General features: G+C 61.2%; 47 protein-coding genes and 1 riboswitch (1 of these 48 running past the window's edge). Of the genes, 18 read left to right on the top strand and 29 right to left on the bottom strand.

Annotation, left to right across the window (positions count from 1 at the left end):
- A protein-coding gene (locus tag VF629_RS02485; protein WP_331056867.1) for an OmpA family protein crosses the window boundary here: on the top strand, positions 1 to 1,849 show its 3' portion. It extends 230 nt beyond the left edge of the window; the window shows 1,849 of its 2,079 coding nt (coding positions 231-2,079); its start codon lies beyond the left edge, outside the window; the stop codon is at positions 1,847 to 1,849.
- 99 nt (positions 1,850 to 1,948) lie between these two features.
- On the opposite strand, the gene VF629_RS02480 is transcribed toward VF629_RS02485, so the two are convergent.
- From VF629_RS02480 to proS, 4 genes are all read right to left on the bottom strand, one after another.
- A complete protein-coding gene (locus VF629_RS02480) occupies positions 1,949 to 2,464 on the bottom strand; it encodes a CHRD domain-containing protein (protein ID WP_331056866.1) in 516 nt (171 codons plus the stop codon).
- Positions 2,465 to 2,646: 182 nt separating this feature from the next.
- Complete coding sequence (floA, locus tag VF629_RS02475; RefSeq protein ID WP_331056865.1) at positions 2,647 to 3,645, bottom strand: flotillin-like protein FloA; 999 nt, start codon at positions 3,643 to 3,645, stop codon at positions 2,647 to 2,649.
- 32 nt (positions 3,646 to 3,677) lie between these two features.
- Complete coding sequence (locus tag VF629_RS02470) at positions 3,678 to 4,142, bottom strand: NfeD family protein (RefSeq protein WP_331056864.1); 465 nt, start codon at positions 4,140 to 4,142, stop codon at positions 3,678 to 3,680.
- Between the two features lie 342 nt (positions 4,143 to 4,484).
- The gene (proS, locus tag VF629_RS02465) at positions 4,485 to 5,960 is read right to left on the bottom strand and encodes a proline--tRNA ligase (protein WP_331056863.1); all 1,476 of its coding nucleotides are present in this window, start codon (positions 5,958 to 5,960) and stop codon (positions 4,485 to 4,487) included.
- A gap of 273 nt (positions 5,961 to 6,233) precedes the next feature.
- Here proS and VF629_RS02460 point away from each other — a divergent pair, with 273 nt between their 5' ends.
- Positions 6,234 to 7,628: a hypothetical protein gene (locus VF629_RS02460; protein ID WP_331056862.1), complete on the top strand. Its 1,395-nt coding sequence runs from the start codon at positions 6,234 to 6,236 to the stop codon at positions 7,626 to 7,628.
- A gap of 87 nt (positions 7,629 to 7,715) precedes the next feature.
- A complete protein-coding gene (locus VF629_RS02455; protein ID WP_331056861.1) occupies positions 7,716 to 9,260 on the top strand; it encodes a hypothetical protein in 1,545 nt (514 codons plus the stop codon).
- Positions 9,261 to 9,340: 80 nt separating this feature from the next.
- Here VF629_RS02455 and VF629_RS02450 read toward each other — a convergent pair whose 3' ends face one another.
- Positions 9,341 to 10,360 (bottom strand): hypothetical protein, encoded by a 1,020-nt coding sequence (locus tag VF629_RS02450; RefSeq protein WP_331056860.1) that lies wholly within the window; start codon positions 10,358 to 10,360, stop codon positions 9,341 to 9,343.
- Between the two features lie 102 nt (positions 10,361 to 10,462).
- Here VF629_RS02450 and VF629_RS02445 point away from each other — a divergent pair, with 102 nt between their 5' ends.
- Entirely contained in the window at positions 10,463 to 12,700 is a 2,238-nt protein-coding gene (locus VF629_RS02445; RefSeq protein WP_331056859.1) for a S9 family peptidase, read from the top strand.
- A 298-nt stretch (positions 12,701 to 12,998) separates the two neighbouring features.
- Positions 12,999 to 13,997 carry a glycosyltransferase family 2 protein gene (locus VF629_RS02440; RefSeq protein ID WP_331056858.1) on the top strand — a complete coding sequence of 333 codons (999 nt, stop codon included), beginning with the start codon at positions 12,999 to 13,001 and terminating at the stop codon, positions 13,995 to 13,997.
- Positions 13,998 to 14,080: 83 nt separating this feature from the next.
- Here VF629_RS02440 and VF629_RS02435 read toward each other — a convergent pair whose 3' ends face one another.
- Positions 14,081 to 15,775, bottom strand: coding sequence for a catalase (locus tag VF629_RS02435; protein ID WP_331056857.1), 1,695 nt, complete (start codon positions 15,773 to 15,775; stop codon positions 14,081 to 14,083).
- A gap of 248 nt (positions 15,776 to 16,023) precedes the next feature.
- Complete coding sequence (gene prmC / locus VF629_RS02430; protein WP_331056856.1) at positions 16,024 to 16,881, bottom strand: peptide chain release factor N(5)-glutamine methyltransferase; 858 nt, start codon at positions 16,879 to 16,881, stop codon at positions 16,024 to 16,026.
- 55 nt (positions 16,882 to 16,936) lie between these two features.
- Here prmC and ribD point away from each other — a divergent pair, with 55 nt between their 5' ends.
- The 4 genes from ribD to VF629_RS02410 all read left to right on the top strand — a co-directional run bounded on the left by ribD (position 16,937) and on the right by VF629_RS02410 (position 20,713).
- Positions 16,937 to 17,974 carry a bifunctional diaminohydroxyphosphoribosylaminopyrimidine deaminase/5-amino-6-(5-phosphoribosylamino)uracil reductase RibD gene (gene ribD, locus VF629_RS02425; RefSeq protein ID WP_331056855.1) on the top strand — a complete coding sequence of 346 codons (1,038 nt, stop codon included), beginning with the start codon at positions 16,937 to 16,939 and terminating at the stop codon, positions 17,972 to 17,974.
- An 83-nt stretch (positions 17,975 to 18,057) separates the two neighbouring features.
- The gene (locus VF629_RS02420; protein ID WP_331056854.1) at positions 18,058 to 18,540 is read left to right on the top strand and encodes a GAF domain-containing protein; all 483 of its coding nucleotides are present in this window, start codon (positions 18,058 to 18,060) and stop codon (positions 18,538 to 18,540) included.
- 49 nt (positions 18,541 to 18,589) lie between these two features.
- Positions 18,590 to 19,282, top strand: coding sequence for a hypothetical protein (locus VF629_RS02415; protein WP_331056853.1), 693 nt, complete (start codon positions 18,590 to 18,592; stop codon positions 19,280 to 19,282).
- Between the two features lie 252 nt (positions 19,283 to 19,534).
- On the top strand, positions 19,535 to 20,713 hold the full coding sequence (locus tag VF629_RS02410; protein ID WP_331056852.1) for a glutathionylspermidine synthase family protein: 1,179 nt from the start codon (positions 19,535 to 19,537) through the stop codon (positions 20,711 to 20,713).
- Positions 20,714 to 20,785: 72 nt separating this feature from the next.
- Here VF629_RS02410 and VF629_RS02405 read toward each other — a convergent pair whose 3' ends face one another.
- The 5 genes from VF629_RS02405 to VF629_RS02385 all read right to left on the bottom strand — a co-directional run bounded on the left by VF629_RS02405 (position 20,786) and on the right by VF629_RS02385 (position 25,710).
- Positions 20,786 to 21,187, bottom strand: a complete 402-nt coding sequence (locus VF629_RS02405) for a GxxExxY protein (RefSeq protein ID WP_331056851.1) — start codon at positions 21,185 to 21,187, stop codon at positions 20,786 to 20,788.
- Positions 21,188 to 21,334: 147 nt separating this feature from the next.
- On the bottom strand, positions 21,335 to 21,997 hold the full coding sequence (locus VF629_RS02400) for a phosphatidylserine decarboxylase family protein (RefSeq protein ID WP_331056850.1): 663 nt from the start codon (positions 21,995 to 21,997) through the stop codon (positions 21,335 to 21,337).
- A 179-nt stretch (positions 21,998 to 22,176) separates the two neighbouring features.
- Entirely contained in the window at positions 22,177 to 23,463 is a 1,287-nt protein-coding gene (locus VF629_RS02395) for a Glu/Leu/Phe/Val dehydrogenase (RefSeq protein WP_331056849.1), read from the bottom strand.
- Positions 23,464 to 23,603: 140 nt separating this feature from the next.
- On the bottom strand, positions 23,604 to 24,593 hold the full coding sequence (locus VF629_RS02390) for a phosphatidate cytidylyltransferase (RefSeq protein ID WP_331056848.1): 990 nt from the start codon (positions 24,591 to 24,593) through the stop codon (positions 23,604 to 23,606).
- A gap of 136 nt (positions 24,594 to 24,729) precedes the next feature.
- Positions 24,730 to 25,710 (bottom strand): CPBP family intramembrane glutamic endopeptidase, encoded by a 981-nt coding sequence (locus VF629_RS02385; RefSeq protein WP_331056847.1) that lies wholly within the window; start codon positions 25,708 to 25,710, stop codon positions 24,730 to 24,732.
- 240 nt (positions 25,711 to 25,950) lie between these two features.
- Between VF629_RS02385 and dusB the strand changes: the two genes are divergently transcribed.
- A complete protein-coding gene (dusB, locus tag VF629_RS02380; RefSeq protein WP_331056846.1) occupies positions 25,951 to 26,943 on the top strand; it encodes a tRNA dihydrouridine synthase DusB in 993 nt (330 codons plus the stop codon).
- Between the two features lie 101 nt (positions 26,944 to 27,044).
- Positions 27,045 to 28,256: a HAMP domain-containing sensor histidine kinase gene (locus tag VF629_RS02375; RefSeq protein ID WP_331056845.1), complete on the top strand. Its 1,212-nt coding sequence runs from the start codon at positions 27,045 to 27,047 to the stop codon at positions 28,254 to 28,256.
- Between the two features lie 31 nt (positions 28,257 to 28,287).
- On the opposite strand, the gene VF629_RS02370 is transcribed toward VF629_RS02375, so the two are convergent.
- Together VF629_RS02370 and VF629_RS02365 are read right to left on the bottom strand one after the other, a co-directional pair.
- A complete protein-coding gene (locus VF629_RS02370; RefSeq protein ID WP_331056844.1) occupies positions 28,288 to 28,623 on the bottom strand; it encodes a putative immunity protein in 336 nt (111 codons plus the stop codon).
- A 9-nt stretch (positions 28,624 to 28,632) separates the two neighbouring features.
- Entirely contained in the window at positions 28,633 to 29,688 is a 1,056-nt protein-coding gene (locus VF629_RS02365; protein WP_331056843.1) for a lipocalin family protein, read from the bottom strand.
- 125 nt (positions 29,689 to 29,813) lie between these two features.
- Here VF629_RS02365 and VF629_RS02360 point away from each other — a divergent pair, with 125 nt between their 5' ends.
- Entirely contained in the window at positions 29,814 to 30,473 is a 660-nt protein-coding gene (locus VF629_RS02360) for a hypothetical protein (RefSeq protein ID WP_331056842.1), read from the top strand.
- A gap of 239 nt (positions 30,474 to 30,712) precedes the next feature.
- Here VF629_RS02360 and VF629_RS02355 read toward each other — a convergent pair whose 3' ends face one another.
- Entirely contained in the window at positions 30,713 to 31,501 is a 789-nt protein-coding gene (locus tag VF629_RS02355; protein WP_331056841.1) for a carboxypeptidase-like regulatory domain-containing protein, read from the bottom strand.
- Between the two features lie 21 nt (positions 31,502 to 31,522).
- Positions 31,523 to 32,350: a carboxypeptidase-like regulatory domain-containing protein gene (locus tag VF629_RS02350; protein WP_331056840.1), complete on the bottom strand. Its 828-nt coding sequence runs from the start codon at positions 32,348 to 32,350 to the stop codon at positions 31,523 to 31,525.
- Positions 32,351 to 32,465: 115 nt separating this feature from the next.
- Between VF629_RS02350 and VF629_RS02345 the strand changes: the two genes are divergently transcribed.
- Entirely contained in the window at positions 32,466 to 34,250 is a 1,785-nt protein-coding gene (locus VF629_RS02345; RefSeq protein WP_331056839.1) for an amino acid permease, read from the top strand.
- Between the two features lie 173 nt (positions 34,251 to 34,423).
- Here the strand turns inward: VF629_RS02345 and VF629_RS02340 are convergent, their stop codons facing one another.
- Complete coding sequence (locus tag VF629_RS02340; RefSeq protein WP_331056838.1) at positions 34,424 to 34,876, bottom strand: hypothetical protein; 453 nt, start codon at positions 34,874 to 34,876, stop codon at positions 34,424 to 34,426.
- A 529-nt stretch (positions 34,877 to 35,405) separates the two neighbouring features.
- Between VF629_RS02340 and VF629_RS02335 the strand changes: the two genes are divergently transcribed.
- Positions 35,406 to 36,515 carry a PAS domain-containing sensor histidine kinase gene (locus VF629_RS02335; protein WP_331056837.1) on the top strand — a complete coding sequence of 370 codons (1,110 nt, stop codon included), beginning with the start codon at positions 35,406 to 35,408 and terminating at the stop codon, positions 36,513 to 36,515.
- On the opposite strand, the gene VF629_RS02330 is transcribed toward VF629_RS02335, so the two are convergent.
- The 3 genes from VF629_RS02330 to VF629_RS02320 all read right to left on the bottom strand — a co-directional run bounded on the left by VF629_RS02330 (position 36,499) and on the right by VF629_RS02320 (position 39,849).
- Complete coding sequence (locus tag VF629_RS02330; RefSeq protein ID WP_331056836.1) at positions 36,499 to 36,909, bottom strand: response regulator; 411 nt, start codon at positions 36,907 to 36,909, stop codon at positions 36,499 to 36,501. The genes VF629_RS02335 and VF629_RS02330 overlap by 17 nt on opposite strands.
- Before the next feature lie 15 nt (positions 36,910 to 36,924).
- Complete coding sequence (locus VF629_RS02325) at positions 36,925 to 38,349, bottom strand: PAS domain-containing sensor histidine kinase (protein WP_331056835.1); 1,425 nt, start codon at positions 38,347 to 38,349, stop codon at positions 36,925 to 36,927.
- A 462-nt stretch (positions 38,350 to 38,811) separates the two neighbouring features.
- Complete coding sequence (locus VF629_RS02320; protein ID WP_331056834.1) at positions 38,812 to 39,849, bottom strand: DMT family transporter; 1,038 nt, start codon at positions 39,847 to 39,849, stop codon at positions 38,812 to 38,814.
- Positions 39,850 to 39,989: 140 nt separating this feature from the next.
- Between VF629_RS02320 and hemA the strand changes: the two genes are divergently transcribed.
- Entirely contained in the window at positions 39,990 to 41,261 is a 1,272-nt protein-coding gene (gene hemA, locus VF629_RS02315) for a glutamyl-tRNA reductase (protein ID WP_331056833.1), read from the top strand.
- Positions 41,262 to 41,366: 105 nt separating this feature from the next.
- Here the strand turns inward: hemA and VF629_RS02310 are convergent, their stop codons facing one another.
- The 5 genes from VF629_RS02310 to fdhD all read right to left on the bottom strand — a co-directional run bounded on the left by VF629_RS02310 (position 41,367) and on the right by fdhD (position 49,766).
- Entirely contained in the window at positions 41,367 to 42,470 is a 1,104-nt protein-coding gene (locus VF629_RS02310) for a DUF4932 domain-containing protein (RefSeq protein WP_331056832.1), read from the bottom strand.
- 417 nt (positions 42,471 to 42,887) lie between these two features.
- On the bottom strand, positions 42,888 to 45,443 hold the full coding sequence (locus VF629_RS02305; RefSeq protein ID WP_331056831.1) for an FdhF/YdeP family oxidoreductase: 2,556 nt from the start codon (positions 45,441 to 45,443) through the stop codon (positions 42,888 to 42,890).
- Positions 45,444 to 45,832: 389 nt separating this feature from the next.
- The gene (locus VF629_RS02300) at positions 45,833 to 48,394 is read right to left on the bottom strand and encodes an FdhF/YdeP family oxidoreductase (RefSeq protein WP_331056830.1); all 2,562 of its coding nucleotides are present in this window, start codon (positions 48,392 to 48,394) and stop codon (positions 45,833 to 45,835) included.
- A 54-nt stretch (positions 48,395 to 48,448) separates the two neighbouring features.
- Positions 48,449 to 48,796 carry a DUF7009 family protein gene (locus tag VF629_RS02295; RefSeq protein WP_331056829.1) on the bottom strand — a complete coding sequence of 116 codons (348 nt, stop codon included), beginning with the start codon at positions 48,794 to 48,796 and terminating at the stop codon, positions 48,449 to 48,451.
- 100 nt (positions 48,797 to 48,896) lie between these two features.
- A complete protein-coding gene (gene fdhD / locus VF629_RS02290) occupies positions 48,897 to 49,766 on the bottom strand; it encodes a formate dehydrogenase accessory sulfurtransferase FdhD (RefSeq protein WP_331056828.1) in 870 nt (289 codons plus the stop codon).
- Between the two features lie 204 nt (positions 49,767 to 49,970).
- On the opposite strand from fdhD, the gene VF629_RS02285 reads away from it, so the two are divergent.
- The 3 genes from VF629_RS02285 to VF629_RS02275 are packed head-to-tail and all read left to right on the top strand — an operon-like array spanning position 49,971 to position 53,733.
- Positions 49,971 to 51,278 (top strand): cation:dicarboxylate symporter family transporter, encoded by a 1,308-nt coding sequence (locus VF629_RS02285; protein ID WP_331056827.1) that lies wholly within the window; start codon positions 49,971 to 49,973, stop codon positions 51,276 to 51,278.
- 23 nt (positions 51,279 to 51,301) lie between these two features.
- Positions 51,302 to 52,492, top strand: a complete 1,191-nt coding sequence (locus VF629_RS02280) for a M23 family metallopeptidase (protein ID WP_331056826.1) — start codon at positions 51,302 to 51,304, stop codon at positions 52,490 to 52,492.
- A gap of 56 nt (positions 52,493 to 52,548) precedes the next feature.
- On the top strand, positions 52,549 to 53,733 hold the full coding sequence (locus VF629_RS02275) for a putative sulfate/molybdate transporter (protein ID WP_331056825.1): 1,185 nt from the start codon (positions 52,549 to 52,551) through the stop codon (positions 53,731 to 53,733).
- Between the two features lie 78 nt (positions 53,734 to 53,811).
- On the opposite strand, the gene VF629_RS02270 is transcribed toward VF629_RS02275, so the two are convergent.
- From VF629_RS02270 to VF629_RS02255, 4 genes are all read right to left on the bottom strand, one after another.
- The gene (locus VF629_RS02270; protein WP_331056824.1) at positions 53,812 to 54,201 is read right to left on the bottom strand and encodes an acyl-CoA thioesterase; all 390 of its coding nucleotides are present in this window, start codon (positions 54,199 to 54,201) and stop codon (positions 53,812 to 53,814) included.
- A 144-nt stretch (positions 54,202 to 54,345) separates the two neighbouring features.
- Positions 54,346 to 54,568: riboswitch (cobalamin riboswitch) on the bottom strand.
- A gap of 74 nt (positions 54,569 to 54,642) precedes the next feature.
- A complete protein-coding gene (locus VF629_RS02265; protein WP_331056823.1) occupies positions 54,643 to 56,250 on the bottom strand; it encodes an MDR family MFS transporter in 1,608 nt (535 codons plus the stop codon).
- A 150-nt stretch (positions 56,251 to 56,400) separates the two neighbouring features.
- On the bottom strand, positions 56,401 to 57,192 hold the full coding sequence (locus VF629_RS02260) for an SDR family oxidoreductase (RefSeq protein ID WP_331056822.1): 792 nt from the start codon (positions 57,190 to 57,192) through the stop codon (positions 56,401 to 56,403).
- Between the two features lie 3 nt (positions 57,193 to 57,195).
- Entirely contained in the window at positions 57,196 to 57,573 is a 378-nt protein-coding gene (locus VF629_RS02255; RefSeq protein ID WP_331056821.1) for a cupin domain-containing protein, read from the bottom strand.
- Positions 57,574 to 57,671 lie beyond the last annotated feature (98 nt).

Raw genomic sequence — 57,671 nt, 5'->3', positions numbered from 1 at the left:
AGGGACCAACGAATTCATCGAAGTGCGCTTTGCGCGTTCCATCGCGGCCCAGCAGGTCACCATTGTGGAAAACTTCAATCCCGGCTCGATTGTAAAGGTTGAGCTGGTTGACACCAAGGGGGAACGCCACGAAGTGTATTCCAATCCCAACCCTGGCCCGCTGCCCGAGCCCTTCCGCACGCTGGAAATCCGCTTTCCGGCCGCCGACTACCGCACGCTAGGCGTGAAAGTGTACATGAACACCGCCAAGGTGGAAGGCGTGAACCAGATTGACGCCATCGGCATCGCCGACGTGGCCTCGACCATGGTGAAGCAAGCTTTTGATGCGCCCAAGGGCCCCGACGCCGTGGCCTCCACGCAGTTCGACTCGTCGCTGGTGAATTTGGGGCCCAACGTGAACACGCGCTACGTGGACACCCACCCCGTTATCTCGCCCGACGGCCGCACGCTGTACTTCGCCCGCCAGAGCCACCCCGGCAACATTGGCGGCAACCGCGACCCGCAGGACGTGTGGTACTCCACGCTGGTGAGCGGCAAAAACAAAACCTGGAGCCAAGCCAAAAACCTGGGCGGCCCCGTGAACACCACCGAAGACCCCAACGGCCTAGCCTCGGTGTCGGCCAACGGCCAGAACGCCATCCTCATCAACATTTACAACCGCGACGGCACCCTCGACCCCTTGGGTTGCAGCCTCACCAAGCGCACCCGCATGGGCTGGACGCCGCCGGTGAAGCAGGAAATCAAAGACTTTGTCAACCTCGACAAAGAGCACGTCGACTTCTTCCTGGCTACTTCGGGCAAGGCCCTGCTGATGGCCGTGGAGCGCCCCGACGGACGCGGCGGCCAGGACCTGTTTGTGAGCTTCCCGGTGCCCGACGCGCCCAACAACTGGACCAAGCCCAAGAGCCTGGGGCCAAACGTGAACACCGAGAAGTCGGATTTTGCCCCCTTCTTGGCGGCCGACGAAAAGACCCTGTATTTCGCCAGCGAAGGACGCGGCGGCTACGGCAAATCGGACATTTTCTACACCAAGCGCCTCGACGACACCTGGACCAACTGGAGCCCGCCCCGCAACCTGGGCCCGGTGGTGAACTCGCCCGATTTTGACGCTTACTACACCATTTCGGCCGCTGGCCAAGACGCCTACCTGGTGTCGTCGCGCAACGGCATCGACAACTCCAAGGACATCTTCCGTATTTCGCTGGCGCCTGCCTTCCAGCCCGAAGTGGTGACGCTGGTGACCGGCCGGGTGCTCGACGTGAACACCAAAAAGCCCATCCGGGCCATCATTCACTACGAAAACCTGCTCACGGGCGAGGAAATCGGCGTGACGGAAACCGACCCCATCGACGGCTCCTACACCATTGTGCTGCCCAGCGGCGTGCAGTACGGCATGCGCGCCGAAGCCAAAGGCTACATCGCCGAAAACGCCAACCTCGACGTGACGGCCAAAGACAAGTACTCGGAGCAGAAAGAGGACCTCTTCCTGGTGCCCTTCAACGTGGGCCAGACGGTGAAGCTCAACAACATCTTCTTCCAGCAGAGCAAGTATTACCTCAACACCAATTCCTATCCGGAACTGGCGCGCCTCATCCGCATCATGAAGGAGTATCCGAACCTGGAAATCAAGATTTCGGGCCACACCGACAACCAGGGCGACCCCGCCCTGAACCTCAAGCTCAGCCAGGACCGGGTGAACGAGGTGAAGAAATACCTCAGCTCCCGCGGCGTCAACGGCAGCCGCATTACCACCGAAGGCTTCGGCGGCAGCAAGCCCATTGCCAGCAACGACCAGGAAGAAACCCGCGCCAAAAACCGGCGCGTGGAATTCACCATCACCAAGAAGTAAACGCCTTGGGGGATGACAAAAAAGAAAGCCTGACCGTGTGGTCAGGCTTTCTTTTTTGGGCGGGGAGACGCGAAGCAGCGGCCTGCTCCGGCGGCTGGGCTAGCGCACCTGCCCGCGGATTTCTCCGCCTCGGTTCGCAGTGGAGTGCACGTTGGTGTAGACGTTGCCCGCTTCCATGGCAGCCACCAGGGCCGACAACGGCTGGCCGGCCAATGCTCCTTTGAGTTGGGCACGGGTGATGGTGCCTTCCGCAATTACGCCTTGTGGGCTAGGACCGGTAGCACCTACCAAGTCAACCACCACTCCGCCGTTGGCGCCTCTGGCGCCCACGTGCAAGTGGCCAAAAATCACGGATGTTTGAATGTTGGCCACAATCAGCTTGTAGGACATCGACAGGCCGTCTTTGCTGAGCTGATAAATGGCTTGGCCCGTGGCGTTGGTTGCCACGGCGGGCACTTCTTGGTCACCGGTGAGGTGGGCGCTAAAATTGCGGTTGGCTGACTTGGCATCGGCCGTTTGGGTGGCCGCCGCTTCCAGTTGGGGTTCGACGGACTCTTTTTGGCAGCTGCTAAGAAGCAGTCCGCTCGCAAGCAAAACGTACAGGGAATTCTTCATAAGTGTTGGGTTTGAAAGGTACTTGGTTGCTAATCAACCAGCTTACCCAACAACAGTTGTATTTATAGGACTAAATGCCAAAATATTATAAGTGAGCACAGGCTGTACCCGCCGGCGCGGGCCTTGCTGCGGGCACCAGAAGTGCGCGCCCTCGATAATAACCCGCTTTTCCTACGTATTGTCTACGACTGCCGCCCTTCTTCGCGGCCCGGCTTGATGCTGCCGCTGCCGCCAGGGTTGGCAATGGAGTCGCGCATTTCGGTGTCGGCCTGCACGTTGCGCATCTTGTAGTAGTCCATCACGCCGAGGTTGCCGCTGCGGAAAGCTTCGGCAATGGCTTTCGGGATTTCGGCTTCGGCGTCGACCACGCGGGACTTGGCTTCCTGGGTTTTGGCGCGGTTTTCCTGCTCCACGGCCACGGCCATGGCGCGGCGCTCTTCGGCCCGGGCTTCGGCCACGCGTAGGTCGGCGGCGGCCTGGTCGATTTGGAGCTTGGCGCCGATGTTTTCTCCAATGTCCACGTCGGCAATATCAATGGAGAGAATCTCGAAAGCCGTACCCGCGTCCAAGCCCTTGGATAGCACCAGCTTGGAAATCTTGTCGGGGTTTTCCAGCACTTCCTTGTGCGACTTGGAGGAGCCAATGCTCGTCACGATGCCCTCCCCTACCCGCGCCAGAATGGTTTCTTCGCCGGCGCCGCCCACCAGCTGGGCAATGTTGGCCCGCACCGTGACGCGGGCAATGACGATGAGCTGAATGCCGTCCTGCGACACGGCGGCCACGCTGGGCGTGTTGATGACCTTGGGGTTGACGCTGGTGGTCACGGCCTCAAACACGTTGCGGCCGGCCAAGTCGATGGCGGTGGCCTGCTTGAAGGTGAGCGGGATGTTGGCTTTGTCGGCCGAAATCAGGGCCTTGATGACGCTGGGCACGTTGCCGCCAGCCAAAAAGTGGGTTTCCAAATCATTGGCCGTCAACTGCAAGCCCGCTTTGGTGGAGGTAATCATCGAGTTGACAATGAGCGACGGCGGCACTTTCCGCACCCGCATAAATGCCAACTGAAACAAGCTGACCCGCACGCCCGAAAAAATGGCCGTGACCCACAAGCTGATGGGAAAGAAGTACAAGAACACCAGCAGCACCACGGCTGCGATGGCCAACGGAAAGAAGGGAAACTCCATGGGCGTAAGGTAAGGCGGATTTGGGCGCCGTGCTACGCCGCTGCCACCACAATACGGTTCTGCTCGATGCCCAGCACCCGCACCTCGCTGCCCGAGGCCACAAACTCGCCCCGCGTCACCGCCTCGCGCCGCTCTTCGCCGAACAGCACCGTGCCCGCAGGCCGCAACGCCGACAACGTGCGGCCCACCGTGCCGGGGGCCACGTCGGGCCGGCGCACGTCGCGCACGGTGGCGTTGTTCACGCTGGTCAGGGCCACCTTCGCCAGGTTTTTAGGTCGCAGCCCGACGTACACAATCAGGCCGGCCAGCAGCACCACACTAATTAGCGCGTAATGACCTAAGGGCGTACCCAAGTCGCGGTAGCCCAGCCACACGCCTATTACCAGCAGCACAAAGCCGACCGCGCCCACGATGGTGGTGCCCGGAATGAAAATAACCTCAGCCGCAACAAACAGCAGGCCGAATAACAACAGCATCGCAATGGTGAGCCAGGGCATGGTGAGGAGAAAATGGGTGAATTGTTAGGAAAGAGGCGCGAATTTGATAAACCGAAAAAACGCCATGCTGAGCTGGCCGAAGCTTCTCTGCCGCAACGCTATGGCCGTTTCTGTATTGGCTACGTGCCGGTCCGACGCCGTAGGCGTCCGACCGGGTGTTGGTCGGCCGAAATCAACGGGCCGTCTCGGGTTGCGACAACCGGTCGGACGCCTACGGCGTCGGACCGGCAGTTAGTTGCGCGGGAGAGATGCTTCGACAAGCTCAGCATGACGGTCTATGGGCTCAGTTCTTACATCTAATCTAACAAACGCCTAGGCGCTTGCGTGCAATACGGGCCTGTTCTAGTACGCCCGGGCGAAATAGGCGCGGCGGGTGCTGGGCTTGCCCGTCACCATGCAGATGCCGTCTTCGTCGGGCTCGGCCAGGGCCAGGCAGCGCACGGTGGCTTTGGTTTCTTCTTTGATGCGCTCTTCGGTTTCGGAAGTGCCGTCGTAGTGGGCCAGCAGGAAACCCGGCTCCTCGTCCAGCATCCGCTTGAACTCGTCGTAGCTGCCGACGCGGGTGGTGCGGGTGTCACGAAATTTCTTGGCCCGCTGGTAGATATTGACTTGAATGTCGTCCAGCAGTTGGGCGACGCTGGCCACGATGTCGGCCAGGGGTAAGCTCAGCTTCTCTTTGGTGTCGCGGCGAGCCACTTCCACGGTGCCGGCGTCGAGGTCGCGCGCGCCAATGGCCAGGCGCACGGGCACGCCCTTCATCTCCCACTCGGCAAACTTGAAGCCGGGGCGCTCGGTATCGCGGCTGTCCACTTTCACGGCGATGCCGCGGGCAATGAGCCCTTGCTGAATGGGCCGGATGCGCTCGAGCAGCGCGTCCAGCTCGCCGGTTTTATAAATGGGCACGATGACCACCTGAATGGGCGCCAGCTTGGGCGGCAGCACCAGGCCTTCGTCGTCGGAATGCGCCATCACGAGGGCGCCCATCAGGCGGGTGCTCACGCCCCAGCTGGTGCCCCACACGTGCTCAAGGCCACCTTCTTTGTTGGCGAACGTCACGTCAAAGGCTTTGGCGAAGTTCTGGCCCAGAAAGTGGCTGGTACCGGCCTGCAGGGCCTTGCCGTCCTGCATCAGCGCCTCGATGCAGTAGGTGTCCTCGGCGCCGGCGAACCGCTCGTTGGGCGTTTTCACGCCTTTTACCACGGGCAGCGCCATGTGCTCTTCGGCAAATTCGGCGTACACGTCCAGCATCTGGCGGGTTTCAGCCACGGCTTCTTCGGCGGTGGCGTGGGCGGTGTGGCCTTCTTGCCACAAGAATTCAGCTGTGCGCAGAAACAGGCGCGTGCGCATTTCCCAGCGCACCACGTTGGCCCATTGGTTGATGAGCAGCGGCAGGTCGCGGTAGCTCTGAATCCAGTTTTTGTAGGTGCTCCAGATGATGGCTTCCGACGTAGGGCGCACCACCAGCTCTTCTTCCAGCTTGGCGTTGGGGTCCACGCGCAGCTTGCCGGGCCGGTCGGGGTCGGTTTGGAGGCGGTAGTGGGTCACCACGGCGCACTCTTTGGCGAAGCCTTCGGCGTTTTTCTCCTCGGCCTCAAACAGGCTTTTGGGGATGAAGATGGGGAAATAGGCGTTTTCGTGGCCGGTGCGCTTGAACATATCGTCCAATTGGCGCTGCATTTTTTCCCAAATGGCATAGCCGTAGGGTTTAATGACCATGCAGCCGCGCACGGCGGAGTTTTCGGCCAGGCCGGCGCGCTTCACTAACTCGTTGTACCAAAGCGAATAATCTTCTTGGCGGGTAGGCAACTTTTTGCTCATTGGAGGCATCTTAGAAGTAATTGAAAAAGTTCCAAACTCTGGTACAAGATTTGACTTGATTAAGTGGCACCGTTTCGGGGTCAAATTACGTTACTAAAGCTCGGACCTGGTATTGACCGCGCACGAGCCATTGGTTGCTTTCGGAGAGGAGTTGCGAGGCGCTTTTTTCGTTTTAGTTAATGAAAAAGTCCTGACAATTATCACCTTTATTCAGCTGCCGCCGTTTGCGTTGTTACTTTACCGTAGGTCGTCTCACTTTTCTCCTTTTCAGCCATGAAAAACCTGCTCACCGCTCTCCTGCCCGCTTTGGCCCTGCTTGCGCTGGGTGGCTGTGCGGGCACGGCGGCCCTTAGCTCGTCGGAAGACGACGGGGTCTATTATTCTTCCAAAGACCGCACCACTGCCGTGGTGAGCGCGGCGCCGGCACAAGAGCCCGCCAGCACCGACGAGGCCGCCAACCCCGACTACAACGGCAACACCGACAACTCGACGGCGCGCCAGCGTCAGCAGAACAACGGTTCCGACCAGTATTACGACAACACCTACACCTACATGCAGGGCGTGAATCCCGGCGTAACCTACTACACCCCGTATAGCCCCTACACCAGCCTGAACTACGCCTATGGCGGGGCTTGGGGCCTGGGCGGCTGTGGCTTCTCGCCCTACGGCGTGTACGACCCTTTCTGCAGTTCAGCCTTCTACAGCCCCTTCTACAGCCCTTGGGGCTATGGTTCGGGCATTAACATCAGCCTGGGCTTTGGGCGGCCGTGGGGCTACGGCGGGTACGGTGGTTTTGGCCGTCCCTTGTACGGCTATGGCTACGGTGGCGGCTTTTACGACCCCTTCTATTACTCCAGCCCCTTCTACGGCGGGTACTACGGCCGGGGTGGCTACTACGGCAACAGCTATGGCTACGGCAACCGCTACAATGGCAACGGTAATGACAACGGTCGCGGCAATCGCCAGGCTTCGGGCCCGCGGCGTGACCGCGCAGTTGAGGGCCGTTATTCGGCCGGCAGCGGCGTTAGCAGCCCCAACACGCCCGTTACCGGCGGCAGCCCAACCGGTGGCCGCATGCGCAGCGAAGAGCGCGTGACCCAGTCCAACCCCACGCCGCAGCCCTCTGCTCCGATGCCCACCGAAGGCCGCGTCCGCGCCGAAGGCATGACGGCCGCTCCGGCCGTGGAAGCCACTCAGCTACGGGACGAAAACGGCTACAACCGCCCGCGCCGCCTTTCCCGCACCGACCAGCCGGTGTACCGCGACATGACCCAACCCACGGCACAGCCCCTTGACGCGGGCCAGGTGCTGACCGACGACGTCCGCGGTGGTCGCCGCCGCTCAGAGATTGCCAACGAGCGCGACCGGTTGCAGCCGCAAGCCCAGCCAGAGGCTCAGCCCCAGGAAGGCCAGCGCCGCCGGGGCGGGTTCTTCCAGAGCCCGACCATGCAGCCCAGCGCGGCACCCCAGCAAGCGGCCGAGCAGCCCCGCCGCCAGCGCTACGACCAGCCCCGTCCCGAGCGGACGTATGAGCAGCCCCAGCAGCGCTCGTATGAGGCGCCGCAGCGTGCTAGCCAGCCTTCCTACTCGCAGCCCTCGTACTCGGCTCCCTCCAATAGCGGCGGTGGCGGTGGTGGCGGCCGTGGTGGCCGGGGCCGGGCCGACTAATATGGCCCGTTGATTGGTTTATTTTTTCTGCAGTCTCATTCCCCAAGCGAGCCGGCCCAACGGCCGGCTCCTTTTCTTCCACCCCCTATGAAAACACGGATAATCTGGCTTAGCCTGGCCCTCACAGCAGGGTCGGCCGGCCACGCCTTTGCCCAAGGTGCCAGCGACGCGCTGCGCTATTCCCGCCTCCAGTTTGGCGGGCCCGCCCGCACCCAGGGCATTGGCGGGGCCAACGTGGCGCTCGGCGCCGACTTTGGCAACCTCACCAGCAACCCGGCCGGCCTGGGCCTGTTTCAGCGGTCGGAGTTGCATTTCACGCCGGGCATTGGCCTGGGCTCGGGCGACGCGCGCATCCTTGGCGGCAGCAGCTCGGCCCAAAGCGAAAGCAAGAACAGTTTCCACATAGCCAGTGCCGGCCTGGTGCTCACCAACCGCCGGCCTGATGACGACCAGAGCACCAATTGGCGGGCCGGCAGCTTTGCGCTGGGTTTCACCCGCACGGCCGACTTCAACATTGCCTCGCGCTACCAAGGTACGGTGGGCAACAACGCATCGTTTCTGTCGCGCCTGCGGCCGGCGGCCGATGCGGCCCGCGGCACCGCCGCCTTCAACGACCTGGACGACCAATTCGACAACGAGGACTACCGCACCGACCTGGGCATTGCCTATGGCACTTACCTGGCCGACATTCGGCGGGCCCGCTTGGGCAACCGGGCCGACTCGGCGGTGGTGCTGCGCCAGCAGGGCAGCGTGCTCAACCAAAGCGAATTGACCACGAGTTCGGGGTCGGTTTCTCAGTTTGACTTTGGGTACGGGGCCAGCTACCGCGACAAGCTGTACATCGGCGGCGCCATTGGCATTGTCAGTTCCAACTACACGCGGACGCGCACGCTGACCGAGGCCGACACCGACCCGAACACCTACTTCAACAGCCTCACCAGCAGAGACGAACTGAAGACCACGGGCACGGGCTTCAATGCGCGCATCGGGGTTATTTATCGGGCCACCGACATCGTGCGCCTGGGTGCTTCGGTTCAAACGCCTACGTTCATGCGGCTCACCGACACGTTTAGCGAGAGCCTCACCTCGAACTTCGACGGACAAGGCACCGACAACGTGCCGGCAGACTTGCCCATTGGTGCAACCACGGCGTCTTTTCCAACGGACGACTTCGACTACGAGCTCACCACGCCTTTCCGGGCCAATGGCGGCGTGGCCGTGACTCTGGGCAAATACGGCTTCGTGACCGGCGATGTGGAGTACGTAGGCTACAGCCAAGCTCGCCTCACCAACGCCGAGGAAGACGCCAACGCCAACATTCAATCCCTGTACAAGAACACGGTCAACCTGCGCTTCGGGGCCGAGGGACGCTTCGATGTGTTCCGGGCGCGCCTGGGTTTTGCCCGCTACGGCGACGCCTTCAAAGACGGTGGCAACAGCCAAGGCCCGCAGAACTTCTACACCGCCGGTTTGGGTCTGCGCCAAAGCAACTTCTTCCTGGACGTGGCGGGCGTGTACACCACCTTCGACCGCGTGTACCGGCCCTACACGCTGAACAGCGGCGCCGAACCCGTGATTGACGTGACCAACAGCCGCTTCACGACCAGCGTAACCGCCGGCTTCACGTTCTAATTCGCGTTGCACTAATGGTGCGCCAACGAAAAAGCCGCTCCTCATTGGAGCGGCTTTTTTGTTGGCGCATGCCGAAGAACTTACTTCTGCACTTTCACGCTGAGGCGAAGCACGGGCGCAGTGCCCGTGACGATGTCTGACACCAGGATGAGACCCGTGTAGGTATCGCTTCCTTCCTCAACCTGAAAGGCCCACACCCTTTCCTCTGCTAGCGCGCCCGTTGACTGGACGGCCGGCGAGCCGGCGGCGAAGGCCGCCGTGAAACTTGCGGTGGTCTGGGCCTGGTTGAACTGCGTGGGCGTGAGCGCGGTGAGGCGCAGCTGCGTGAGGCGGCGGTTACCGAGCGGCCAGCTCTGCCCCGACAGCGCGACGGTGTTTGCGTCGCCGGGCGAGTTTAGGCTGATGCCAGTGCCCGCGGGCGTTACCTGGCAAATCAAATCCACCAACTGTTGGTTGGCTTGCAGCGAAGCTTCCTGGTTAATCAGAGCGTACTTGGGCAGCAGCAAGCCGTAGCGAAGGCTAAGGAACACGCGCGACTGGTCGCGGGCTACGGCCTCGGGTGCCGGTGTGCGGGGCAGGGGCCGGATGACGGCGGCGTAGCTGTGGAACACCGCCAATGAGTCGGATTTGCGCACGGTGAGGCGGTAGCCGCGGGTCGTGCTTTTGGCCGGGGTGTCGTCGTCGGAAAACGTATACCGCCACTGCTCTATGCCCGACGTGGAACGTGCCGAAAAACGGTTTTCAAACAAGTTCTCCTTGCCGCTGCGGTCAGTTGCCAAGGGCGCCAGCAAAGAATCCACGTACACCAGGGTTTGGGGGGCGGGGCCATCGCTGCGGGTGAAAGCGGTGAGAGGCAACGGATAAATAAAGGGGGTGAGGCCCGGCTCATAATCTACCGTGATGCGCACTCGCTTGACTACTCGGTTGTCGCGGGCCGAAGCAAACGCGCGCGTCACCAAGGTATCGTTGGCGGCCACTAGCCGGTCGCTGGAAGTGAGGGTGGTGGTGCCGATGAAGTCAACCCGCACGTCCGGCACGGGGTTGTCGGCGCAGGAGCTCAGCAGCACGGGCAGCAGGAGAAGCAGGAAGCGGAAACGCATGGCACAAAGGTAGCGGGAGGGCCGGCGTGCGCAGGTGCTGCGAGCCGGTAGTACCTTTAACGTTCGGTTCCCTCCCTTATTTCGCTCACGCTAACTCACTCCATGCGTTTTCATTTTTTTGCGCTGGCCGCGCTTCTGGCCGTCAATGGCCCGGCTTTGGTGCCGGGGGTTGCTTCCTCCACCGCTCAGGCCCAGCAAAAGCTGCCGCTGACGTTGGAAGACATTTGGGCCAAGCCCACCTTCCGCTCGGCCAGCGTGCCGGGCTTCAACTGGATGAATGACGGCCGCTACTACTCGGCGCTGGAAAACGGCAGCTTGGTGCAGCACGAAGTGACCACCGGCAAAGCCGTGCAGACGCTGGTGGAAGCCGCCGACCTGAAAGTGGCCGGCGCCGACAAGCCCCTGGACGTGGACGGCTACTCCTTCAACGCCAACGAGCAGAAAATCCTGTTCACCACCGCCACGGAGCCCATCTATCGGCGCAGCGCCCAGTCGAGCTACTACGTGTTCGACCGCGGCACCAAGAAACTGACGGCGCTGAGCACCGGCAAGCAAGGGTATGCCACGTTCTCGCCCGACGGCCAGCGCGTGGCCTTCACCCGCGACAACAACGTGTTTGTGACGGACCTGGCCACGATGAAGGAAACGGCCGTGACCACCAACGGCGTCAAAAACAACCTCATCAACGGCTCGGCCGACTGGGTGTACGAGGAGGAGTTTGGCTTCGCGCAGGGCTTCTTCTGGTCGCCGGATAGCAAGCAGCTGGCCTACTACACCTTCGACGAAAGCCAGGTCCCCGAGTACGACATGCAGCAGTGGGGCGGCCTCTACCCCAAGGAATACCGCTTCAAATACCCCAAGGCCGGCGAGAAAAACTCGGTGGTGCTTGTGAGCACCTACGACGTGGCCAGCGCCCGCACCACCAAGATGGACGTGGGCCCCGAGCCCGACCAGTACATCCCGCGCGTGCAGTGGACCACGGCCCCCAACACCCTCAGCATCCAGCGCCTCAACCGCCTGCAGAACAAGCTCGAAATCCTGCACGCTGACGCCAGCACCGGCAAAACCAAGGTGGTGCTGACCGACACGAACCCGGCTTACGTAGAAATCAACGACGATTTGAACTACCTGGCCGGGGGCAAGCAGTTCGTGTTCACCAGCGAAAAAGACGGCTACCAGCACCTCTACCTGCACGACATGAACGGCAAGCAGGTGCGCCAGCTCACGAAGGGCAACTGGGAAATCAGCCAGATTAACGGCTTCGACCCCAAAACCGGGTTCGTGTACTACACCAGCACCGAGGGCTCGCCCCTGCAGCGCCACCTGTACCGCATCAACCTGAAAGGCTCGGGCAAAAAGCGCATCAGCGACGCCGGCAGCGGCACCGACGTAGTGAACATGAGCCCCGACACCAAGTACTTCCTCAACGTGCACTCCTCGGCCGGCGTGCCCACCGTGACCAGCCTGCGCGAAGGCGCCACCGGCAAGCTGGTGAAAACCCTGGAGGACAACGCCAAGCTGCGCGAAACCCTGACCAAATACGACCTGGGCAAGTTTGAATTCTTCACCTTCAAAACGTCGGAAGGCGTGGACCTGAATGCGTGGATGATAAAGCCCAGCAACTTCGACCCCAACAAGAAATACCCAGTGCTGATGCACGTGTACGGCGGGCCCAGCTTCGGGAGCGGCAGCACGCAAACCGTGCTCGACAACGCCGGCGGCGGCACCGCCCTCACCAACTACCTCTGGCACCACATGCTGGCCCAACAGGGCTACATCGTGGTGTCGGTGGAAAACCGGGGCACTTCGGGCCGCGGCTCGGCCTTCCGCAAGGCCACTTACGCCAACCTGGGCAAGCTGGAAACCATCGACCAGGCCGAAGGGGCCAAGTACCTCGGCGGCCTGCCCTACGTGGACAAGTCGCGCATCGGCATCTGGGGCTGGAGCTACGGCGGCTATATGACCTCGCTGGCCATGACCAAAAACGCTGAGCTTTTCAAGATGGGCATTGCCGTGGCCCCGGTCACCAACTGGCGTTACTACGACAGCGTGTACACCGAGCGCTACCTCAAAACGCCTCAGGAAAACGCCGCGGGTTACGACGAGAACTCACCCGTGCAGTTTGCCCAAAACCTGAAGGGCAAGTTCCTGCTCGTGCACGGCACCGGCGACGACAACGTGCATTTCCAGAACTCCATCGCCTTCGTCGACGCCCTCATCAAGGCCAACAAGGATTACCAGACGCTGTACTACCCCAACCGCAACCACGGCATCTCGGGCGGCAACACGCGCCTGCACCTCTACCGCCAAATGACCAACTTCGTCACCAGCAATTTGTAGGCACGTAGGGCAAACGCTTGCTTCTGTAAGTGCGAGGCGCCGGCCCGATTTGGGTCGGCGCTTTTTTGTGCTGCCACAATTTTTAGCAGTAGCAACTACTAAATAGAAACGCGTCCGTATTCACTCAATCAAGTAAAAAACGTTGATGAATATAAATTATCTTAATTCAACTTGTATTAATTTTTTACAGATTTGAAATACTGCATAACTTTAACATCCGGGAATACCCAGGTTAATTCATACTGCTGAACAGCCTTATTCACAATTATTAGCTCCTGCGAATAGCCATTTCTTCCTTATGAGAATAAGCGTAATTGTGCCGGTTTTCAAAGTGGAACAGCACATCGAGAGCTGTATTCGGTCAATTATTGCGCAGACCTACAAGGGCATGGAATTGATACTGGTGGACGACTGCTCGCCGGATAACTCCACAGAATTGGCGCAGGCACTGCTGGAGCAGCACAACTTTCCGGTTTACACCATCATCAAGCACACCAGAAACAGGGGTTTGTCGGCCGCTCGGAACACAGGCTTGGCCGCCGCCAATGGCGAGTTGGTGCTGTTCATCGACAGCGACGACACGGTGGAGCCCACCATGTTGGAAGAAATGGCCGCCCTGCAACAGGAACACGACGCCGACATCGTAGTGTGCAACGCCCTACGCATTTTCATGAATGAGACTCAGCCGGCTAAACCGATGAAGTCCACACTGGTTGGCTTGGTGGACAGCGCCACCGCCGTGAAAGCCATCTTGACTTTTAAAGAGAAGGCATATGTCTGGAAGAACCTCTACCGCAAGTCGTTGTTCGACACCATCAAGTTCACCGAGAACGTGTATTACGAAGACAGCATCATTCAGCCCCTGCTGTGGAAGGAGGCCCGGAAGCTGTACTTCCACCCCAAGGCGCTGTACAACTATTTGAAGCGGTCGAACTCCATCACCGCGCAGCTGGGACAACTCACAAACTACGAGGCCATTCCCGACTGCTTCCGGGAAATGGAGGAGAATTTTTCAAAAGACGTCCGCGTGAGCGGCGAGCTACGCGCCAGCCTGCTGCGGTTCACCTACACCTGGATACGCAACCTGACCCTGACCATCAGCGCGTCGGACCTGCCGTATGACCAACTGGAACCCACTTTGCAAAAATACCGCGGCTACATTAAGTCCACCAACCTGCTGCGAATCAATGGCCGGCAAGACAAGCTGTTGCCCGTTTTTCTGACCATCCTGAAAGTGAGTCCCTACCTGTATTGGCGCCGGTTTTCCTCCCGAATTGCCAAGAGCCCGGTTCCGTAATTCCAGCGCCCTTTCCGCTGGCTGTATGACCCAAAAAAGGGCGTCCGTTGCGGGACGCCCTTTTTCGTGGTGGTCATGCCAGGCTAATAAGGTTTGGCGTCGTGCGCCATCTCCTCGGCTTGGCGCACGGCTTGGGCGTCCTTGCCGTTGGAATTGCGCGCGCGGCCGCCCATGTAGCGGCTACTGGCCGCGCTGGGGTTCTTGGCCACGTTTTCGAGGCTTTCGCGCAAGCGGCGGCCGTACTCGGCGTCGCACCGCGTGAACAGCTCCACCATGCGGTTTTGCACTTCCGGAATCGCAGCGCTCAGCGCGTCGGTCAGGTTGTTGATGAGGTCTTCCTTTTCCCACTCTTCGTGCAGGTTCCAGCGCTCGCCGGCTTGTTTGAAGTCGACGTCGCCGTGGCGGTCCACTTTCTGACGCACGAGGCGGGCCTGGTACATCGGCTCGTGTTCGGCCCCGGCACGGGGGCTTTCGGTGAGGCCGTTGAGCGAGCTGGGCTCGTAGTTCACGTGGGGGTTCTGGTTGGGGGCGGCGTCCACGTGGTAGGTCATCTGGCCGTCGCGCTGGTTGGTGGCCACGTGCTTTTTGGGCGCGTTAATGGGCAGCTGTAAGTAGTTGGTGCCCACCCGGTAGCGCTGCGTATCGGAGTACGAGAACGTGCGGCCTTGCAGCATCTTATCGTCGGAGAAGTCGAGGCCGTCCACCAGCACACCCGTGCCGAAAGCCACCTGCTCTACCTCGGCGAAGTAGTTTTCGGGGTTGCGGTTCAGGGTCATCTTGCCCACGGGCAGCTGCGGGAATTGGTCATCGGGCCAAAGCTTGGTGTCGTCGAGCGGGTCGAAGTCCAACTCGGGGTGCTCGCCGTCTTCCATTATCTGCACGCGCAACTCCCACTGGGGGAAGTTGCCGGCCTCAATGGCTTCGAACAGGTCCTCGGTGGCGTGGTTGAAGTTCTTGGCCTGAATGGCTTCGGCTTCGGGCTGAGTCAGGTTTTTGATGCCCTGCAAGGGCTCCCAGTGGTATTTCACCAGCACGCCCACGCCTTCTTTGTTCACCCATTTGTAAGTGTTCACGCCGGAGCCCTGCATCTGGCGGTAGTTGGCCGGAATGCCCCAGGGCGAAAACAGGAACGTGAGCATGTGCACCGACTCCGGCGTGTTGCTCATGAAGTCAAAGATGCGGCCGCCGTCCTGGCGGTTGGTCACCGGGTCGGGCTTCAGCGAGTGCACCATGTCCGGAAACTTGAGGGCGTCGCGGATGAAGAACACCTTCAAGTTATTGCCCACCAGGTCCCAGTTGCCATCCTCGGTGTAGAACTTTACCGCGAAGCCCCGCGGGTCGCGCAGCGTTTCGGGCGAGTGGCCCCCGTGAATCACGCTCGAAAAGCGCACAAATACCGGCGTCTGCTTGCCCGGCGTGTTAAACAGCTTGGCGCGGGTGTACTTCTCAATGGGCTCATCGCCCACTTTGCCGTAGGCTTCGAACACCCCGTGGGCGCCAGCGCCGCGCGCGTGCACCACGCGCTCGGGAATCCGCTCGCGGTCGAAGTGGCTGATTTTTTCGAGCAGCTGGTAGTTTTCCAGCGTGACAGGACCGCGGTTGCCCACGGTGCGCGAGTTCTGATTGTCGTAGACGGGGTGGCCCTGGCGGGTGGTCAGGGTCTGGGCGTTCTCGTCGGCGGCCAGGCGGCCGTCGTGCGAACTACCGGTTCCGTTCACCGCAGTGCCGGTGCCATCGGCGGGCGTGTGGCTGCCCGTTGGCTCTTGCTCTTGGCTCATGTGAAAATGATTGAAAGAGTGGAAAGAATAATTGCGTTTGCTGCGCAATTAACGGCAAAACCAAAGGGCGTGTTCATTGATTTTGGTTATACAGGCATCAAGAAAGGCGTTTAGCTCGGCCGCTAATGGCCTTTCATTACCACAGCCGTGCACTGCCTAAATCCCATGCAAATAGGGCGTAACCAGGAGCCGTCGCGCTCGTCCGGCACGCCGTTTTGGGAAGCCGCTTGCCGGCTTATATCCGTGACTTATGCGCGGGTGCCGCGCACCATGCGGGCCTTGCCAAACATGTCGGGCAGGACTTGCACGTTGTCAAAGCCGTGGCTTTTGAGTAGCTCCGCGGTTTCCGGCCCCAGGGCTTCGTTAATTTCCAGGTAAAGGCCGCCGCCCGGTGCCAGCAGCTCGGCGCCCAGCGCGCACAGGCGCCGGTAGAAAACCAGCGGGTCTTCGTCGGGCACAAACAGGGCCGTGGCCGGCTCCCAGGCCAGCACGTTGTCGCGCATCAGGGGCCGTTCGCTTTCGCGCACGTAGGGCGGGTTGCTCACCAGCACGTCCAGGCTGCCGGGTTCGAGGCCCGCGGGCGTGTCCTGTAAAATGTCGACTTGCTGAAACTCCACCGCGGGCGCGTGGCGCCGGGCGTTGCGGCGGGCCACCGCCAGCGCTTCGGCGGAAATGTCCACGGCCAGCACGCGGGCGTTAGGCAGAGCCCGGGCCAGCGCCAGGGCCAGGCAGCCGGTACCGGTGCCCACGTCCAGCACGCGCCGGCCTGGAGTCATTCCCTGTTCGTTGGTGATGACGCGGACCAACTCCTCCGTCTCCGGGCGGGGAATGAGGGTGGCTGGCGTCACTTCCAGGTCCATGCTGTCGAAGTAGGCCGTGCCCAGTACGTACTGCACCGGCTCGTGAGCCAGCAGACGCTCGCGGAGCGGCACCAGCGCGGCCTGGGCTTCGTCGGGCACCAGCTCCTGGGCGTCCATCATGCGTTGCAGGGCGTCCATGTCCAGCAAGTGCTCTACAACCAGGGTGGCAATGGCTTCGGCTTCGCGCTCGGGGTAGGTGGGATGCAGGGCCGAAGCCAGGGTAGCAGTAAATTCACGGACGGTCATTGCGACAAAGGTAGTTGGCCGGCGCAGCTACGGTCTGCCCCCTACCTTCGCGTCCATGAAAATCGATGACGCCACTTTCATGCGCCGCGCCCTGGATTTGGCGCACCAAGGCACCGGCTACGCGCGGCCCAACCCCCTGGTTGGCTGCGTGGTAACGCACCAGGGCCGCATCATTGGCGAGGGCTGGCACCGGCACTACGGCGGCCCCCACGCCGAAGTAAACGCGCTGGCAGCCGTGGCCGACCAGGACCTGCTCCGCCAGAGCCGCGTGTACGTGACGCTGGAACCCTGCGCTCACCACGGCAAAACCCCGCCCTGTGCCGACTTGCTCATCGAAAAAGGCGTGCCCGAAGTCGTCATCTGCAACGACGACTCCTTTCCGCTGGTAGCGGGCCGCGGCCTGGAAAAGCTGCGCGCAGCCGGCGTGCACGTCGAAACCGGCCTACTGGCCCCCGAGGGGCGTTGGCTGAACCGCCGGTTTTTCACGTTTCACGAAAAGAAGCGGCCTTACCTGGTGCTCAAGTGGGCCGAGACGGCGGATGGCTTCCTGGCCGGGCGCTACTTTCAATCGGTGCAAATCAGCTCGCCCCAGGCGGGCTTGCTCACCCACCAGTGGCGGGCCGAGGAACAGGCCATTTTGGTGGGCACGCGCACCGCCCTGCACGACAACCCCCGCCTGAACGTGCGCGACTGGCCCGGCCCGCAGCCCACCCGCTTGGTCATCGACAAGAACCTGTGTTTGCCGCCCACCCACCACCTGCTCGACGGCTCGCAGCCCACCCTGCTCTACACCTACCGGCAGCCTTGCCACGTGACCAATCTTGACCACGTGATGCTATCGGAAGCCGACGACCTCATCCCGCAAGTCCTTGCCGACCTCTACCAACGCCAGATTCAATCCGTGTTCGTGGAGGGCGGCCCCACGGTGCTCAATGCGTTGCTGCACGCCGGGCTGTGGGACGAAATCCGGGTGTTTCGCTCGCCCATGCGGCTGGGCCAGGGCATTGCGGCCCCGCGCCTGGGTCACTCGGGCTTGCGCACCCGCACAAACGTGGGGCCCGACGAGTTGTTCTGGTACGTGAACGACAAGTAGCGCGGACTTTTAGTCCGCGGAGGCACTGCCTTTTCAAAATTTTTGTTTAACTCTACTCGCGGACTAAAAGGCCGCGCTACCCCATGGCCGAAACCCTTGCCCTCGACACCACGCTCACCAAAGCCGAACAATACGAGCAGCTGCTGCCCCAAATCGAAGCCCTCACCACCGGCGAACCCGACCTCACCGCCAACCTGGCCAACACGGCCGCGGCCCTGCGCCAGGCGTTCGGGTTTTTCTGGGTTGGCTTTTACCTAGTGAAAGGCGATGAGCTGGTGCTGGGGCCTTTCCAGGGGCCCATCGCCTGCACGCGCATTCGGCACGGCAAGGGCGTGTGCGGCGCCAGTTGGGCGCAGGCCACCACCCTGCTGGTGCCCGATGTGGAAGCGTTTCCGGGCCACATTGCCTGCAGCTCAGAGTCAAAATCGGAGATTGTAGTGCCCATTATGAAAGATGGTCAAGTGCTGGCGGTGCTCGACGTCGACAGCGACCAGCTCAACGACTTCGACCACGACGACCAAGCCGCGCTTGAACAGCTGATGCAGCTGGCGGCGCGCTGGTTTTAGCGCAGCGGCCTGTACCTTAAAAAAAGCAACTTCCCACCCCGTCCCTCCCATGAAAAAGCATTTTCACCTCCTTGGCGACTGGCGCCGCAACGTGCTGCTGATGGCTGCGGCCAGCAGCCTGGGCCTGGCCATGCCGGCTTGCTCTTCCAACGACACCGCCGAAAACCGCACCCAGGAAAGCGGCGCCGAAGGCGGCTGGGGCGGCGAAACCTACAGCCAGGGCGTCATCACGGAAATGACCGAGGTGAAGCCCAACGAGTGGAAAATCACGGCCGAGCGCCCCGCCGGCAAAGAGGAGGTAGCCGCCGTACTGCACCATTTTGATGGGAAAGTCGACACCCTGCAAGGCCAGGCGCTGCAACGCCAGATGCAGGAATACAGCCGCCAAAACCCCGAAAACCACGCCCAGAGCAGCACCCTGATGAACGTGCTGATGTGGAGCAGCATCGGCTACATGGCGGGCCGTTTCCTCACGCCCAACCCCGGCTTCTATTCCAACCCCGGCGTCCTGCAGCGCAACCAGGGCTGGCGGTCCAACGTGGCCAACGAGCGCCAGCAGGGCCGTGGCTTTTTCGGACGGGGCTTCAGCGGCAGCGGTGCCTCGGCTAACGCAGGCATTCAGGAAAGTCGCTCGACGGCCCGCACCGCGCCGCGGCCCAGTGTCCGCAGCAGCGCCCCGGCGGGCCGTAGCAGCGGCTTTGGCAACCGCGGCGGCTTCCGGGGAGGCGGCTTTGGGGGCTAGGTATTCAGTTAACATTCATCGATTAACATTTAACAGTTGCTTCACTCCGTCTACCACGGCTTGAAGCTGCTTAAATGTTCAAAGGTGCCCTTTTGAGCGCAGCGAAGAGCCTTCTAGCCGATGTGCCGTTCGCCGCAGGTCAAATTATGCGGCCGTTAGCAAGGCCTTTACAAGCTCCGAATAGTATGGCTCCTAAGTTGGATAATGACTTGAGTATCGAGAAATTGTTAAATGATGAATGTTACTTGTTAAATGACTATTTCCTTGCTTCCCCTGCCCGGTGACGTGTCGCCGGCGGTACAGGCTCTGGGCTGGGACTGGGCCATTGAAGACGCTTGCCAGAACTACGTGGCCCGCGAAGCCGTCCAGCTGACCGAGGCCGAGGCCGAGGCGCTGCTCCAGGCCGCCGACACGCTCTACGACATGCTGGTCCAAGCCATTCCGGACCCCATTCCGGACGAGTTTTTGCAGCGGCTGGCCATCCCGACCAACCTGTGGGAAGCCGTGCGCCACTCCTGGAATGATGAGCGCCACTGGCACCTCTACGGCCGCTTCGACCTGGCGCTGACGCCAGATGGCGCCAAGCTGTTGGAATTCAATGCCGACACCGCCACCAGCTTGCCCGAAACCGCCGTGGTACAATGGGCCAGCCTGGTAGCCGCCGGCCAGGCCGATGACGACCGACAGGCCAATGGCCTGTTTGAATGCCTGGAAGACCAATTCCGGCACTGGCGCGGGCTTAACCAAGACCGGCAGGCCACGCTGCTGCTGGTGTATTTGCCCGCCAGCGCCGAGGACGAGGCCAACTGCGCCGTACTGGCCGAAGCCGCCGGTGCCGCCGGCTTCGCCGACATCTACACGTGTCCCGTCGACGACATGAAAGTATCGCTCGATGGCGCCGACCGGGGCGTGTGGGCCGAAACCGTGCCCGGCCAGTGGCAGAAGTTTGACTTCCTCTTCAAGCTGGTACCCTGGGAAATTCTGGCCGAAGAAGAACCCGAGCTCACCGCCGACTTCACCCAGCTGCTGCGCACCCGCGACGTGGTGATTGCCAACCCGGCCTACGCGCTGCTGTTCCAAAGCAAGGCGCTGCTGCCGGTACTGTGGGAAGCCTTTCCGCACCATCCGCTGCTGCTCGAGAGCAGCTTTCAACCCCTGACGGGCCACCACGTGCGCAAGCCCTTGTTTGGCCGCGAAGGCCAGAACGTGGCCGAAATCGAGCCCAACGGCCACACCGCGACCGAAGTCCCCGGCGAGTTCGGACAGCAGCCCCAGGTGTACCAGCGCTGGGCCGAACTACCGACCGATGCGCAGGGCCGCCGCTATCAGGCCGGCGTGTTCTGGGCTGGCGAGGCTTGCGCCATCGGCTTCCGGCGCGAGGCTGGGCTTATTACCAATTTATCGGAATTCGTGCCGCATGTATTGGTCTGAACCGCAGATTTTCGCCGATTTAACGGATAAGAACGGATTCTAATGGGTCTGTTCTTTTTTGTGTTTGTGGGCCTAATAAATTGGGCGCGTTTTAACGAAGCGCTTGAACTCTAGCGACGAAGCGCCAAAATTGATGAGCAAGCCAATGGGTAGGCGGTATGCCTCCAGATAATTGATGATTTGGGCGTGGTGTGCTTCATTTAGAGCACTCAGTGCCTTTAATTCTACCAAGACCGTTTCTTCAACCAGGAAATCAACGCGGCGGGAGCCTATTTCCTTTTGCCGATAATAAATAGGCATTTCAAGTTCCCGCTGAGCCACTACGCCGCATTGCTCCAATTCAATAGCTAGCGCACGCTGGTAAATAACTTCCTGAAAACCTGTACCAAGCACCCGATGCACTTGCATTGCGCACCCAATAACTTTACCAGTTAGCTCACGGTACGCATCAAGATTTACAGGTGTTTTCTCCATACTCAATGAACCGACGCAGCAACTGTGAAGTAAGCAGTTGTTCGAAGTAGGCGCTTACCGCTTTGAAGCTAACGCATTCCACGAACCGGACACGCAAATCTGGCAACGAATCCATCCTTATCCGTTAAATCGGCGAAAATCTGCGGTTCAGACCTTCAACTGGCAAATAACGGTTTCGCCCCCTTTTACTTTCTGGCCCAATTCCACTTTTACCTCTGTGTCGATGGGCACGAAAACGTCCACGCGCGAACCGAATTTGATGAAGCCGAACTCTTCGCCCTGGCTCACTTCGTCGCCTTCGTTCACGTACCACACAATGCGGCGGGCCATGGCGCCGGCAATCTGCCGGAAGAGCACCAAGGGGCCCGCGTCGCTTTCCACCACCACGGTGGTGCGCTCGTTTTGAGTGCTGCTTTTGGGGTGCCAGGCCACCAGGTAGTTGCCGGGATGGTACTTAAAGTATTTCACGAGGCCCGAAATGGGGTTGCGCGTCACGTGCACGTTGATGGGCGACATGAAAATGCTGATTTGCTTGCGCTCGTCGTCGAAATACTCGGGCTCGTGCACGTTTTCAATCACCACCACCTTGCCGTCGGCGGGCGCCAGCAGCAAGTCTTCGTGGGTGAAAAGGTGGCGGAATGGGCTCCGGAAGAACTGCAGAATTAACAGAAAGATGATGACCGTAGCCCCAGCAAACAGCCGGTTAACCAAGTCATTGCCCTTGTTAAAATTAAATACCAGCAAGTTGAGCGCTAGCAACACTAGCAGCGTAACGAACAGGATTCGTCTTCCTTCTTTATGAATCTTCATCTGAATGTGCGAAACAGGCCGCCAAGGGCGCAAGTTAAAGCCCTTTTTTAAACAACGGCCCACTTTACCGCAACGGGCAAAGTGGGCCGGATGTTCTCCCGGAGCCCGAAACTTTGGCTTGGGGCTGCCGTCAATTTCATTAACGCACCATAAGGCGCTAGTGGATTGCGTGGTTGAGCTTAGAAACCGCCGCGGAACTTGTAGGTCTGCGCGACTTTGTCGATGGCCACGACGTAGGCCGCGATGCGCATCGGAATCTTGTATTTCTGGCTGGTTTGGTACACTTTCTCAAACGCGTCGGACATGATGCGGTCGGCGCGCTCGGTCACCATATCCAAGCTCCACTTGAAGCCCTGCTTGTTCTGCACCCACTCGAAATAGGAAACCGTCACGCCGCCCGAGTTGGCCAGGATGTCCGGCACCACCATGATGCCCTTCTCGTTGATAATCGGGTCGGCCGAGGCCGACGTGGGGCCGTTGGCGCCTTCCACAATCAACTTGGCTTTGATGTCGTGGGCGTTGTGTTCGGTGATGACGTCCTCCACGGCGGCGGGCACGATGACGTCGACGTTGGACGTCAGCAGCTCGTTGGGGTCCATGGGCGTGGCGCCGGTAAAGCCTTCCAGGCGGCCGTTGTGGGCGTTTTTATAGGCAATGGCGTCGTCGATGTTGATGCCGTTGTCGTTCCAGTAAGCGCCCGAGATGTCGGAAACGCCTTTGATTTTTACGCCCTGGGCGTGCAGCAGAATCGCGGCCCAGGAGCCCACGTTGCCAAAGCCCTGCACCGCCGCCGACACCTCGTTGGGGTCCAGGCCCAGCTTCTTCAGCGCGGCCAGGGTCGAGACCATCACGCCGCGGCCGGTGGCCTCGGTGCGGCCCAGCGAGCCGCCCATTACCAGGGGCTTGCCCGTCACGACAGCGGGCGAAGTCATGCCGTTGGTTTTGGAGAATTCGTCCATCAGCCACGCCATTTCGCGGGGGCCCGTGCCCATGTCGGGGGCCGGAATGTCGCGGTCGGGGCCGAACACGTCTTTCAGGGCCAGCGTGTAGCCGCGGGTCATGCGCTCAATTTCGCCGGCGCTCATGGTGGTGGGGTCGCAGATGATGCCGCCTTTGGCACCTCCGTAGGGGATGTCGACCACGGCGCACTTCCAGGTCATCCAGGCCGCCAAGGCCTTCACCTCGTCGAGGTGTACGTTTTTGTCGTAGCGAATGCCGCCTTTGCTGGGGCCCAGGATGGTGTTGTGAATCACGCGGTACCCTTCGAAGACGTGGATTTTGCCGTCGTCCATCGTCACGGGGATGTTGACGATAACCTGCTTGTCGGGGGCTTTCAGAACGTCGTAGGTCGCGTCGTCAAGGCCAAGGATTTCGGCCGCGATGTTGAAACGCGACATCATGGATTCGAGCGGGTTTTCGCGGTCTAATAAGGGCGCGGGCTCTTTATACACGGTTTGGGCTGCCATTCGGGATGGGGGTTGGTTAAAGAAAGGGTTGGGTGGGAGTGTGGGTACGGTTGAGGGCCGCAAAGGTATTGCTTTTGCCAAGATGACGCGCCTCTTTTCCACAAACGTTTGCGACCCAACCTGTGCCGCCGCTCCTGCTCCTACCCTGCCAGCAATTGCAGCAGCGCCAGCACCGGCAGCACCAACAGAAACGCGTCGAACCGGTCCAGCAACCCGCCGTGGCCGGGCATCATAGTGCCCGAATCCTTCACGCCCACGCTGCGCTTGAGCATGGACTCGGCCAGGTCGCCGATGGGGCCGAAGATGGCCACTACGCCGGCCGCTATCAGGCGGTGCGTCAGGGGCACATCTGGCATCATCAAGCTCAGGCCCCAGCCCATGGCAAGCGTCAACAAAAAGCCACCGGCCCAGCCTTCCCAGGTTTTGCCGGGCGAAATGCTAGGGGCCAGCTTGTGCTTGCCGAAGGTTTTGCCAGCGGCGTACGCGCCGATGTCAGACGCCCAAACGAGGAAGAGGAGGCCGAAAATGCGGCGGTAATCGTAACCAGTAGGGCCGAGGGCTACCGTGTTGAAAAAGCTAATAGGCATGCTCACGTAGAACAGTCCTGCGAGCGTCGCACCGATATTAGCGAATGGACGGCCGTTGTTCGGCCATCCAACGATTTCCTTTAGCACCAACACTACGAAGAGCATGGCCCCAAATACCAGCCAGCCATAGGCAGCCCCGCCTGCACTCACGAGCCAAAGTGACATCGGCGTTTCTTCCGACACGCCCGTTAAAGCAGGATACACTGTCGCCCCTTGGCGATAGCCGAATAGGTCGGGGGATTGCTGGAAGCCATGCGTGATGGAATATACCAATCCAAAAACTATCACTCCTGCCGCTACCCCAATCCACTTCGCCGGCTTTGTCCCGTCTGCCCGCATCATGCGGTAGAATTCCAGCAGCATTTTCACTTGCACTGCTGCAAAGAATAGCCCGAATGTCCACGAGCTATACCACACGCTGCCCAGCAGCATGGCCGCCCCGATGGAGGCGTAAATAACCCGTTGCTGCAGGTTGCTCGGGCCTGGTTTGGCCTCGGGCTGCTCGGTTAGAACGGGAGTGTTCGGAGGCGTAGAATTGGACAAGTTGGGGGAATTATGAAGAGGCAACCTTGTGGCTCACTGTTGGCTTCGCTGACCTTTGGTTGCTGAGGTTGTTGGAATTGCGCAGAGACAGAACGGTTACGGCCGGGCAACGTTGCGGTTCAACGCAAAGAGGCAATTATGCTTCTCGGCTGCGCGTGGCCACGCCGTCGCTGCTCAGGGTAAGCATTTGGGTGGGTGTGGGCGAGGCGGTCATCTGGCGGTACAGAAAGTAGAGCAGGCCGGCCGACAGCAGGGCCGAGGGCAACGCCAGCCACCACGGCATGGCGTCGTTAGAGTCGGGGTCGAAGCCCCAGCCGAACTGGCCGCGCTGCGTGAGGTAGAGTATGAGCAGCTGAAAGGCGTTTTGCACAAAGTGCGCGGCCATCGACACCAGGATATTGCCGCTCCAGAGGTACAAATACCCCAGCACCAGGCCCAGCACAAAGCGCGGCACAAAGCCAAAGAACTGAAAGTGAATGGCCGAAAAAATGGCCGCGCCCAGCCACACGCCCACGTGCGGCGAAAACCAGCGCACCAGGTTTTTCTGAATCACGCCGCGAAACACCAACTCCTCGCCCACGGCGGGCACCACGGCAATGACCAGCACGGCCACGAGAAAACGGCCCACCGACCCGAACTTGGTGAGGAACTTGGTCAGGCCCTGCGCCCGGTCTTCGCTGCTGCGGGCCCATACCTCAAAGTCGTGCAGAAAGCTGGGGAAATGGGCCTCCGCGTTCCAAGCAATGAGGGTGGACATGAACGGCAAAATGACGATGATAAGCGCCCCGACCGCCAGCAGCCACCAGCCCGCCCCCAGCCGCCGCGGGTTGAAGTACTCGGCCCAGCCATAGCCCAGCGCCGAGGCCAGCGCCAGCGCCCCGCCCGCGCAAGCTGAAAACAGCAGCACGCCCTGGGCCATCATCAGCAGGCCCCAGCCTTGGGGGTGAGTAGCCGGGTAGGTCATGGCCTGTTGCATTCCCGGCACCGAGAGCCCGAACCCCAACTGAGCCCAGGCAAATATGATGGCGTAGCCCACGCAGGCTCCCGCTACCATGAAGGCCAACAGCAGCAAAACTTGAAGCCCCGGGTGGAGGGTGCGGGGCAGGAAACCTTTCATAGCGGGAAGCAAGTTGCGGAAGGGCGTAAATTTGACCACAGATTGAACGGATTTTAACGGATTGAAACGGATTATTGGTGGTTCCGCTTCGTTTCCGCACACTTCCCTCATTCGGTTTTGGTTCTGCAAATGACGTTAAATCCTTAGGAATCCGCACCTATTCTTAATTATTACCCCAGGCTGTGCGCTGGGGCAAAACCACCAATAATCCGTTTTAATCCGCTAAAATCCGTTCAATCTGTGGTCAACATCGGTCCCAACATCACCCTTCCCGACTTCCCGCTCCTGCTTGCTCCTATGGAGGACGTGAGCGACCCGCCCTTCCGCGCCGTGTGCAAGGCCAACGGGGCCGACTTGATGTACACCGAATTTATTTCCTCGGAAGGGCTGATTCGGGCGGCGGCCAAGAGCCGCAAGAAGCTGGACGTGTTCGACTACGAGCGGCCCATTGGCATTCAGCTGTTTGGGTCCGACGTGGAAACCATGGGCGAGTGCGCGGCCATCAGCACCGAGGCCGGGCCCGACCTGATTGACATCAACTACGGCTGCCCGGTGAAGCAGGTGGCCTGCCGCGGCGCCGGCGCGGCCCTGCTGCGCGACATTCCGAAAATGGTGGCCATGACGGCCGCCGTCATCAAAAACACCCACCTGCCCGTGACGGTGAAAACCCGCCTGGGCTGGGACGACGGCACCAAAAACGTGGAGGAAGTAGCCGAGCGCCTGCAGGACATCGGCATTGCCGCCCTCACGGTGCACGGCCGCACCCGCGTGCAGCTCTACAAAGGCGAAGCCGACTGGCGCCTCATCGCCAAAATCAAGGACAACCCGCGCATCAAGATTCCCATCTTCGGCAACGGCGACATTACCTCGCCCGAGAAGGCGCTGGAGTACAAGAACCGCTACGGCGTGGACGGCGTGATGGTGGGCCGGGCCAGCATCGGCTACCCGTGGGTTTTCCGCGAAATCAAGCACTACGTGGCCAACGGCGAGCTCCTGGCCCCGCCCACGCTGGAAGAGCGCGTGGCCATGTGCCAGATGCACTTCGACAAAAGCATTGAGTGGAAAGGCCCCAAAGTGGGCATCTTCGAAATGCGCCGCCACTACGCGCACTACTTCCGCGGACTGGAAGGCGCTAAAGCCTGGCGCACCCGCCTGGTGGACGCCGAAACGCCGGAAGTGGTGCTGGAAATCCTGGCCGAAATTGCCGCCAGCGACGCCGTGATGGTGGGCTAAGGCTGTATAGCGCGAACTTTGTAGTTCGCGTCCTCAAGCCGTCACAAGCAATTTTAACGTTTGTCGTTCGGATACGCGAACTACAAAGTTCGCGCTACTACATGATTCTTCCGATTTACGACCAGAAATCCCGCCTCAAAATTCTGATTTCGGTGCTGGCGCTGCTCATTGGGGCGGCCACCGTCATCTATACCAACGTGTTGGTGCAGCGGGTGTCGGAGCGGGAGCAGCAGCAGATTCAGCTGTACGCCAAGGCGCAGGAGTTCATCATCAACTCGGAGACGGATTCAAATACGCTCTTCGTTTTCAATGAGATAGTCAGCGCCAACGCCACCATTCCGGTCATCCTCAGCGAAAACGGAACGGACATCACCAGCGCTAAAAACATTAATATGCCGGCCCGCATGTCGCCGGAAGACTCCGTGACGCTGCTCCAAAGCGAACTGCTGCTCATGAAGAAGCAGCACCAGCCCATTGTGGTGAAGTTTGGCGGCGGGCAGGTGAACTATATCTATTACCGCGACTCGCAGCTGCTGCAGCAACTCCGCACCTACCCGCTGGTGCAACTGGTGGTGATTGGCTGCTTGGCCGTGATTGCCTACTTCGCGTTTAGCTCTTCCCGCCGGGCCGAGCAAAACCGCGTGTGGGTGGGCTTGGCCAAGGAAACCGCCCACCAGCTGGGCACGCCGCTGAGCAGCTTGGTGGGCTGGCAAAACTACCTGCGCGACTCCGACCGGTTCAAGGACGAACCCATTGTGGAGGAGCTGGGCAAGGACATTCGGCGGCTGGAAATCATCACCGAGCGATTCAGCAACATCGGGTCGGTGCCGGTGCTGAAGGACGAAAACCTGTACCTGACCACCCGCAACGCCATCGAATACCTCCAGAGCCGGGTGTCAAAAAAGGTGGTGTTCAAGATTGAATCCGACCTGCCGATGGACACGCCCGCCCGCATCAACGTGCCGCTGTTCGACTGGGTCATCGAAAACATCTGCAAAAACGCGGTGGACGCCATGGACGGGCGCGGGTCCATCACGCTGCACCTGCGCCGGGTGCGCACGCGCCGCACGTGGTACGGGCGCGGCGCCCCCGGCCGGCAAGTAGCCGTCGACATCACCGACACGGGCAAGGGCATTCCCAAAAACAAGCTCGAAAGCGTGTTCATGCCCGGCTTCACCACCAAAAAACGCGGCTGGGGCCTGGGCCTGGCCCTCGCCCGCCGCATCATCGAGAACTACCACGAGGGCAAACTCTTCGTGAAGTGGAGCGAGATGGGCCGCGGCACCACGTTCCGGGTAGTGCTGAACCAGTAGGTCTGCCGGGCAAGGGCAGCGTCATTTCAGCTCATTGGGAAGCGGATGCCTTGCGCGCATACGCTTCGGCGTAACGAGCATGGGTGGCAACATGGACCGTGGCGGCGGCGTGACCGGCCGCCCGCGCGGCTGCTACCGCGGCCGGGTCTTGCGCATCGCGGGCGGCGGCGTGGGCCGCAAAAGCAAACTGACGGGCCTCCGACACGGTGAGGTCGTTTTGCGCCCAAGCGCGGGCAGCGGCCACTGCCCGACGCGGACGGTCATCGTGGGGGCAAGCTTGTTCAAAAAGGCCCAAAACCCGTTCCGCACAATCCGCCGCCCACACCGCCAGGCGCTTGTGTTCGCTTGTATTGGCAGCCGACGTCATGGAACAAGACTACCGATTGGTGATTTCCACGTAGGCGTTGCCCGTTACGGGCTTGCCGTTGTGGGTGCCCGTCACGCGGCACATGCCCTCCCAGTAGCTCAACTTCAGCACTTTGAATAGCCGTAAGTTCAATTCCTGATTAGGTACTAGGGGCGTCACGGTCAGGTCGTAGCCTTTGCTGGGCACGGTGAGGTGCCAGGTAGACGGGTACTTCTTTTTGGAGACGGGGCTGGTCCAGTACGTGACGGGCTCTAGCTTGAAATCGGATTCGGCGAGGTGGAGGTTTTCGCCCTGGGCCCCGTAGTGCGAGCCGCCGCCGATGTGCTTGCCGGTTTTGGTGTCGTGCACGGTGTAGAGCATCAGCTCCTCGTTGGGCTCGTTGAGCTGCAGGCTCAGCCAGTCCCAGGCCACGTTGCGCTTGTTCACGCTGCCGCAGTTCCACTGCCGGTCGTACCACAAATCGCCGGTGACCTGGTGCGTTTTGCCACCCACTTCGATGGTGCCCGTAGCCGCCAGGCGCGGGTAGCTGTAGTAGCCGGCCTGCGCCACGTCGCCGTATTTCTCGTAGCCGGTGCCGCCGTGCAGCAGCACGGGCTTGGTGGGCGTGGTGCTGAGCTTGATGGCCTGGCCCGTGTGGGCCGCCATGCGGGCCTGGAGCTGGTAGCGGCCCTCCTGGCCGGTGAGGGTCCAGGTTTGGGGGCCTTTCTGCTCGGTCAGGTTGATGGGCAGGGCCGCGGTGAGCGGCGCGGCCAGCTTGCCCATCTGGTAGTCGTACTTAAAGTCCTGGGTTTGCGGGTCCGTGAGGGCGAAGTTCACCATCTGGTAGTCCTGCTTGCCGTCGGGGCTGAAGTGGAAAAAAACGTACTCCACGCCGAAAGCTTCGCCGGTTGCAACGTCCTTTAAGTGGCCAGTGAAGTACCACCACTCCAGGGAGTTTTTCACGTGCGGCGCTTCCTCCTGCGGCAGCTGGGCCCGGCCGGGAAAAACGTCGTTTTTGGTAGTGGGCTTAAGGATGGAGCAGGCCGAGGCAAGGGCCAGCAGCAGAGTGAAGCGCAAGAATCTCATACGCCCTCACAAGGCTTTTAGGAGGGGAAAGGTTTGAGAAGATGTCTTTATTGAGGCCGCTGTAAAGTCCTTTTATATCTACTTTTTAGTTGCGCTCGTGCTCGCATAACAGCGTCATTTGCTGCATGAGTCCTACCATTCAACGGTGCTACGCTCGTGGCCTAAGACTTGCCGGTTTCATGCTGGCAATGGTTTTGTTACCGAACGTTATGTTGGCACAAACCACCGAGCCCAAGGCGACGTCTCCATCCCACATTTTTTCTTTGTCGCCCGCTGAGCTTTTTTACAAAACGCAGCTTGGGTACGAACGTCGGGCAGGTGCTCGCAACTCGTTTGGAGTGCTGGGAAGCTATTACTACGGAAATGTTGGAGTCAACGAAGGGTGGCAAATCACGGGGTTCTACCGCCGCTTTCTAAGCCAACAATTTCCAACGGGGTTTTATGTTCAGGCGCAGGCAAGCGTACTCAACTGCGTTCAGGAAATTCACCTGGCTGACACAAAAACCCGTCAGCCATACAATTTTGACTATCGGGCGACGAGTGGTGGCGCAGGCTTTGGGTTTGGTTACCGCACGCCGTTGCTTCGTCAACTAGCTCAGGGCCGGCTGTTGGTAAATGCGCTTCTAGGCGTTCGGTTTCAGCACCGCCCCCAGCCTACCTATGATGCAAACATCTATCAACCCCAAACTGGATTTTTGGGCGAAACCGATGAAAACGATTGGTACATGGGCCCCAATCCCAGTTCATTACCCCACGGGCTTCTTTCTTTGGACTACACGTTTTAGCATGGTCGCCCCTCTGCCTCGGTCATGCGCGTAAAGTCCATTACTTCGGTGGCGCAGGGCTGCACAGTGGCGCCCTTGCGCGGTGGGCGTCATCGAGTCCCAAGGCTGGGAACAGGGCCGAGGAATGGAAATGCTGGGTTGGTAAGCTATGCTTCTAAAGTAATGGCGGAAAATTCATGGTGTAAAGCGCAGGCTGCACAACCATTTTACGAAACCGAATATTCAAAAATGGCGGCAGCCTACGCCCGCTGAAACGGCCGCGTGACCCAATACTTGCTCCATTGGTAAAAGGCGCGCGGGTGCCACGGCCACGGGCGCCGCCCACCTACTATGACGACATCGCCTGACAATTCTCCCTTCATGTCGGCCTGCAAGGTTATTTGCAGTGGGCTCAACTTACCACTGCAAGCTACCTGCCGTTCTGCCGTCACGAATCCAACAAAGCTGATTTGCAACACCACGGTACCGGAAGTAGCGTACTCGGCTGGTACTGATAATTCGAAACTTCCGTCGGCCGCAGTCGAGAGGCCAACTCGAGTATTTTTAATGAGCACCGTCGCGCCGGGCAATCCTTCACGAGAAGTCCAATCGAACACTGTCCCGCGAATTATTAGTGGCTGAGCAGTGCCCTCGTAGTCGGGCTTTCGTGAAGCTTGAATGTGTTCGGGTGCGGCTGCTTTGCGCAGTTCATGCATTTCGATTGGCGCTTGGGCTTGGACCGATGCACTGACCCCTTCCCGCACGCCCCACACGGCCACTGCGGCGGCCAGCCAAGCGCGCCAGCTCGCCGTTGGGGCAGCCGGGGCGGCGCGCTGCAACGGCCGCTCCAGCTGTCCCGCCGCGAAACGCCCGCAGGTGCGGGTGCCCGAGGCCCTAGCCAAATAGGCCAGAATTTCGGCGTCAGTCTGGTGAGTGAAATCGACGACTGTCTTGTGGCAGGCGGCGCAATGACGACCGGTAGAAACAGGAGACATGGCATCCCAGCTTTCGTTGCATGGCTGCGGAATTTGGAGAACAGGTGTACGCATGGGACTGGAATGAAGGGCTAATTAGTGGGCGAAGCGGCGGAAAGGTCGGGTAAGCCAGTGGCAGAAGCGGCCAAGGGCACGGGGCGGTTTAGCGGGCACGACGAGTTCCTTGACCTCCATGATGCAAACCGCCCCGCTCGTAATGAAGCGCCGTTCCGTGGCGGGAGCTTGTGCTACAATTTCGGCGCCGCCGGCAGCGCCGTTGGGGTTCAGCGCGACGGTCAGGGCCGTTGCTTTGCCGGCTAGGGCCACGAAAACCGTCTGGGATTGGTAGCCGAAGCGGTGAAGAACAACGGCCTGCCGACCCGGCGAAAGCCTCCCGGCCGCCAGCCGCATGCTGAAGCGCCCGGCCGAATCGGTGGTACTCGTCCGGTTCTGCCCCTTTAAGAACACCGCCACCCCGGCCACCGGCTCCCGGCTTAGCGCGTCGAGCACCACGCCCCGCACGTGCAGCGCGGGCAGAGAAGCGCGCGGTATCGGCCGGCTTGGTTTTTTGCGGGGGTGCGGCGCGTGCAGCCCTGCCGCTGCCTGGCCCAGGGCGGGCGCAGCGGCGGCTTCGCGCAGGGCCCACACCGACGTGACCGCCGCCAGCCAGGTGCGCCAGCGGCCGCTTACGGGCGGCGCCATGGCCGGCCGCAGGGGCCGCCGCAACTGGTCGCTCCAGAGGCGGCCGCACACGCCACCAGCCGCCTGGGTGAGGTGGGCCAAAATTTCGGCGTCGGTTTTAAGGGTGAAGTCGACCACGGTTTTCTGGCAGGCGGCGCAGTGCCGCCCTGTGGCGGTGGGCGTCATGGCGTCCCAGCTTTCGGCGCAGGGCGATGAAATGGCAAGCGAAACCGTGGGGCGCATAAGCGAAGGGCAAGCAAAAGTTCCTGCCTAACCGATGCCCGGGTTGGCCCAATTGCACACGCCCCCGCCATTATGCTTTATCTTTTGCCCTTCAAACCCGCTCCGCCCACCTTTCATGAGTTCCCAAAAGTCCCTTTTCCGCCGCAAGACCATTGCGGCCATCCTTCAAAATCCTCCGGCCGACCATGAAGGCCCCTCCCCCGGCGGCCTGGCCCGCCACCTCACCGTGCGCGACCTTACCGCGCTGGGCATTGCGGCCATCATCGGGGCCGGCATTTTCAGCACCATCGGCAAGGCCAGCCTGGATGGGGGCCCGGCGGTGTCGCTGCTGTTTGTGTTCACGGCCATTGCCTGCGCGTTTTCGGCCTTGTGCTACGCGCAGTTTGCGGCCACCATTCCGGTTAGCGGCTCGGCTTATACTTATGCCTACGCTTCGTTTGGTGAGCTGGCGGCCTGGATTATTGGCTGGGCGCTGATTATGGAATACGCGGTGGGCAACATCGTGGTGGCCATTTCCTGGTCCGACTACTTCACCGGGCTCATGGAGGGCATCGGGCTGCACATTCCGCTGTGGCTGACCATGGGCACCCAAACCGGCCACGCCGGCCATGAAGCCGTAATGGCCCTGATGCAGGCCGGCCGCCCGCTCAGCGAAGCCAGCCCCGCCCAAATAGAAGGCTATACCGCTTGGAACCAGGCACCCGAGCTGTTCGATGGCTTCCGCCTGGTGGTGGACTTGCCGGCCTTCGTCATCACCGTGCTCATCACGGCGCTGGTGTACGTGGGCATCAAAGAGAGCAAAAACGCTTCGAACCTGCTGGTGCTGCTCAAGCTGATTGTGGTGTTCATCGTCATTGCGGTGGGCGCGTTTTACGTGCAGCCAGGCAACTGGACGCCCTTCGCCCCCAACGGCGTAACCGGCGTGCTCAAGGGCGTGTCGGCGGTGTTCTTCGCCTACATCGGCTTCGACGCCATCTCCACGACGGCCGAGGAGTGCAAAAACCCGCAGCGCGACTTGCCCAAGGCCATGATGTATGCTCTCATCATTTGCACGGTGCTCTACGTCATCATCACGCTGGTGCTCACGGGCATGGTGCCGTATACCAAGCTCGGCGTGGGCGACCCGCTCTCGTTTGTGTTTGCTGAAGTGGGTTTGCCGCAGCTTTCGGGCTTGGTGGCCGTGAGCGCCGTGTTTGCCATGGCCTCGGTGCTGCTGGTGTTTCAGCTGGGCCAGCCGCGCATCTGGCTCACCATGAGCCGCGACGGGCTGCTGCCCAAGGTGTTTTCCAAGATTCACCCGCGCTTCCACACGCCGTCGTTTGCCACCATCGTCACGGGCTTTTTTGTGGCGGTGCCGGCGCTTATTCTCAACATGGATTTGGTGGTCGACCTCACCAGCATCGGCACGCTGTTCGCGTTTGCGCTGGTGTGCGGCGGCATCCTCATCATCGACCCCTACGGCAAATCGGAAGCTCGTTTCAAGGTGCCGTACATCAACGGCAAGTGGCTGGTAGGCCTCATTCTGGCTCTCGGCGCCTTCCTGATTGTGCGCTACAACACGGCCAGCAACCAGGAATTTTGGCTCGATGCCAGCGGGCAGCACGGCTGGCTGCAAACCGACGCCCTAACCGGCAAGGTGACGGGCGGCTTCGCCCACCAGATTCCGACGCTGGTGTTTTTCCTGTTCTGCATCGCCTTGACGGTGCTGTCGTTCCGCAAAAACCTGTCGCTGCTGCCCACCCTGGGCCTGCTCATCAACCTGTATTTGATGACTGAGCTGGGCATCAGCAATTGGACGCTGTTCTTCGTGTGGCTGCTCATCGGCCTGGCCGTGTACTTCGGCTACGGCTACCAGAACTCCAAGCTGGGCCAAACGGCGCCGGCCCAGGCCGTGTTGTAGGGAGGCAGCCCTTTGGGGCCAATATGCAACGCGGGCCCCGGACGATGAAACGTCCGGGGCCCGCGTTGTTTTACCTACCATAGCATAGTCGGGAGATACACAGACTAAAGACGAGGGCTGGACGCGGCCCTTTGTTGCGGTGCCGTTTCGCGTCCGGGGCGGCAAGGGCGGCGTTAGTGAACGGGGTCGGGCGTGGCGACCGTTTGCAGGGTCGCCAGGCTGCGGTCGGCCGGCGCAGGGGAGGTGGTCACTTCGGCCCAGCGCCGCGACTCGCTCTTCACGCGGAGGTCGAAGCGGTGGGTTTCCTTGCCCACTTTCACCAGGAGGGCGTACTCGCCATTGGGCAGCTCGCCCACGTTGAGCTGCCGGCCGAAGTTGACGGCGGAGCTGAACTGCTCGTAATAAATGAGGCCTTTTTTATCGACCAGCCGAATAAAGCTGGGCTTGGCGGTGGGGTTGCAGGCCCACACGCGGTAGCTCATGTCGGTCACTTTTTCCACGCCCGCCCAGCGGGGAGCATCTTGGGCCCGGCCGGGGGTGGCCACGCCCAGGCTAAGCAGCACGCCAGCCAACAGCACGAAAGCGAGCCGGCCCCCACGGGCGGCTACGGACAACAGGTTTTTCATGGCAATAGGAATTGAAAACAGAAAAAAGGAGAGAAAAGCCTGGCGAAATGCCCGGCAGAGCCGCAACTCTGCTGCCGGGTGCTCGCCGCAGGAGAACTTCTTACTTGATAATGCGCGTTTTCAGCGGGTACCTAGTGCTTCATGAATTGCCGGGAATAAGAGCGGGAAGTGAAGAATGATTGTTTGGTCCAAGGACGCCCCCGCCGGAGCAAGGTTGCGTTGATAACGCCTTCCGGATGAGAATCTTAGCGAAATGCTTTTTTTCTCGCCGCCTGGCCACCGTTTCCTTGCATCGGTGCGGCGTTTTGGCCCGTCTTTGCCCTTATCGGCCGGCGCTACTCGGCCGGCCGCGCTCACCCGCTGACGGGCCGTGCCCAACATAGTGGTAGAGCCCAGGTTACAACTGCGCAGTTGGGTGCGGCCGGCGCGAACTTTTTGCGCCAAGCGTTTCGCTGCCGTTTGTAGTAGTTTAAATTTAGCTAAAAAGAGGCATCTTGCACCCCTTTTCATGCCTGCGCCAACCGCTCATATGCTCGCTCCCACCGAACTGTTTCAGCATCTGCTAGAAGAGAGTCGGCAAGCTTTTTTTGTATACAGCGTGTCGGAGAGCCGCATGCTGTACCTGAGCGAGGCCTACGAGCGGTTGTTTCCCGGCGCCCGGCGCGATGAAATTGACGCCGACCTGCCCAAGCTGCTGAGCTACCTGCCCCCCGACGACCAGGCCTACGCCCGCGACTGCTTTGCGCAGCTGGCGGCCGGGCAGCTGCACGACGACTTGCTGCTGCGGGTGCAGCCCAGCCCCGACGTGCCCCTGCGCTGGCTGGCCGTGCAGGCCCACCAGTCGCGCGCCAGCGACGGCCAGGTACTGCTGTCCGGCGCCGTGCAAGACGTGACCGTGGAGCAGGAATACCTGCGCAACGCCGACCTGTACATGTCGAAGAAGAACACGACGCTGGAAATCCTGTCGCACGACCTGGCCGGGCCCTTCAACATGCTCCAGCAGCTGGCCGAGTTCATCGGCGAAAAAACCCAGGTGCTGGAAGACCCCCAGGTGCAGCGCATGATACAGGTGATGCAGGACACCTGCCGCGACAGCGTGAAGCTCATCCGCGACTTCGTGGACAGCGAGTTCATGGACTCGGCCAATGTGGAGCTGAAGCGTACCCGCGAAGACCTGGCCGAGGCCCTGCAGCAAATGGTGGAAACCTATCAGCAAGGCGAGCACTTGGTGGCCAAAACCTTCACTTTCAGCAGCACGCACCCCCACGTGTACGCCGAAATCGACCACAACAAATTCCTGCAAGTGGTGAACAACCTGATGTCGAACGCCATCAAGTTCACCCGCGAGAACGGCCACATTGCCGTGGGCGTCGAGCAGCACCCCGACCACGTGCTCGTGACCGTGGCCGACGACGGCGTGGGCATTCCGGCCCGGCTGCACCCCGTGCTCTTCGACCGCTTTACCAAGGCCCGCCGCCCCGGCCTGCGCGGCGAGAAGTCGACGGGCTTGGGCATGCACCTCATCAAAACCCTGGTGCAGCTGCACGGGGGCAGCATTTGGTTTGAGAGCCAAGAAAACGTGGGCACCACGTTTCGCATTCACCTACCCACGCCGCCAGCGCCTACGCCGGCGGGTTAGGCGCGGCGGGCTCCTGCAGCTGGGCCCGCACGGCCTGGATTTGGGCGCTGTCGATGGGCTTGTGGATGAGCCCGACCACCAACGGAAACTCCTGCGCGCGGGCCGTGTCCGACTGGGCCAACGACGAGGTGAGGATGAAGATGTGGCAGCGGCCCTGCAGCTGCGCCTCGTGTGGGCGCAGGGCCTCCAGAAACTCCCACCCGTCCATGACGGGCATGTTCAGGTCGAGGAAAATGACGCGGGGCAGGTCGGCGTTCGGCACGTCGCGCAGAAATCCGAGGGCGGTTTCGGCGTTGGGGAAGGAGGCAATGTCGTCGGAAAAGTCTTCGCGCTTGAGGAGGCGTTCGGTCAAAAAGATGCCGATGGCATCGTCGTCGATGAGCAGGGTATCCATAAATGGAAGGAAGAATCAGGGTAGCTGAATAAGGAAGCGGGTGCCCACGTCGACGGTGCTTTCGACTTCGACCGTACCTCCCATGGCTTCTACGTGGGTTTTCACGAGATAGAGGCCCACGCCCCGGCCGGGATGCCCGGTATGAAAGCGCTTGTAGAGCCGGAACACGTCGGCGCCGGCCCGCTCCAGGTCGAACCCCGAGCCGTTGTCGGCCACCACAATGTCCACCCCGCCCTCGGGCCGGGCCGTGGCCGACACTTCCACCCGCAGGCGCCGGCTTTGGGAACGGTACTTCATGGCGTTGGACAGCAGGTTGAAGAAAATGCTGTAGAGGTAGGCCCGCGTGGCCCGCACGTGCAGGCTTTCGTCGATGTTGATGACCAACTCGCCGCTTTGCTGGCGCAGGGGCTCCTGCAGGTTTTGGCTGGCCTGGCGCACCACGTCGGCCAGGGGCACCAGCTCCGGGGCGGCCACGTCTTGCTGGTCGCGCACCGACAGGATGGTGTTCACGTCGCGCAGCACGGTGTCGAGCTGCTGCACGCTGGTGCGCAGGTTGTCGAGCACGGGGGGATAATCCGCCGACTCGCGCGGCATCGAGCCCAGCAGGTCCACCAGCCCAAGGGCGTTGGCCAACGGCGCGCGCAGGTTGTGCGACACGATGTAGGTGAACTGCTGCAGGTCTTTGTGCTGGCGGTACATGTCTTCCTGCGAGCGCACCTTGTCGCTGATGTCGGCGAAATACACCGACAGCTGGTCTTCTGAGGGAAACGCTTTCACTTCGAGCCAGCGGTTGGTTTTCTGGTAATAGGCCTCGAAGTGCGCGGCCCGCCGCGTTTCCAGGGCGCGGCGCAGCTGCCGGTAAAAAACGCCGCCGTCGTCGTCGGGCCGCACCACGTAGTCGAAGGGCTGGTTGAGGGCCTGCGCCCGCGTCACGCCCAGCAGGCGCTCCACTTCGGTGTTGACGTAGGTGAAGCGGAAGTCGTGGTCGAGCAGAAAAAAAGCGTCGGTGATGCTCTCGAATACGGTGTTGAGGCGGCTGGCCTGGTCCTGAATGATGCGGTGCGAAGCAAACAGCTCGGTCACGTCGCGGGCCACCATGTGCACGCCCGTCACGGCGCTGCTCACAATGAGGGGTACCTTGGTTACGCTCAGCGAAATGGGCGCGCGGCCCTGGAACTGCACTTCTGCGTCGAACTTCACTTTGTGCCCGTGAAAGGCTTCTTCCAGCTTCCGATTAAACAACCCGTGCAGTTCAACCGGCAGGAAATCAGTGAACGGGCGGCCCGCCACTTCCTCTTTGGAATTGTTCAGCAGCGCGAGCGCCGAAGGGTTGGCATCGAGGATTACGCCGGCCCGGTCCTGGAACAGAACGAAGTCGGGGTTATTCTCAAACAACGACCGGAACCGCTGCTCGCTTAGTGTTAATTGTTCGGGGTCCATTGTCGACTTGCTGCTTATTTCGGAAGGATGGTTTCCTCTTCTCAGGCCGTCTCAGACATGCTAATACGGCCCGAAAGCACTTTTGTCACATTTCCCCTTCATTTTTTATTGCGCGGGCTTTCGCCCCTACAGCGCCGCTGCGTGGCGCAATCAGCCCTAAAAAGAAAAGCAGCACAATAGCCTTTTCATAACCAACCACTTGGCTCAACCAGCTCCCTAACGGCACTGCCACCCAACGCAACCACGTCCCATTGCCGCCATGCTTTCGCTCCGGCAAACACCGGTAGTTGATGCAACCCAAGTGCGTATTTATAACGCGGCAACCCAAGCGGCGCTCGCTGCTTAGTGCAATTCTCAAGAATAGGCATACAATCTCGGCAGCCCGCCCGCGCTGAGCTCCGCCAACCGGTCCGCCACTGTTCCAACGAGCCCATGGCAGCCGAAGGGCCGCTGGCACCGCCCCTACTTGGCCCGGTGAATGATGAGCACGCCCGCCAGGATGACGACCATGCCCAGCAGGTGCCACAGGTTGAAGGCCTCGCCGTCGAGGGCGCCCCAGGCCAGGGCCACAATGGGAATGAGGTAGGTGCTAGAAGACGCAAACAGGGCCGTGGACTGCTGAATGAGCCGGTTGAAGAGAACCATGGCCACGGCCGTGCTCATGGCAGCCAGCAGCGCAATGTAGCCAAACGCCGCCCAGGCCCCCGGCGCCGTGGCCAGCTTGTGCAAAAACTCGGTGCCTGCCAGCAAGTACGCCAGCGCGGGCCCGCCAATGAGCATGAGCAGTACGGCCGTCACGGCCATGGGCGTCAGGCCGCCTAGCTTGTGCTTGATGACGTTCACGCTCACGCCGTAGCCCAGCGTGGCGATGAGGATGTAGATGCCGTACCAGGCGTTGCCCTCGCCGGTGGGCGTGTCGGTGCCGCCGCTGCCGCCGAGCAGCAGCATTACCACGGTGCCTACCAGGCCCAGCGAGATGCCCAGCACCCGCAGGCCCGTGAGCCGCTGCCCAAACAGCAACGCCCCCATCAGCAGCGTGAATACCACCGTGAGGGCATTGAGCACGCCCGCCAGGCCCGAGGCCAGCTTGGTTTCGGCGTAGGCAAAGAGGAAAGCAGGAATGAATGTGCCTACCACTCCGCTCAGGCCCAGCCATTTAAACCGGCTGCGCTCGACGCTGCCCACGTGCTTTAGCGCAAACGGCAGCAGCAGCAGCGCCGCCACGCTCACGCGGGCGGCGCCCAGTTCCAAGGCCGAAAACACCACCAGGCCTTTCTTCATCAAAATAAATGATGTGCCCCAGATGGATGCCAGCACAATTAGCAATACCCACGCCAGCGGGGTGGTGACGCCCGGAGCGGCGGCCACCGGCGGCACGGTTTGGGGCGCCGTTGAAGCCGCAGCGGGCGCGTCAGCAGCCATTCCGGCGCCGTCGGAGGCAACCGCGGGCGGGGCGGGCACGAGTGAAGATTTGGCAGCGGGTGGGGTTGGGGAGAGCATGGCGCAAAGGTACGAGCAGCCCGCACGGCGGTTTCGGACTTATGTGCGGGCCGACCCGAACCGGAGACTTGTTCCGGTTGTTTCATACTTGCCGATTCCTGCCGTAATTTTGTAGCCCGGTTTCGTGCCGATTCTGCTCTATGTCCCATCCTTTCAAGGCCGTAAGCCTCTCCTTTAAGAAAGCCCCGCTGGCCATCCGCGAGCTCCTTTCTTTGGACGAAGCTGCATGTCGCCGTTTCCTGAATACCCTGCACCACGAGTTGGGCCTGTCTGACCTGCTGGTGCTCAGTACTTGCAACCGCACCGAAGTCTACTACGCCGCCGAGGACGACCGCAGCCGCGAAATCATCCTCGCCCTGGGCGACCTGAAGGACCGCGCCGACATCGGCCAGTTCTTTCCCTACTTCGACCTGCTGCTTGATGCCGACGCTGCCACCCAGCACCTCTTCGAAGTGGCCATGGGCCTCGACGCCCAGGTGGTGGGCGACCTGCAAATAAGCAACCAAGTAAAAACGGCCTACCAGTGGGCCGCCGACGCCGACGCCGCTGGCCCCTTCCTGCACCGGCTGCTGCACACCGTATTCTTCACCAACAAGCGCGTGCAGACCGAAACCAGCTTCCGCGACGGCGCCGCTTCGGTGAGCTACGCGGCCCTGGAATTGGTAGAAGAACTCACGGCCGATGTGGCCAACCCGCGCGTGCTGGTGGTGGGCCTCGGCGAGATTGGCGCCGATGTATGCCGCCACCTGTCGGCCAGTAAGTCCTTCAGCGACATCACCATTTGCAACCGCACCCGCGGCAAGGCCGAGGCCTTGGCCGAAGAATGCGGCATGCGCCTCGTGGATTTCGAAGACCTGGTGCCCGCGCTCAAGGAGGCCGACGTCATCATCTCGTCCATCAACCGCACTGACCCCTTCTTCACCCGCGAGCTGGTGGAGCACCTCGATGTGCTCAGCTTCAAGTTTTTCATCGACCTGAGCGTGCCCCGCAGCATCTCCGCCGACGTGGAGCTGGTGCCCGGCGTGCTGGTCTACAACATCGACGCCATCCAGAGCAAGGCCTCGGCCGCGCTGCAAACCCGCTTGGCCGCCGTGCCCCAGGTGCAGGCCATCATCGCCGAAAGCCTTTCGGGGCTGAACGACTGGGCCAAGGAAATGCTAGTGTCGCCGCTCATCCAGAAGATGAAGGCCAGCCTCGAAACCCTACGCCAGGAAGAGTTGGACCGCTACCAGAAGCGCGCCACGCCCGCCGAAAGCAAGCTCCTCGACGAAGCCACCCGCTCGCTGATGCAGAAGATTCTGAAGCAGCACGTGCTGCAACTCAAAGCCGCCTGCAAGCGCGACGACGCCGGGCAAATGGTAGAGCTGCTGGGCGAGCTCTTCGACTTGGAGAAGCAGAACGCTCTCGTTTAACTGACGCTGTTTCCTGCGACTAGCCCGACCTCATTCAAGGCCGGGCTTCTTTTTTACATCCCACCTCAACCTGCCCTTGGAGAACGCGGCAATGCGCGGCCCGCTTCACTTTGCCAAAGTGGGCAATGCGCCGATGATTTCCGGTAGAAAAGACTCTAAGGTTGGATAGCGCTGCCGGTTGGCTTCGTAGCGCTGGAGTTGCGCCTCGAAAAATGGTAAGTACATCCACGCCGCGTAGTCGGCGCGAAGCTTGCTGCTTACTTCCGGTCGGCCCAAGGCCAGCGCAATGCGGACTTCGCCGGCCCGCACCAAGTGTTCGTTGAACGAGGTTCCCCAGTCGCGATACTGCGCCTGGTCGGGGATGGGCCGGTACAAGGCCTGCTGCGCGGCAATGCCCGGCGCAAATGCCGGCAGGGCCGTGAGTGGATTCACGAACGTGTGCCCGAACTCATGCACCGAGAGATTACGAACCCACTCCGCGTCGTCGAAACCGGCGTTGGCGACTCGGCCACGGGCCAGGGTTTGTTCGCCGGCAGGAGCGGTGATTTGAACCGCTGTGAAGCCTTTTGGCCCCGCCACCTGCCAGGCCATTCCCCACTGGGACTTGAAGAACGGATTTACAATGATGCGGTAAGCCGCCTTGCGTGCCCCATAATACGCTTCCATGGTTGGGATAAAGTTGGATGGTGGCAAGTTGCGCTGCACCTGCGCAATGGCCATGTCGTACACGCGCCGGTAACGGCGTTGGAAGTCAGCGAACCGTGCATCCTGGTAAAATTGTCCGGCTAGCCTCATGTACTCGTCGGCCATGCGCGCAGCTGAGTCGGCGTTCGGATGCAGAGCCTCTAGCAACTCCCGGCTGACGGGCGAATGCCGGCGCGGCCGCGGAAATCCTTCGTAGAAAAGTGGCAGTAGGTACACGCCCGTGCCGATTTTATCGGTCAGCGCCTTGGTTCTTTTCACGGCTGCGTGCTCCCGGAATGGCGCAAAGTGGTTGTAGCTGACACGCATCAGCCGGGTGGTACTAAACAGGTACGGGTCGGTGGCCGAGTCTTTGAGGAACTCCGGCGAAATCTGTACCTCAAGCGCATTCACCAACTCTACGCCCAGGTCAGTTCCCACCACGATGCGTCGCTCCTGGGCCCGCAGTGGCGGTAAGCTGCCGAACCACAGCAACAATAGCAGGAGTCGACCAATGGAATGAAGCATGCGGTTAGTTGGGGTGTGACGGACCGGTGCCAGGCTGTTATAATCAGCTGCTTAAGCGTCGGCCACTGATGCGAATTTATTGACGTGGCTTCAATGGCCCAAGCTGCTTTTAGTATGATTTACTCAGCAAAAAATAGGTTAAGCTGTGTGGACAGTGAGCCATTAGAACGCCATGCTGAGCGCAGCCGAAGCATCTCTACTGCAATGGTAAATGAATTGCTTGCACGGTAGGGATGCTTCGACAAGCTCAGCATGACTGTTTTTTTGACGCTTTTGCTCATTGTCCACACGCCCTAGTCCACGTAAAAAGCCCCAGCACTGTGTCGTGCCGGGGTCGTACCCGGTAGGGCTTGTCACATTAGAAGGTTATTCGCACAGAGAGGACGGATTGCTTCGCTACGCTCGCAATGACGGGTGTTACTCGGCCATCATTTTCTCCCGCTCTTTCACACGTATTTCGTTGTTCACGGCGGTGGGCACCACGGTTACTACCACGTATTTCGAGGTGGGCGTATTGCTGATTTTGGCCACGCTGCCGATGGGAACGAGCGGGTTGGCCTCCGGGAAGTAGGCCGACACGTTGCCCTTGGGGATGTCGTAGGGCACGGCCACGAATTTCTCCACGCGGCGTTCTTCGCCTTTGTAGTGGCTCGTGATGTCGATGAGGTCTTTGGCTTTGATGCCGCGCTCGTCCATGTCGGCTTGGTTCATGAACAGCACGCGGCGCTCGTTGTGCACGCCGCGGTACCGGTCGTTGTACTCGTAGATGGTGGTGTTGAACTGGTCGTGGCTGCGCACGGTCATCAGCACCAGCTGGTCGGGCTCGAGGTGGTGCTTTTCCAGCGTGGTGGTGCTGAAATTGGCCTTGCCGTTCTCGGTGGTGAATTTGCGCTCCCGGGGGCCGTTGGGCAGGTAGAAGCCGCCGGGCTCGCGGAGCTTCTTGTTGAATTCCTCGAAGCCGGGGATGACGCGCGAAATGTGGTCGCGGATGACGTCGTAGTTCTCCGTCATGGCCACCCAGTCGGCAATGTTGGTTTTTTCGCCGAGCGTGGCGATGGCCATGCCGCTGATGATGGCTACCTCGCTGAGCTGGTCGCCGGCCAGCGGCACCAGGATGCCCTTGTTCTGGCTGACCACGCCCATCGAGTTTTCGCAGGAAGTCATCTGGTGCCCCGACTTCTGCATGTCGATGTCGACGTGCGTAAAGCAGGGCAGCAACAGACTGGTTTCGCCGGTCACCAAGTGGCCGCGGTTGAGCTTGGTGCCCACGTACACGGTCAGCTTCTGGCGACGCATGGCCTCGGCAATCATCTCGGTATCGGGGCCCGCGGCCAGCAGGTTGCCGCCCAGGCCGCAGTAGACCTTGGTATGGCCCAAACGCATGGCCTTGATGGATTCCACCACGTCGAAACCGTCCTTAGTGGGCGGGGTGAAGCCGAACTCTTTCTGAAGCGAATCCAGGAATTTTTTTGGAACCCGCTCCCAGATGCCCATGGTGCGGTCGCCCTGCACGTTGGAGTGGCCCCGCACCGGGCAGGTGCCCGCGCCGGGCTTGCCGATGGCGCCCTTCATGAGCTGCAGGTTCACGATTTCCTGGATGGTCTGCACGCCCTGGCGCTGCTGCGTGACGCCCATGGCCCAGCAGGTGATGATTTTCTGCTTGTGGGCAATGAGGTTGGCGGCTTCGAGCAACTGCGCCCGCGTAACGCCGCTTTCCGACTCAATGTCCTCCCAGCTGGTGTTGCGAATGTTTTGCTCAAACGACTCGAAGCCGGTGGTGAACTCCTTGATGAAGGCATGGTCGACCACTTTGCCGGGATTCAGGTCCTCGGCTTCGAAGAGGTGCTTCATGATGCCGCGGAGCAGGGCCATGTCGCCATCGACGCGCACTTGCAGGAACACATCAGTGAGTTGCGTGCCGTCGCCGAGCAGCGCGCCTAGGGCCCGCAGCGGGTTCATGAAGTCCTGCGGGTTTTTGAAGGCGACGAGGCCAGCTTCAATCAACGGGTTCACGCTGATGATTTTGGCCCCGTTGCGCTTGGCCTTTTGCAGGGCCGACAGCATGCGCGGGTGGTTCGTGCCCGGGTTCTGGCCGATGATGAGAATGACTTCGGCCTCGTGCAAGTCGTTGAGCGTGACCGAACCTTTGCCCAGCCCCAACGTGGGGCTCAGCGCCGAGCCGCTGCTCTCGTGGCACATGTTGGAGCAGTCCGGCAGGTTGTTGGTCCCAAATTGCCGCACGAAAAGCTGGAACAGGAAGGCTGGCTCGTTGGGCACTTTGCCCGAGGTGTAGAATACGGCCTCGTCGGGCGAATCCAGCGCGTTCAGGTTGTCGGCAATGACCTGGAAAGCGTCGGGCCAGGTAATAGGCTTGTAGTGGTTGTCGCCGGGGCGCTTCACCATGGGATGCGTGAGGCGGCCGGCGTTGTTCTGGTCGCGGTCGGTCATGCGCGAGAGTTCGGCCAGGCTGTGCTTGGCAAAAAACTCGGGGCCCGCGGCTTTGTCGTCGGCATCGGAAGCGGTGGCTTTGGCGCCGTTCTCGCAGAATTCGGCCACCGAGCGGTGCTCGTCCGGGTCGGGCCACGCGCAGCTCGAACAGTCAAACCCGTCCTTCTGGTTCAGCCCCAACAGGGCCTTGCTGCCGCGCCCCACGCCGCCCTCGGCCCAACTGAACTGCATGGACTTGACCACGGCCGTGACGCCGGCCGCAACCTTCTCGCGGGCCTCCAGCTTAATACCAGTGAGGGCTTCCGGGGGCTGCGCCAATACGGGGTTCAGGTATTTGGCACCGGCTACTTCGGGGGCGGGAATGTGGGCGTGCACGTGGGTACGGTTGGGGTCGGAACGGTAATGGTCGGGGGCTGGGGCCTCGCCTTGGTCAGGGCGCTCGCCGCTCTTCGGGGCGTTGTCTTCAGCGCCTTGCTGGTGCGTCTTGCCAGCTTTGCTGGGGTCGGAGGCGGGAGATTTTTCCATGACGTTGGGTGGGAAAGTGAGGCAAAAGGGTATGCAAGGCCCGGACGAAGCGCCACATAGCAGCGGCTCTGCTTTTTCAACCACAGCGGACAGCGGTTGTTTTGAAAGCCAGTGGGGTAGCTTCAGCAATGTAGCGAATTTGCCGGAAGCCGCCCAGCCTGAACAGTGACCTGCTTATCAGACGGAAAGTAGCCGTGGAAGTTGCTGAGCACTGCCGGGTCTGCGCCGCAGTCCGCCCGCGGATATCACAGCAGGCACCAACAACACGAGCCCCGACGGGGCCAGCACCTATTTCGGTGTGCTGGCCCCGTCGGGGCTCGTGTGTAAAGGTGTAGGTATGCCAACCAAAGGTCGGCATGCCCAAAGTGCCGCGTCTTTACAGCCGACTATCAGGCCGGTACAACGACTCGCTCACTAGTGCGCGTCGAGGTGCCGATGGGCACTTCCACGCTTTCCACGGTCACAATCACAAACTTGGAAGTGGGCGTGTTGCTCTTGTAGGCCACGCTGCCGATGGGCACCAGCACGTTGCCTTCGGGGAAATACATGGCACAGTTGCCCTTCGGGATTTCGTAGGGGATGGCAATGAACTTCTCGGCGTGGCGCTGCTGGCCCAGGAAGTGGCTGGTGATGTTCACCAGGCCTTTCTCCTTGATGCCGCGCTCGGCCATGTCCTCGGGGTTGAGGAAGATAACGCGGCGCTCGCCGTGGATGCCGCGGTAACGGTCGTTGTAGTCGTACACAGTGGTGTTGAACTGGTCGTGGCTGCGGATGGTCATCAGCACCAGCTGGCCGGGTTCGAGCACGTGTTTTTCCAGCGGCGTGCTGGTGAAATTGGCCTTGCCGTTGTCGGTGGTGAAGTTGCGCTCCCGTGGGCCGTTGGGCAGGTAGAAGCCGCCGGGGTGGCGCACCTTTTCGTTGAATTTCTCGAAGCCCGGAATGGTGCGCTCCACGTAATCGCGGATGAGGTCGTAGTTCTCGGTGCAGCCCACCCAGTCCACGCTACTGCGGCCGTCGAGGGTGGCAATGGCCATGCCGCACACAATGGTCACTTCGCTCAGCATCTGGCTGTTGGGCAGGGGTTCGAGCACGCCTTTGCTCATGCTGACTACGCCCATGGAGTTTTCGCAGGTCATGAATTGCTGCCCCAATTTCTGCATGTCAATGTCGGTGCGGGCGTAGCAGGGCAGCAGCAGCGCCATTTCGCCGTTCACTAGGTGGCTGCGGTTGAGCTTGGGCGTGATGTGCACCGAGAGCCGCAGCTTGCGCATCCCTTCGGCCACGAATTCGGTGTCGGAGCAGGCCGAGAGCATGTTGCCGCCCAGCGCCACAAACGCCTTCACCTTGCCGTCGTGCAGCGCCTTCACAGCTTCCACGGTGTCGTAGCCGTACTCGCGCGGAGCCTTGAAATTGAACTCCTGCTCCAGCGCATCCAGGAAATTCTCGGTGGGCCGCTCCCAGATGCCCATCGTGCGGTCGCCCTGCACGTTGGAGTGGCCCCGCACCGGGCACAGGCCCGCTCCGGGAATCCCCACCGCCCCTTTCATGAAGTGCATGTTCACGATTTCCTGAATCGTGTACACGCCGTTTTTTTGCTGCGTGAGGCCCATGGCCCAGCAGGTGATAATTTTCTTGTGGCGGGCCACCAGCCCGGCGGCCTCCTGAATCTGGGCCCGGCTGATGCCGCTGGCTTCTTCAATGTCCTCCCAACTGGTGTTGTTGAGGGTTTCCACCAGCTCGGGGTAGCCCGTGGTGTAGTCGCGGATGAAGTCGTGGTCGAGCACCAGGCCGGGGTTCAGCTGCTCGGCTTCGAGCAGGCACTTCATGAAGCCGCGCATCACCAATTGGTCGCTGTTGATGCGCACCTGCAAGTAAATGTCGGTAATGGGCGTGCCGTCGCCGAGCAATGTCCCCAGCGCCTTGATGGGGTTCATGAAGTCCTGCGGGTTCTTGAAATGCTGCAAACCGGCCTCCAGCAACGGATTGATGCTGATGATTTTGGCGCCGTTTTTCTTAGCCTTCTGCAAAGCCGTGAGCATGCGCGGGTGGTTGGTGCCGGGGTTTTGGCCGATGATGAGGATGACCTCGGCCTCGTAGATGTCGTTGAGGGTCACCGAGCCCTTGCCCAGGCCGGTGGTGTTGCTCAGGGCCGCGCCGCTGCTCTCGTGGCACATGTTGGAGCAATCTGGCAGGTTGTTGGTGCCGAACTGCCGCACGAAAAGCTGGTACAAATACGCCGGTTCGTTGGGCACCTTGCCCGAGGTATAGAAGATGGCCTCATCCGGCGACTTCAGCGCGTTTAGCTCCTCCCCTATCAATTGGAAAGCCTCGGGCCACGAAATGGGCGTGTAGTGCGTGGCGCCCGGCCGCAGCACCATGGGGTGCGTGAGCCGGCCGGCGTTATTCAGGTCGCGGTCCGTCATGTGCGACAAGTCCACGAGGCTGTGCCGGGCGAAAAACTCCGGGCCTACGGGGTCGGACTGCGAGTCGGAAGCGGTGGCTTTGGCGCCATTCTCGCAGAACTCGGCCACCGAGCGGTGCTCGTCGGGGTCGGGCCAGGCGCAGCTCGAGCAGTCGAACCCGTCCTTCTGGTTCATCTTGAGCAAGGCGTGGGTGCCACGCACCGGGCCATCGTAGCTAAAGGCAAACGACCCAGACTTGAGCACAGCCGTAAGGCCCGCCGCCACAGTGGCGGGCTTGCTGAGCTTCAGGCCCGTGAACTCCTCCGGCGGCTGGGCCAGGATGGCGTGCTTGTGTTTGGCACCCAGCGTGTCGGGCGCCTCCATGGGGCGGTCGTCCAGGGTTTCGCGCGCGGGCGAGGTGGCCCAATGGTCGTTGGTGGGCGCTTTGCCTTGGTCGGGGCGCTCGCCGCTTTTGGGTACGTTGGTGGCGGCCGTCTGCTGCTCAATTTTGCCGGCTTGGCTGGGGTCTTCGGCTGGAGATTTTTCCATGATTACGGGTAGAATGGAAATTACGATTAGGCGTGAGCCGGCCCAGCCTGTCCGCTAGTGTCGGCAGTCCAGGTCTTTCTCAACTAAAATGCTAAGGCGTTGATTTTCCGGCAGCGGCATGTCGTGAGAGAAGCCAATCTGGTCGGTTTCCACCCAGGCTTTGGCCAGCATAAAGGGCACAAGCACCGTGATGGCGCCGGGCTCGTAGTGCACTTGCACCGGCTCGGCGTGGGGCAAGGTTTCGGCCCGCTCCGAGCCGCGCTCCAGCGCGTAGGTGAGCTGCTGGTCGGGGTTGGTGCCGAAATGCACGATGGAGGACACCCGGCCGGTGCTAGCGAATTCCTCTAATTCGCCCCCGGAGAGGCGCAGGCGTAGGGTGTCGTCTTCGATGCGAAGCTTCATAAGCGGGAAGCCCACTAAAGGGCCGTTTAAAGAATAACGTAAAGTCGAATTGGTCGTTGCACTCAATTATAGCAATGCGGCAACGGTTTGAGCAGCAAGCTCAACCGCGCAGCCGCCAGCCGTGGCAGTACACATTGTAGCGCCCGTTACGGACGAAGCCCAGCACTGTCATGCCGAAACTGTTGGCGGCCTGCACGGCCAAGCTGCTGGGGGCGCCCACGGCTGCCAGCACCCCAATGCCCGCCGCCGCCGCCTTCTGCACCAGCTCAAAACTAGCCCGCCCGCTCACCAATAAAACGTGCTGGTGTAGCGGCAGCCAGTCGGCCAGCAGGGCGGCGCCCACTACTTTGTCCAGGGCATTGTGGCGGCCTACGTCTTCGCGCAGCAGCAGCAGCTCGCCTTCGGGCGTGAACAGGGCGGATGCATGCTGTCCACCCGTTTGCTCGAAGCCGGCTTGGGCGGCGCGCAGGCGCTCGGGCAGCTGGTGCACCACATTGTAGCTCAGGTAAGGGCCGTCGGTGGGCAGCACCGGGCAGGAGGCGGTGCGCACGGCGTCGATGCTGGTTTTGCCACACACGCCGCAGCTGGAACTGGTGTAGAAATGGCGCTCCATTGCCGAAAAGTCAACCTGGACGTGGGCTGCCAGCTCGGCGCGGGTCACGTTGCCGGCTTCTTCGGCTTTTTGCACGTCGGGGCAGGGTATGATGCCCAGCACGTCGGCCTTGCCGCGAATGAGGCCTTCGGTGAGCAGGAAGCCAGCGGCCAGTTCCTCATCGTGGCCGGGGGTGCGCATGGTAACGGACAAGGTGCGGTGCTGGCGTTGGCCGTCCATTTCGTAGCCCACCCGGATTTCCAGGGGTTCTTCGGCGGCGAGTTGGTCGGAGGCGGGCACGGGCGGGCCGCTGCCGTTCACCTTTTCGATGCTGGCGAATTCGTAGCTGGCGGCGGGCAGGAGGATGGTGGGGTCCATGGGTGGGATTGGGCGGCGGGTTTGGAGTAGATACGGCGTTCTACCCAGAACGTCATGCAGAACGAGGCACCTTGCATGCGTCAACTAAACCAATCGTTCAACGAAAGGATTGGTGATGGCGGGCGAGATGCTTCGCTGCGCTCGGCATGACGTTGTTTTTGGGATGACGTTCTTGCGGTCCTTCTTTTCTCCATTCGCTACCGCATGAAACTCAAAAAGCTCACTCGTAACCTCACGCTTTGGGTGCTGCTGGCCATTGTGGCCGGGGCACTGTTGGGCCATTTTCAGCCTGCTACTGCCCAGCAGATGGAGCCCTTGGGCAAACGGTTTATCGACGTGGTGAAGCTGTTCATCAACCCCATCATCTTTCTGACCATCACGCTTGGCATCAGCACAATGGGGGATTTGAAGAAGGTGGGGCGCATTGGGGGTAAAGCGCTGCTGTACTTCGAGGTGGTGACCACGCTGGCGCTGCTCATTGGGGTGGCGGTGGCTGCGGTGGTGAAGCCCGGCGCGGGCGTGAGTACGGGCAAGCTCAATACCGAGAAAGTAGGCGAATTCACGAAGCGGGCCACGGAGTTTTCCTGGGGCCACTTTCTGGCCGACAATCTCACGCTGCAAGTGCTGCTGGTGGCCATCGTTCTTGGCATAGTCCTGAGCAAATACGCCGGCCGCAAGCCCATCATTCATTTTCTCAAGGTCGCGTCGGGGTACGTGTTCCGGGGCTTGCACCTAGTCATGCTTTTTGCACCCATCGGCGCCTTTGGCGGCATGGCTTTCACCATTGGCAAATACGGCATCGCCACCTTGCTGCCGCTGGGCAAGCTCATGGTGACGGTGTACCTGACGATGGCCGTATTCATTTTCGTGATACTGGGGGCCATCCTGCGCTATTGCCGCATCGGCATGTGGTCATTTCTCAAATACATCAAAGCCGAGCTGCTGATTGTGCTGGGCACGTCGTCCTCGGAAGCCGGCCTGCCGGGCCTGATGGAAAAGCTCGAGCGCATGGGTTGCGCGCAGCCGGTGGTGGGGCTGGTGGTGCCTACGGGCTACTCGTTCAACCTCGACGGCACCACCATTTACCTCTCGCTGGCCACGCTGTTTCTAGCCCAGGTGTTCAACATCGACTTAACGGGCGCTCAAATCCTCACGATGATGGGCATCCTGATGGTGACCTCCAAGGGCGCGGCGGGCGTGGCGGGCAGCGGCTTTGTAGTGCTAGCCAGTACCCTCACGGCCATGAAGGTGATTCCGGTGGAAGGGCTGGCGCTGCTGCTGGGCGTCGACCGATTTATGTCAGAAGCCCGCTCCATCACCAACTTCATTGGCAACGGCGTGGCTACCGTCTTTCTGGCCCACAACGAGGGCGCCCTCGACCACCAAATGGCCGAGGAAGCCCTGGGCAAGCGCCTGAAGCCGCTGCGCCTGCGCCGCCGCAAAGACCTGACCAGCGGCGAATACCTAGGCGAAGTGGCCGAAGAAGCCGCCAACAAATCAACCCCGCAGTAGCGCACGCCTCCTGCCTTCACCCAATGATATTCAACATCTGCGGCCACCGGTTTCTATACCAAATGGTATTGCTAGCAGCGATGCTCAGCCGTGGTACTGCCTTTGCTCAGTTTGCCCAAGCGCCCGTTGAAGTGCGGATTCCGGTAGCGCCACGGGCGGTGCCGAGCAGCGACGACCTGTCCCACCTCGCGTATGAGATGCACGTCAGCAACTTTTACCAATCGACCGGAACGCTGCGTTTACGGCGCGTGGCCGTATTTGCTGACGATGCGACGGCAGCCCTTGCTACCTACACGGCGGCTCAGGTCAATGGGCTTCTTGCGCACCCGGCGGACAGCGCCGACGCTACGGGGGTGCCCATCGAGGCAGGTAAGCGAGTGGTATTGTTTCTATGGCTAAAGGTGCCAGTGGGTTCACCTGCACCCAAGGTTCTGCGGCACCAACTAGAATTTGAGGCGGCAGGCGGTGTTCGGCAACTGGTTGACGGCGGGCGCATCGCAGTGGAAGCCGCTCCGCCGCTGGCCCTTGGTGCGCCGTTTCGTTCGGGCACGTGGCTGGTGCAGGCGGGGCCCGGCAACCACTTGTTGCACCACTGGGGAAGCTTGGTGGCCGCCAATGGCCAGCTCACAATTCCCCAACGCTACGCAATCGACTTTTTTGGGCTTGATGCCAGCGGGCACGCGGTGCGCACTGCCCGTAGCAAACTCAACAAATCGACCACAAGCGACTGGGCTGGCTTCGGCGCCGAGGTACTGGCCGTGGCCGATGGCGTGGTGCGCGACCTGCGCGACGGCGAACCGAACCACAAGCCTTTGGCTTCCTTACCGACGCCTACCGACCTGACGAATCGAACGCTAATGGGCAATTTTGTGGTGTTGGAAATTGCCCCAAACTGCTTCGCCACCTACGCCCATTTGCAACCCGGCAGCCTCACAGTGAAGGTGGGCGACCGGGTGCGGCGCGGGGCCATACTCGGCCGGCTCGGACAGTCCGGTAATAGCAACGCGCCGCACTTGCATTTCCAACTCGCCACCAGGGCGACTTTTGAGGAATCGGAGGGACTGCCGTTCACGTTTGACGCATTCCATCGACTCGGCTCGGCTGCCATCGGCGACGTTCTCGACCGCGCAACCAAGGTTCAATTGCTTGCAGGCCCTCAGCCGGTTCGGCACGTGCAGCTTCCCCTAGACGGCGAAGTTATCAACTTCAAATAGTGTAAAATTCAAGTGCTAACCAGACTTTACTAGCCTTAGCGCTTGCTGAAAACCCAATGATTCCAACCCAAACCCAGGCCGAACCGCGCCCCGCTCCTGCCCGCCCGCCCATTCGCTTCGACCGCAACGAGCTGGCCGGCGCGTTTGGGGACTTGGGCACGGACTTGCCGCTGCTCATTGGTGTCATCGCGGCGTCGGGCGTCGACAGCGCGGGGGTGCTCATCTTGTTCGGGTTGATGCAGGTGTTTTCGGGCTTGTGGTACCGCATGCCCATGCCCGTGCAGCCGCTCAAGGCATTCGCGGCGCTGGTCATTGCCCAGAAAATTCCGGGCCGGGTCATTTTCGGCGGCGGGCTGGCCATTGGCGTCAGCATGTTTTTGCTGTCGATAACGGGGCTGATTGATGCGCTGGCCCGGCTGGTGCCCAAGGCCGTGGTGCGCGGCATTCAGTTTGGGCTGGCCTTGCAGTTGGCCACGCTGGCCCTGAAGCAGTACGTGCCCGCCGATGGCGTGGGCGGCTACGCGCTGGCGGCGGCGGCGTTTGGCATCATCGTGGTGCTACTGGGCAACCGGCGCTGGCCCGCGGCCTTGCTGGTGGTGGCGCTGGGCGTGGCTTACGCGCTGGTTTTCAAGCTGGACTTGGCCACGGCCCAAAAGGCCATTAGCGTGCATTTGCCCACGTGGCACCTGCCTCAAACGGCCGACATACTCACCGGCGCGGTGCTGCTGGCGCTGCCCCAGATTCCGCTGTCGTTGGGCAACTCGGTGCTGGCCACCCGCCAGATTGCGGCCGACTACTTCCCCGAGCGCGGCCTCACGGTGCGCCAAATCAGCTTGACCTATGCCCTGATGAACTTGGTGAGCCCATTTTTTGGAGGCTTTCCGGTGTGCCATGGCTCGGGCGGCATGGTGGGGCATTACGCGTTTGGGGCCCGCACGGGCGGCTCGGTGGTGCTGTACGGGTGCTTGTTTTTGACCCTGGGCCTGTTCTTCAGCCAGGGTTTCCAGCAAGTGGTCCAGATTTTCCCGCTACCCATTCTTGGCGTGCTGCTGCTGTTTGAAGCCCTCACGCTGGCCGCTTTGCTGCGCGACATCAGCGGCATCCGCACTGATATGCTGGTGGCGCTGCTGGTGGGCCTGCTCTGCGCCGGGCTGCCGTATGGCTACCTGGTGGGGCTGGTGGTAGGCACGAGCGTGTACTATGCCGTGCAGCGCGGCTGGGTGGGACTGGGGAAGCATTAGGTTTTTAGTTGTCAGTTGTTCGTTGTCAGTTGTTAGTTTCGATAATGAGCCTAACAACTGACAACGAACAACTAAGCCCTAATCCGCAAGAATGCGGACGGGCTGCTTGTGCTCGTCTACGGCTACGAAGGTGAACAGGCCCGTGACGGCCCGGCGGCGCTCGTCGGTGTACATCTGCTCCACAAAAAGCTCCACGCGCACCTTGAGGCTGGTGCGGCCCACGTGCTCGATGTTGGCCACCAGCTCCACCAGCGTGCCACCGGGGATGGGATGCGTGAAATCGACCCGTTCCGAGGACACAGTCACCATTTTCAGCCGCGAGAAGCGGGTGGCGGCGATGAAGGCCACCTCGTCCATCAGCATGAGCGTGGTACCGCCGAACAGGGTATCGTAGTGATTGGTGGTGTTGGGGAATACAGCTTTGAAAATGCGCGTTTCGGCGCAGGCAATACGGTCGGCGAGAAGCATGGCAAGGGGTAAGAAGGCGGGGAAGGCCACTTTTTGCTTTCATGCCCCTGCTTTTACTCAGCCCACACCGAATGCACGTCGACTTGCCCACGTTCAGCACGCGGCAGCCGGGCCCACCCAATGCCAGCCCCGTAGCGCGGGAGCAGCATCACTCGGCGGCCGGCAGGTCTCCTGACTTGTTTCGGGTGAGCCCCGCCCTTCTCGGTCCGCACACGGCGGACCAATGGGCCTAGTTGGGGCTACCTGCTCCGACCGGTGAGGCCGGGAAACTTACAGTAGCGCGTCTGTTCGGGAGTTGCACCCGATTCCCTTTTAATTTCCGTCGGCGCCGAAGCCCCGGCCGAAAACCGTCCGCTGATTGAAGGAAATCAAATTGAGAACCGACAGGGCGAAGGTAGCAGGTGGGCGCTGACTGATACTTCGGCAAAGTGCCGAGGCGCTTTATTCCGACGCTGGCGGCGCTTCCGCATTGCTTTTCCGCAAGGGCAGCTCTGGCACTAGAAGCGTGACCAGCAGACCTCCAACTACCAGGACAATATTTACCAGGTACACCCGCGAAATGGCTTTGGAGAAAGCCGCCCGCACCACCGGCGAGGCCGCCCCCGTAGCCGCCGCAGCGGGCAAGGCTGGCCCTTCGGATACCACCGCTTGCTTCACGGGTACCACGGCCGGCGCGGCCCCCACGGGAATGCTCTGCGCCAGCGTGAGCGTGAGCACCGTGCCCAGCACCGAGGCCGTAATGGCCCCGCCAATCTGCCGGAAAAACTGACAGGCTGAAGTGGCTTGGCCCATCAGGCGCGGCTCGATGGCGTTTTGAATGGCCAGGGTGTAGAGCGGCATGGTGGGCCCCAGGCCGATGCCGCACAGCAGCAAGTAGCCCAGTATCTGGTAATAGCCAATGGTGGTGGGCATGGTGGCCAGCAGCGACAGACCACCCAGCAACACCACCAGCCCGCCCAGCATCCAGCGCTTGTAGTGGCCGAAGCGCGACACCATTTGCCCGGCCAGCAGCGAGCCCATCACCACGCCCATGGACAGCGGAATGAGGCTGACGCCCGCCCGGGTGGCCGACTCGCCCAGCACGTTCACCATGAACAGGGGCTGGAAAATGATGATGCCCAGAAACGCCCCGCCCAACAGAAACAGCGCCCCGTTGGCCGTGCGAAACACGTCGTTGCGGAAGAGGCCAAAATCCAGAATGGGGTTTTCGTGGCGCAGGCTGCGAAACACAAACGCCATCAGCGACGCCACCGCCACGCCGAACAGCCCCAGCGTGACCGGCGACGTCCAGCCGTATTCGGCCTTGTTGAGTTGCAGGGCCATGACCAGCGGCACCAGCCCCGTCATCAGGAGCAAGGCCGAGAGGTAGTCGAAGGGCTTGGGCTTGGTGCGCGGGCGCAAGGCCGGCATTTGCGTCAGAATGAACCACAGGGCCAGCGCGCCGAGCGGCAGGTTCACGTAGAACACCAGCCGCCAGCCCGCCACCCCCGGAATCCAGCCGGAGCCTTGGTCGGTGAGAAAGCCGCCCAAAAACGGCCCCAGCACCGACGAGGTGCCAAACACGGCCCCGGTGAAACCTTGGTAGCGCCCCCGCTCGGCAGGCGGAAACAAGTCGGCAATGATGATGAAGGCCATGGCAAACAGCCCCGCCCCGCCAAAGCCCTGAATGGCCCGGAAAATAACCAACTGGTTCATGCCATCACCCAGCAGCGGCAGCGAGCCAAACTCGCCGGCCAGCCCGCACAGCATCGAGCCAATGAGGAAGATGATGACGGCCGTGACTTCAATCTTGCGCCGCGAATACATGTCGGCCAACTTGCCATAAATGGGCACCAGCGCCGTGCTGGCCACCAAGTACGCCGTTGCCACCCACGTAAACCGGTCGAGCCCGTGCAAGTCGGCCACGATGCGCGGCAGGGCCGTCGACACGATGGTTTGGTCGAGCGAGCCCAGGAACATGGCCAGCAACACCCCAGCAAACGTGAGCATCTTCTGGCGGTGGGTGCGGGTGTCGGTGGCGGGCGCGACCGTAATTGTGGGGGTATGCATTGCTAAAAACAGGACGTCCTGCTCATCCGGCAGTGGCGACGTCCAAACATCTCTACCGCGGCAGCAACTAATTGGTTGTCCGAGCGAAATGCTTTGAGGTCGTCACTGCCAGACGAGCAGGACGTTCCGTAAGTGCTGTGGCTCTGCTTACTACAGCAGCGACCGAATCCAACCGCCGTCCACCGGCACCGACGTGCCGGTGATGTAGCTGGCCCGCTCCGAGCACAGGAAGGCCGCCAACGCCGCAAACTCCCGCGGCTCGCCCAGCCGCCGCATCGGGATTTCCGCTTCCCAGCGGGCCGTGGCCGCGTCGGCCGAAATGCCTTCCTTGGCCGCCGTGGCTTCGGCCAGGCCCACCACCCGCTCGGTGCGGGTGTAGCCCGGCAGGATGTTGTTCACAGTCACGCCAAATGGTGCTACTTCCGTGGCCAGGGTACGGGCCATGCCGGTCACGGCAGCGCGCAGGCTGTTGGACAGCATCAGGTTGGCCACCGGCTGCTTCACCGAAATAGAGGTCACGTTGAGGATGCGGCCCCAGCCGCGCTCCTTCATACTTGGCAGCACGGCTCGCGTGAGTTCCACTACGCTGCTCAGCAGCAGGCGGGTAGCAGCGTCCCACTGCTCCGCACCGAGTGTGTCGAAGGTTCCGGCGGGCGGGCCGCCGGCGTTGGTCACCAGAATATCGACGCGGCCGAAACGCTCCGTAGCGGCTTGCACCACGCGGGCCACGTCGGCCGGGTTCGCTACGTCGGCTGCAATGCCCAGCACGGGCACGCCAGTGGCTGCTGAGATGGCGGCGCAAGTAGCCCTGAGGACTTCTTCACCGCGGGCGCACAGCACCAGCGAGGCGCCTTCGGCGGCCAGTTCTTCGGCCACGGCGCGGCCCAGGCCCTTGCTGGCGGCGGCCACGAGCGCCACTTTGCCGGTTAGTCCAAGGTCCATGGGCTACTTCTTGCGCAGGTAGTCGTCCGACTTGTCCAACCAGTCCTGGCGCGGCGGGCTGAAAATGTCCACGTCCAGCGTGTCTTCAATGGCCTCGGCCTTGTGGGGCACGTTGGACGGAATGTGCAGCACTTCGCCCACGCCCACCACAATGGGCTCGGCGTCTTCGGACCCAATCCAGAAGCGCAGGGCACCTTCCAGGATGTAGGTGATTTGTTCGTTTTCGTGCTGGTGCAGGGGCACGATGCAGCCTTTTTTCAGGTACACGTGGGCCAGCATCACCTTGTCGCCGGTGATGAGGCGGCGGGACAATTGGTCCGAAAGCTGCTCTTTGGGCATGTCGTCCCACTTGTATTGAGTCACTTGTTGGGTTTCTTCCATGGGGTGTTTTGGATGGGTTTGGGATGAAGCACCAAAGAACGGTCATGCCGAGCGCAGCCGAGGCATCTCGCGTGGGGCAGTATTTCTTTTTCAACGAT

This window comes from Hymenobacter sp., from assembly GCF_036388155.1.
Lineage (GTDB): Bacteria > Bacteroidota > Bacteroidia > Cytophagales > Hymenobacteraceae > Hymenobacter.
Note: the sequence above shows the minus strand (reverse complement) of the source record. Positions and strands in the feature narration are given on the sequence as shown.

Coding starts and splice junctions, on each gene's coding strand:
- VF629_RS02480 (WP_331056866.1), bottom strand. CDS start 2,464: ATGAAGAATTCCCTGTACGTTTTGCTTGCGAGCGGACTGCTTCTTAGC.
- floA (WP_331056865.1), bottom strand. CDS start 3,645: ATGGAGTTTCCCTTCTTTCCGTTGGCCATCGCAGCCGTGGTGCTGCTG.
- VF629_RS02470 (WP_331056864.1), bottom strand. CDS start 4,142: ATGCCCTGGCTCACCATTGCGATGCTGTTGTTATTCGGCCTGCTGTTT.
- proS (WP_331056863.1), bottom strand. CDS start 5,960: ATGAGCAAAAAGTTGCCTACCCGCCAAGAAGATTATTCGCTTTGGTAC.
- VF629_RS02460 (WP_331056862.1), top strand. CDS start 6,234: ATGAAAAACCTGCTCACCGCTCTCCTGCCCGCTTTGGCCCTGCTTGCG.
- VF629_RS02455 (WP_331056861.1), top strand. CDS start 7,716: ATGAAAACACGGATAATCTGGCTTAGCCTGGCCCTCACAGCAGGGTCG.
- VF629_RS02450 (WP_331056860.1), bottom strand. CDS start 10,360: ATGCGTTTCCGCTTCCTGCTTCTCCTGCTGCCCGTGCTGCTGAGCTCC.
- VF629_RS02445 (WP_331056859.1), top strand. CDS start 10,463: ATGCGTTTTCATTTTTTTGCGCTGGCCGCGCTTCTGGCCGTCAATGGC.
- VF629_RS02440 (WP_331056858.1), top strand. CDS start 12,999: ATGAGAATAAGCGTAATTGTGCCGGTTTTCAAAGTGGAACAGCACATC.
- VF629_RS02435 (WP_331056857.1), bottom strand. CDS start 15,775: ATGAGCCAAGAGCAAGAGCCAACGGGCAGCCACACGCCCGCCGATGGC.
- prmC (WP_331056856.1), bottom strand. CDS start 16,881: ATGACCGTCCGTGAATTTACTGCTACCCTGGCTTCGGCCCTGCATCCC.
- ribD (WP_331056855.1), top strand. CDS start 16,937: ATGAAAATCGATGACGCCACTTTCATGCGCCGCGCCCTGGATTTGGCG.
- VF629_RS02420 (WP_331056854.1), top strand. CDS start 18,058: ATGGCCGAAACCCTTGCCCTCGACACCACGCTCACCAAAGCCGAACAA.
- VF629_RS02415 (WP_331056853.1), top strand. CDS start 18,590: ATGAAAAAGCATTTTCACCTCCTTGGCGACTGGCGCCGCAACGTGCTG.
- VF629_RS02410 (WP_331056852.1), top strand. CDS start 19,535: ATGACTATTTCCTTGCTTCCCCTGCCCGGTGACGTGTCGCCGGCGGTA.
- VF629_RS02405 (WP_331056851.1), bottom strand. CDS start 21,187: ATGGAGAAAACACCTGTAAATCTTGATGCGTACCGTGAGCTAACTGGT.
- VF629_RS02400 (WP_331056850.1), bottom strand. CDS start 21,997: ATGAAGATTCATAAAGAAGGAAGACGAATCCTGTTCGTTACGCTGCTA.
- VF629_RS02395 (WP_331056849.1), bottom strand. CDS start 23,463: ATGGCAGCCCAAACCGTGTATAAAGAGCCCGCGCCCTTATTAGACCGC.
- VF629_RS02385 (WP_331056847.1), bottom strand. CDS start 25,710: ATGAAAGGTTTCCTGCCCCGCACCCTCCACCCGGGGCTTCAAGTTTTG.
- VF629_RS02375 (WP_331056845.1), top strand. CDS start 27,045: ATGATTCTTCCGATTTACGACCAGAAATCCCGCCTCAAAATTCTGATT.
- VF629_RS02370 (WP_331056844.1), bottom strand. CDS start 28,623: ATGACGTCGGCTGCCAATACAAGCGAACACAAGCGCCTGGCGGTGTGG.
- VF629_RS02365 (WP_331056843.1), bottom strand. CDS start 29,688: ATGAGATTCTTGCGCTTCACTCTGCTGCTGGCCCTTGCCTCGGCCTGC.
- VF629_RS02360 (WP_331056842.1), top strand. CDS start 29,814: ATGAGTCCTACCATTCAACGGTGCTACGCTCGTGGCCTAAGACTTGCC.
- VF629_RS02355 (WP_331056841.1), bottom strand. CDS start 31,501: ATGCGTACACCTGTTCTCCAAATTCCGCAGCCATGCAACGAAAGCTGG.
- VF629_RS02350 (WP_331056840.1), bottom strand. CDS start 32,350: ATGCGCCCCACGGTTTCGCTTGCCATTTCATCGCCCTGCGCCGAAAGC.
- VF629_RS02345 (WP_331056839.1), top strand. CDS start 32,466: ATGAGTTCCCAAAAGTCCCTTTTCCGCCGCAAGACCATTGCGGCCATC.
- VF629_RS02340 (WP_331056838.1), bottom strand. CDS start 34,876: ATGAAAAACCTGTTGTCCGTAGCCGCCCGTGGGGGCCGGCTCGCTTTC.
- VF629_RS02335 (WP_331056837.1), top strand. CDS start 35,406: ATGCTCGCTCCCACCGAACTGTTTCAGCATCTGCTAGAAGAGAGTCGG.
- VF629_RS02330 (WP_331056836.1), bottom strand. CDS start 36,909: ATGGATACCCTGCTCATCGACGACGATGCCATCGGCATCTTTTTGACC.
- VF629_RS02325 (WP_331056835.1), bottom strand. CDS start 38,349: ATGGACCCCGAACAATTAACACTAAGCGAGCAGCGGTTCCGGTCGTTG.
- VF629_RS02320 (WP_331056834.1), bottom strand. CDS start 39,849: ATGCTCTCCCCAACCCCACCCGCTGCCAAATCTTCACTCGTGCCCGCC.
- hemA (WP_331056833.1), top strand. CDS start 39,990: ATGTCCCATCCTTTCAAGGCCGTAAGCCTCTCCTTTAAGAAAGCCCCG.
- VF629_RS02310 (WP_331056832.1), bottom strand. CDS start 42,470: ATGCTTCATTCCATTGGTCGACTCCTGCTATTGTTGCTGTGGTTCGGC.
- VF629_RS02305 (WP_331056831.1), bottom strand. CDS start 45,443: ATGGAAAAATCTCCCGCCTCCGACCCCAGCAAAGCTGGCAAGACGCAC.
- VF629_RS02300 (WP_331056830.1), bottom strand. CDS start 48,394: ATGGAAAAATCTCCAGCCGAAGACCCCAGCCAAGCCGGCAAAATTGAG.
- VF629_RS02295 (WP_331056829.1), bottom strand. CDS start 48,796: ATGAAGCTTCGCATCGAAGACGACACCCTACGCCTGCGCCTCTCCGGG.
- fdhD (WP_331056828.1), bottom strand. CDS start 49,766: ATGGACCCCACCATCCTCCTGCCCGCCGCCAGCTACGAATTCGCCAGC.
- VF629_RS02285 (WP_331056827.1), top strand. CDS start 49,971: ATGAAACTCAAAAAGCTCACTCGTAACCTCACGCTTTGGGTGCTGCTG.
- VF629_RS02280 (WP_331056826.1), top strand. CDS start 51,302: ATGATATTCAACATCTGCGGCCACCGGTTTCTATACCAAATGGTATTG.
- VF629_RS02275 (WP_331056825.1), top strand. CDS start 52,549: ATGATTCCAACCCAAACCCAGGCCGAACCGCGCCCCGCTCCTGCCCGC.
- VF629_RS02270 (WP_331056824.1), bottom strand. CDS start 54,201: ATGCTTCTCGCCGACCGTATTGCCTGCGCCGAAACGCGCATTTTCAAA.
- VF629_RS02265 (WP_331056823.1), bottom strand. CDS start 56,250: ATGCATACCCCCACAATTACGGTCGCGCCCGCCACCGACACCCGCACC.
- VF629_RS02260 (WP_331056822.1), bottom strand. CDS start 57,192: ATGGACCTTGGACTAACCGGCAAAGTGGCGCTCGTGGCCGCCGCCAGC.
- VF629_RS02255 (WP_331056821.1), bottom strand. CDS start 57,573: ATGGAAGAAACCCAACAAGTGACTCAATACAAGTGGGACGACATGCCC.